The organism is Aeromonas sp. 601027 (assembly GCF_049174455.1).
Taxonomy (GTDB): Bacteria; Pseudomonadota; Gammaproteobacteria; order Enterobacterales; family Aeromonadaceae; genus Aeromonas; species Aeromonas veronii_A.
Genome location: NZ_JAAKTN010000002.1, coordinates 1 through 57,671 on the forward strand (window position 1 = coordinate 1; position 57,671 = coordinate 57,671).

Annotated in this window: 50 protein-coding genes, 2 tRNA genes and 2 pseudogenes (1 of these 54 running past the window's edge); 27 read left to right on the forward strand and 27 right to left on the reverse strand. The window is 53.8% G+C overall.

Translation table 11 applies throughout. The annotated features are described in order from the left end of the window. The first annotated feature begins 19 nt into the window (after positions 1-19). Positions 20-5,548: a type I secretion C-terminal target domain-containing protein gene (locus G5193_RS03800; RefSeq protein ID WP_421204995.1), complete on the forward strand. Its 5,529-nt coding sequence runs from the start codon at positions 20-22 to the stop codon at positions 5,546-5,548. A gap of 70 nt (positions 5,549-5,618) precedes the next feature. Here G5193_RS03800 and G5193_RS03805 read toward each other — a convergent pair whose 3' ends face one another. Continuing rightward, the gene (locus tag G5193_RS03805; RefSeq protein ID WP_216952967.1) at positions 5,619-6,113 is read right to left on the reverse strand and encodes a hypothetical protein; all 495 of its coding nucleotides are present in this window, start codon (positions 6,111-6,113) and stop codon (positions 5,619-5,621) included. 185 nt (positions 6,114-6,298) lie between these two features. Here G5193_RS03805 and G5193_RS03810 point away from each other — a divergent pair, with 185 nt between their 5' ends. Beyond that, entirely contained in the window at positions 6,299-8,251 is a 1,953-nt protein-coding gene (locus tag G5193_RS03810) for an EAL and GGDEF domain-containing protein (RefSeq protein ID WP_421205251.1), read from the forward strand. 56 nt (positions 8,252-8,307) lie between these two features. Here the strand turns inward: G5193_RS03810 and rraB are convergent, their stop codons facing one another. After that, the gene (gene rraB, locus G5193_RS03815; RefSeq protein ID WP_033114697.1) at positions 8,308-8,643 is read right to left on the reverse strand and encodes a ribonuclease E inhibitor RraB; all 336 of its coding nucleotides are present in this window, start codon (positions 8,641-8,643) and stop codon (positions 8,308-8,310) included. Positions 8,644-9,315: 672 nt separating this feature from the next. On the opposite strand from rraB, the gene G5193_RS03820 reads away from it, so the two are divergent. The 6 genes and pseudogenes from G5193_RS03820 to G5193_RS03845 form a co-directional block, all read left to right on the forward strand. Continuing rightward, the gene (locus G5193_RS03820; protein WP_421204996.1) at positions 9,316-10,464 is read left to right on the forward strand and encodes a Fic family protein; all 1,149 of its coding nucleotides are present in this window, start codon (positions 9,316-9,318) and stop codon (positions 10,462-10,464) included. A gap of 58 nt (positions 10,465-10,522) precedes the next feature. Continuing rightward, positions 10,523-11,440, forward strand: a complete 918-nt coding sequence (locus tag G5193_RS03825; protein ID WP_421204997.1) for an IS5 family transposase — start codon at positions 10,523-10,525, stop codon at positions 11,438-11,440. Positions 11,441-11,498: 58 nt separating this feature from the next. Then, positions 11,499-11,693, forward strand: a complete 195-nt coding sequence (locus G5193_RS03830; protein ID WP_421204998.1) for a hypothetical protein — start codon at positions 11,499-11,501, stop codon at positions 11,691-11,693. A 255-nt stretch (positions 11,694-11,948) separates the two neighbouring features. Continuing rightward, the gene (locus tag G5193_RS03835) at positions 11,949-12,866 is read left to right on the forward strand and encodes an IS5 family transposase (protein WP_421204999.1); all 918 of its coding nucleotides are present in this window, start codon (positions 11,949-11,951) and stop codon (positions 12,864-12,866) included. Positions 12,867-13,078: 212 nt separating this feature from the next. Further along, complete coding sequence (locus G5193_RS03840; protein ID WP_421205000.1) at positions 13,079-14,371, forward strand: DUF1254 domain-containing protein; 1,293 nt, start codon at positions 13,079-13,081, stop codon at positions 14,369-14,371. A gap of 242 nt (positions 14,372-14,613) precedes the next feature. Continuing rightward, positions 14,614-14,722: pseudogene (locus G5193_RS03845) on the forward strand (IS3 family transposase); the annotation flags it as partial. A gap of 293 nt (positions 14,723-15,015) precedes the next feature. Here the strand turns inward: G5193_RS03845 and G5193_RS03850 are convergent. The 10 genes and pseudogenes from G5193_RS03850 to G5193_RS03895 form a co-directional block, all read right to left on the reverse strand. Beyond that, the gene (locus tag G5193_RS03850) at positions 15,016-15,663 is read right to left on the reverse strand and encodes an IS5 family transposase (protein WP_421205001.1); all 648 of its coding nucleotides are present in this window, start codon (positions 15,661-15,663) and stop codon (positions 15,016-15,018) included. Positions 15,664-16,089: 426 nt separating this feature from the next. Beyond that, positions 16,090-17,301 carry an IS256 family transposase gene (locus G5193_RS03855; protein WP_421205002.1) on the reverse strand — a complete coding sequence of 404 codons (1,212 nt, stop codon included), beginning with the start codon at positions 17,299-17,301 and terminating at the stop codon, positions 16,090-16,092. Positions 17,302-17,380: 79 nt separating this feature from the next. After that, positions 17,381-17,830 (reverse strand): hypothetical protein, encoded by a 450-nt coding sequence (locus tag G5193_RS03860; protein WP_421205003.1) that lies wholly within the window; start codon positions 17,828-17,830, stop codon positions 17,381-17,383. A gap of 402 nt (positions 17,831-18,232) precedes the next feature. Continuing rightward, positions 18,233-18,413, reverse strand: a pseudogene (locus G5193_RS03865) (IS3 family transposase); the annotation flags it as partial. A gap of 64 nt (positions 18,414-18,477) precedes the next feature. After that, positions 18,478-19,434, reverse strand: a complete 957-nt coding sequence (locus tag G5193_RS03870) for an aminoimidazole riboside kinase (protein WP_421205004.1) — start codon at positions 19,432-19,434, stop codon at positions 18,478-18,480. Positions 19,435-19,555: 121 nt separating this feature from the next. Further along, positions 19,556-20,566, reverse strand: coding sequence for an OmpG porin family protein (locus G5193_RS03875; protein WP_421205005.1), 1,011 nt, complete (start codon positions 20,564-20,566; stop codon positions 19,556-19,558). Between the two features lie 11 nt (positions 20,567-20,577). Beyond that, positions 20,578-22,071 carry a family 43 glycosylhydrolase gene (locus G5193_RS03880; protein WP_421205006.1) on the reverse strand — a complete coding sequence of 498 codons (1,494 nt, stop codon included), beginning with the start codon at positions 22,069-22,071 and terminating at the stop codon, positions 20,578-20,580. 15 nt (positions 22,072-22,086) lie between these two features. Beyond that, a complete protein-coding gene (locus G5193_RS03885) occupies positions 22,087-23,370 on the reverse strand; it encodes an OmpG porin family protein (protein ID WP_421205007.1) in 1,284 nt (427 codons plus the stop codon). A gap of 93 nt (positions 23,371-23,463) precedes the next feature. Next, entirely contained in the window at positions 23,464-24,900 is a 1,437-nt protein-coding gene (locus G5193_RS03890) for a glycoside hydrolase family 32 protein (RefSeq protein ID WP_421205008.1), read from the reverse strand. 19 nt (positions 24,901-24,919) lie between these two features. Then, positions 24,920-26,158 carry an MFS transporter gene (locus tag G5193_RS03895; RefSeq protein WP_421205009.1) on the reverse strand — a complete coding sequence of 413 codons (1,239 nt, stop codon included), beginning with the start codon at positions 26,156-26,158 and terminating at the stop codon, positions 24,920-24,922. Positions 26,159-26,594: 436 nt separating this feature from the next. Here G5193_RS03895 and G5193_RS03900 point away from each other — a divergent pair, with 436 nt between their 5' ends. Next, positions 26,595-27,590: a LacI family DNA-binding transcriptional regulator gene (locus tag G5193_RS03900; RefSeq protein WP_421205011.1), complete on the forward strand. Its 996-nt coding sequence runs from the start codon at positions 26,595-26,597 to the stop codon at positions 27,588-27,590. Positions 27,591-27,972: 382 nt separating this feature from the next. On the opposite strand, the gene G5193_RS03905 is transcribed toward G5193_RS03900, so the two are convergent. Further along, positions 27,973-28,161: a hypothetical protein gene (locus G5193_RS03905; RefSeq protein ID WP_421205013.1), complete on the reverse strand. Its 189-nt coding sequence runs from the start codon at positions 28,159-28,161 to the stop codon at positions 27,973-27,975. 130 nt (positions 28,162-28,291) lie between these two features. Here G5193_RS03905 and G5193_RS03910 point away from each other — a divergent pair, with 130 nt between their 5' ends. The 9 genes from G5193_RS03910 to G5193_RS03950 all read left to right on the forward strand — a co-directional run bounded on the left by G5193_RS03910 (position 28,292) and on the right by G5193_RS03950 (position 36,209). Beyond that, on the forward strand, positions 28,292-28,840 hold the full coding sequence (locus G5193_RS03910; protein WP_421205014.1) for a hypothetical protein: 549 nt from the start codon (positions 28,292-28,294) through the stop codon (positions 28,838-28,840). Next, entirely contained in the window at positions 28,837-29,139 is a 303-nt protein-coding gene (locus tag G5193_RS03915) for a YkvA family protein (RefSeq protein ID WP_029304363.1), read from the forward strand. The genes G5193_RS03910 and G5193_RS03915 overlap by 4 nt, the downstream gene beginning before the upstream one ends. Positions 29,140-29,161: 22 nt before the next feature. Beyond that, a complete protein-coding gene (locus tag G5193_RS03920) occupies positions 29,162-29,782 on the forward strand; it encodes a hypothetical protein (protein WP_421205016.1) in 621 nt (206 codons plus the stop codon). Next, positions 29,779-30,213, forward strand: coding sequence for a DUF2787 family protein (locus G5193_RS03925; RefSeq protein WP_408837505.1), 435 nt, complete (start codon positions 29,779-29,781; stop codon positions 30,211-30,213). The genes G5193_RS03920 and G5193_RS03925 overlap by 4 nt, the downstream gene beginning before the upstream one ends. Before the next feature lie 491 nt (positions 30,214-30,704). Continuing rightward, positions 30,705-31,946 carry a tyrosine-type recombinase/integrase gene (locus G5193_RS03930; protein WP_421205018.1) on the forward strand — a complete coding sequence of 414 codons (1,242 nt, stop codon included), beginning with the start codon at positions 30,705-30,707 and terminating at the stop codon, positions 31,944-31,946. A gap of 284 nt (positions 31,947-32,230) precedes the next feature. Further along, a complete protein-coding gene (locus G5193_RS03935) occupies positions 32,231-33,124 on the forward strand; it encodes a helix-turn-helix transcriptional regulator (RefSeq protein WP_223951872.1) in 894 nt (297 codons plus the stop codon). Between the two features lie 126 nt (positions 33,125-33,250). Then, positions 33,251-33,919: a TM2 domain-containing protein gene (locus G5193_RS03940; protein ID WP_421205020.1), complete on the forward strand. Its 669-nt coding sequence runs from the start codon at positions 33,251-33,253 to the stop codon at positions 33,917-33,919. 12 nt (positions 33,920-33,931) lie between these two features. After that, positions 33,932-34,621 (forward strand): hypothetical protein, encoded by a 690-nt coding sequence (locus G5193_RS03945; protein WP_421205022.1) that lies wholly within the window; start codon positions 33,932-33,934, stop codon positions 34,619-34,621. A gap of 157 nt (positions 34,622-34,778) precedes the next feature. After that, complete coding sequence (locus G5193_RS03950; RefSeq protein ID WP_421205024.1) at positions 34,779-36,209, forward strand: hypothetical protein; 1,431 nt, start codon at positions 34,779-34,781, stop codon at positions 36,207-36,209. 452 nt (positions 36,210-36,661) lie between these two features. On the opposite strand, the gene G5193_RS03955 is transcribed toward G5193_RS03950, so the two are convergent. Together G5193_RS03955 and G5193_RS03960 are read right to left on the reverse strand one after the other, a co-directional pair. After that, positions 36,662-38,749: a DUF927 domain-containing protein gene (locus tag G5193_RS03955; protein ID WP_261999405.1), complete on the reverse strand. Its 2,088-nt coding sequence runs from the start codon at positions 38,747-38,749 to the stop codon at positions 36,662-36,664. Positions 38,750-38,795: 46 nt separating this feature from the next. Next, positions 38,796-39,944, reverse strand: a complete 1,149-nt coding sequence (locus G5193_RS03960; protein ID WP_421205026.1) for a tyrosine-type recombinase/integrase — start codon at positions 39,942-39,944, stop codon at positions 38,796-38,798. A 734-nt stretch (positions 39,945-40,678) separates the two neighbouring features. Between G5193_RS03960 and G5193_RS03965 the strand changes: the two genes are divergently transcribed. The 4 genes from G5193_RS03965 (at position 40,679) to G5193_RS03980 (ending at position 43,611) form a co-directional block, all read left to right on the forward strand. Continuing rightward, a tRNA-Phe gene (locus G5193_RS03965) sits at positions 40,679-40,754 on the forward strand. Between the two features lie 4 nt (positions 40,755-40,758). Further along, positions 40,759-40,834, forward strand: a tRNA-Asn gene (locus G5193_RS03970). 426 nt (positions 40,835-41,260) lie between these two features. After that, the gene (locus G5193_RS03975) at positions 41,261-42,535 is read left to right on the forward strand and encodes an alpha/beta fold hydrolase (protein WP_421205028.1); all 1,275 of its coding nucleotides are present in this window, start codon (positions 41,261-41,263) and stop codon (positions 42,533-42,535) included. Positions 42,536-42,885: 350 nt separating this feature from the next. Beyond that, positions 42,886-43,611: a carbonic anhydrase gene (locus tag G5193_RS03980; protein ID WP_216954309.1), complete on the forward strand. Its 726-nt coding sequence runs from the start codon at positions 42,886-42,888 to the stop codon at positions 43,609-43,611. A gap of 87 nt (positions 43,612-43,698) precedes the next feature. On the opposite strand, the gene G5193_RS03985 is transcribed toward G5193_RS03980, so the two are convergent. Together G5193_RS03985 and G5193_RS03990 are read right to left on the reverse strand one after the other, a co-directional pair. After that, complete coding sequence (locus G5193_RS03985; RefSeq protein ID WP_216952970.1) at positions 43,699-44,607, reverse strand: pseudouridine-5'-phosphate glycosidase; 909 nt, start codon at positions 44,605-44,607, stop codon at positions 43,699-43,701. Then, positions 44,601-45,692 (reverse strand): PfkB family carbohydrate kinase, encoded by a 1,092-nt coding sequence (locus tag G5193_RS03990; protein ID WP_216961106.1) that lies wholly within the window; start codon positions 45,690-45,692, stop codon positions 44,601-44,603. The genes G5193_RS03985 and G5193_RS03990 overlap by 7 nt, the downstream gene beginning before the upstream one ends. A 204-nt stretch (positions 45,693-45,896) precedes the next feature. On the opposite strand from G5193_RS03990, the gene G5193_RS03995 reads away from it, so the two are divergent. Next, entirely contained in the window at positions 45,897-46,349 is a 453-nt protein-coding gene (locus tag G5193_RS03995; RefSeq protein ID WP_216954310.1) for an RNA methyltransferase, read from the forward strand. Between the two features lie 18 nt (positions 46,350-46,367). Here the strand turns inward: G5193_RS03995 and G5193_RS04000 are convergent, their stop codons facing one another. Further along, a complete protein-coding gene (locus G5193_RS04000; RefSeq protein WP_216961110.1) occupies positions 46,368-47,117 on the reverse strand; it encodes a substrate-binding periplasmic protein in 750 nt (249 codons plus the stop codon). A gap of 193 nt (positions 47,118-47,310) precedes the next feature. On the opposite strand from G5193_RS04000, the gene G5193_RS04005 reads away from it, so the two are divergent. Continuing rightward, on the forward strand, positions 47,311-47,742 hold the full coding sequence (locus tag G5193_RS04005) for a universal stress protein (RefSeq protein ID WP_216952973.1): 432 nt from the start codon (positions 47,311-47,313) through the stop codon (positions 47,740-47,742). Positions 47,743-47,818: 76 nt separating this feature from the next. Here G5193_RS04005 and G5193_RS04010 read toward each other — a convergent pair whose 3' ends face one another. The 4 genes from G5193_RS04010 to crp all read right to left on the reverse strand — a co-directional run bounded on the left by G5193_RS04010 (position 47,819) and on the right by crp (position 51,639). After that, a complete protein-coding gene (locus G5193_RS04010) occupies positions 47,819-48,448 on the reverse strand; it encodes a murein L,D-transpeptidase catalytic domain family protein (RefSeq protein ID WP_216952974.1) in 630 nt (209 codons plus the stop codon). Positions 48,449-48,624: 176 nt separating this feature from the next. Beyond that, positions 48,625-49,731 (reverse strand): porin, encoded by a 1,107-nt coding sequence (locus G5193_RS04015; protein ID WP_216952975.1) that lies wholly within the window; start codon positions 49,729-49,731, stop codon positions 48,625-48,627. A gap of 343 nt (positions 49,732-50,074) precedes the next feature. Then, positions 50,075-50,875 carry a putative RNA methyltransferase gene (locus G5193_RS04020; RefSeq protein ID WP_216952976.1) on the reverse strand — a complete coding sequence of 267 codons (801 nt, stop codon included), beginning with the start codon at positions 50,873-50,875 and terminating at the stop codon, positions 50,075-50,077. 125 nt (positions 50,876-51,000) lie between these two features. Further along, on the reverse strand, positions 51,001-51,639 hold the full coding sequence (crp, locus tag G5193_RS04025; RefSeq protein WP_005335304.1) for a cAMP-activated global transcriptional regulator CRP: 639 nt from the start codon (positions 51,637-51,639) through the stop codon (positions 51,001-51,003). Positions 51,640-51,939: 300 nt separating this feature from the next. On the opposite strand from crp, the gene G5193_RS04030 reads away from it, so the two are divergent. Together G5193_RS04030 and G5193_RS04035 are read left to right on the forward strand one after the other, a co-directional pair. After that, positions 51,940-52,344 carry an OsmC family protein gene (locus tag G5193_RS04030; protein ID WP_216952977.1) on the forward strand — a complete coding sequence of 135 codons (405 nt, stop codon included), beginning with the start codon at positions 51,940-51,942 and terminating at the stop codon, positions 52,342-52,344. A 97-nt stretch (positions 52,345-52,441) separates the two neighbouring features. Beyond that, complete coding sequence (locus G5193_RS04035) at positions 52,442-52,738, forward strand: MliC family protein (protein ID WP_216952978.1); 297 nt, start codon at positions 52,442-52,444, stop codon at positions 52,736-52,738. A 148-nt stretch (positions 52,739-52,886) separates the two neighbouring features. Here G5193_RS04035 and G5193_RS04040 read toward each other — a convergent pair whose 3' ends face one another. From G5193_RS04040 to G5193_RS04050, 3 genes are read right to left on the reverse strand one after another with little or no spacing between them, the layout of a single operon-like run. Beyond that, positions 52,887-53,420, reverse strand: coding sequence for a DUF4136 domain-containing protein (locus G5193_RS04040; protein WP_216952979.1), 534 nt, complete (start codon positions 53,418-53,420; stop codon positions 52,887-52,889). Between the two features lie 15 nt (positions 53,421-53,435). After that, a complete protein-coding gene (locus tag G5193_RS04045) occupies positions 53,436-54,305 on the reverse strand; it encodes a phosphoribulokinase (RefSeq protein ID WP_157162054.1) in 870 nt (289 codons plus the stop codon). 52 nt (positions 54,306-54,357) lie between these two features. Further along, complete coding sequence (locus G5193_RS04050) at positions 54,358-54,582, reverse strand: YheU family protein (RefSeq protein WP_216952980.1); 225 nt, start codon at positions 54,580-54,582, stop codon at positions 54,358-54,360. Between the two features lie 145 nt (positions 54,583-54,727). On the opposite strand from G5193_RS04050, the gene G5193_RS04055 reads away from it, so the two are divergent. After that, complete coding sequence (locus tag G5193_RS04055; protein WP_227342034.1) at positions 54,728-55,831, forward strand: GGDEF domain-containing protein; 1,104 nt, start codon at positions 54,728-54,730, stop codon at positions 55,829-55,831. Here G5193_RS04055 and G5193_RS04060 read toward each other — a convergent pair. Beyond that, entirely contained in the window at positions 55,810-56,796 is a 987-nt protein-coding gene (locus G5193_RS04060) for a hydrolase (RefSeq protein ID WP_227342035.1), read from the reverse strand. The genes G5193_RS04055 and G5193_RS04060 overlap by 22 nt on opposite strands. 64 nt (positions 56,797-56,860) lie before the next feature. Beyond that, on the reverse strand, positions 56,861-57,671 hold the 3' portion of the coding sequence (locus G5193_RS04065; protein WP_227342036.1) for a chemotaxis protein. The gene runs 89 nt beyond the window's last position; only the last 811 of its 900 coding nucleotides appear in the window; its start codon lies beyond the right edge, outside the window; it ends in the stop codon at positions 56,861-56,863.

Genomic DNA, 57,671 nt, shown 5'->3' on the forward strand with positions numbered 1-57,671 from the left:
GTTCACCGTGAAGGCGGACGTGACCGACCAGGCGGGCAACCCGGCGAGCGACAAGGAAGAGGCGATCCTGGACAGCGTAGCTTCCTCAGCACCGACCGTGACCATCGTTGATGACACCAATAATGACCAAATGCTGACCAAGGCCGAGATTGGCAATGATCAGATCCAGGTACGTGCCGGGATCAATCACGCAGACCTGGTTGCGGGCGGCAAGGTGACGCTGACTATCAACAATGGCGGGGTGAACAGCACTGTCCAATTGACGCTCAAGGCCGATGGCACCCTGCTGTCAAGCAATGGCAAGAGCTACGGCTATCAGAACGGCACCATCAGCTGGACGGAAACGACCCCGGCCAACGGCAAGTCGCTGACGGTGACGGCGACCCAGACCGACAAGGCGGGCAACGTCTCACAGCCGGGCAGCGACAACGCGCAGATCCTGAATGAAGCGCCGGAGACGGCGAACAAGCAGGCAAACGGCCAGGAAGATGCAGCCAGCATCGCCATTCCGACCCTCAGTGGCAGCGACATTGATGGCAACGTGGTGAGTTTCACCATCAAGAGCCTGCCTGCCAACGGCATCCTCTATCTGAACGGGGTTGCGGTGACAGTGGATCAGAGCATTGCGGTAGCGGACGCCGGCAACCTCACCTTCACACCGAATACGAACTGGAACGGCAACACCAGCTTCAACTATGCGGCGGTAGACAACGACGGCGCCGTGGATGCGAGTCCCGCAACCGTGACCATCAAGGTGGATGCGGTCAACGATCTGCCGACGCTGACCATCTCCAACGGGGTTGTCGTCTCTGAAGAGGGGTTGGCAAACGGCATTGCCGACACGGTCGGCAATCCGGATACCACCAATGCCATCAAGGCGTCCGGTACCCTCTCGGTGGGCGACATCGACAGCAGCACACTCAACATTTCCCTGAATGGACCGGCCGGGCTGACGTCCGGTGGGGCAAAGGTCCAGTGGAGCTGGGATGCGGGCAGCAAGGCGCTGGTTGGCTACACAGGGGTGATTGGCGGCGCCGATTACAAGGCTGTGGTCGAGGTCAAGCTGACGGCACCCAATGCCAGTGGAAAGGGTGAGTGGACCTATGACGTGACCCTCAAAGGTCCCCTCGACCACGGGGATACGACCTCGGAAGACAAGTTGTCGTTCCAGCTGGATGTGGAGGTCTCCGATGGCAGCGGCGTCACCAAGGACAAGCTGGATGTCAGTGTTGAGGACGACTCCCCCATTGCTGACAACAGCGATGCCGTTTCCGTGGTGAAGACCGATATTCCGAACGTGCTGACCGGGCTCTTTGACCTGACCAAGTACAGTGGCAACCAGAGCACTCTGAACATGGCGGGCTTTACTATCAGCGCCCTGGGCTTCAAGTCGGCAACAGACTCCTCACTGGTAACGGCGGTGGTCAACGGTTCCAGCTCGGGGCTGGGGGTGGCCAGCGGAGCTGCGCCTTACCACAACCTCGCCAACGAGATTGACTTCCGTCACTTTGCCGACGGATCGTCCGCCTCCGAGCAGCTGATCGTCAGGCTGGATGCGGGCAAGGTTGCCTACGGCGCCAACATCAAGTTCAGCAAGATGTTTGGCGGCGAGCTGGAGAGCGGGGTCGTGGAGTTCTATCGCGGTGGTGTACTGATCAGTACCCTGGTATTCAACTCCAACGCATCGGGTGGGGAGTTCAACCAGAACTTCCAGGTGCAGCAGGGGGGCTTTGATACCATGGTGATCAAGGCGACCAACAACGGCAGCACCAATACCTCCGACAACAGCGACTTCACCGTACAGAGCATCGAGTTCCTCGGTTCCAACACGGCGCAGGCAATCGCCTATGGTTCTGGCACCGTGACCCCGCAGTGGGGGGCGGATGGCAAGGGCTCCATCGGGCTGGTAATGGACCCGGCAACCTTCGAAAATGGTCTGCGAACGGCTTCCGGTTCTGCCATCGCCATCACCGCCAGCGGCGCTAATACCCTGGTCGGGGAGGATGCGGACGGCAACCTCATCTTCAAGCTGGAGTTTACGCCGGCCACAGGCAAGTGGGAGTTCTTCCAGTATCAGCGCATGTCCAAACCTCTGGGTGATGGCGACATCGACTTCCAGGTCCGGGTGGTGGATGGTGACGGCGACGCCAGCATTGGCTCCTTTGCAACCAAGCCTCTCTTCACGCCGCTGGTTCAGGGAGTCTCCAGCGAGAGCGTAACCGAAGGGGGCAATCTGCTGCACAAAGTCACCCTGTCAGATGCAACCCAGGAAGCGACTGAATACGATTTCGCCATTCGTGGTTCGGGCAACAACCCCGCCTCCAACCAGGATTGGGGCAATGCCCAGTTCAGCAATGGTGTGACCTATAACAGCACTACCGGCAAGATCACGGTACCAGCCGGCGTGTCGGACTTTACTGTGACCATCCCGACGGTGAACGATCGCTTGGTCGAAACGAACGAGACCCTCTCGGTGACCATCGGTGGGCAGAGCGGGACCGGCACCATAGTGGACAACGATCGGGCGCCGGTGACCACGGGTGGCTACAGTGCCGGCAAGGAGGACGCGCCACTGGTGCTGAAGTGGGCCCAGTTTGGTGCCAGCGATGATCAGGCCGCTTCTGACCTGAGCGTGCAGATCAACACCCTGCCGCTGAGCGGCAAGCTGGAATACCTGAACGCTGCTGGTCAGTGGATTGCAGTGAAGGTGGGGGATCTTGTCTCCTACGCCGATATCGACAGCGGCCATCTGCGCTTTGTGCCTAGTCTCAATGAATCCAGCAGCAATGCCCTCAATGGTGGCGGTACGACGACGGGCAACCAGCAAGGGGACTACGCCACTCTGGGTTACCAGATCAGCGATGGTGCCAACCTGAGTAACTCAGGCAAGCTGGTGATCGATATCACGGCGGTCGCGGACAAGCCGGTGGTCGACATCAGCCTGACCGGCAACGGCGTCCCGCTTTATACCCAGTACCCGTCGTCCGGCATCTCCACCGGGGCGTTCCAGAGCAGCAACTTCAACAAGGGCAACTTTGGCATCACCAATAGTCTGACCGACAGCACCACCAGTCAGGATCAAGTGGTGGGCGGCAACGGCAATGACTATATCGTCAGCGTGAAGGGCGGCGGCGATTACTTCGTCGGCGGTGCTGGCAATGACGTGCTGGTCGGTGGCAACTCCACCTCAGGTGACACCCTCGACGGCGGTACCGGCAACGATATCCTGGTGGCCGGATTGGGTGGCGACACCCTGTTTGGCGGCGCCGGTACCGACCTGGCCGTACTGATGGGCTCGCGTGCCAACTATGTCATCGAGCGCAGAAGTGACGGCGGTTTCAACTTCCTGGTGAAGGAGAACGGCGTCACCATCAGCAAGTCGCTCTACGACATCGAGTTGGTGCAGTTTGATGACGGCATTTACCAGTTCAACCAGACCGACGGCACCCTGACGGCGGTACAGCCGAGTGTGGTGGATTACCCGCTCGAGATCACTGCTTCCCTGACCGACCGTGATGGTAGCGAGCAGTTCGACAGCCTGGTGCTGACCGGCATGCCGACGGGGTCGACCCTCTATCAGGGCTCCACCGTGCTAGGTACCGTGGGGGCCGATGGCACGCTGACGCTGACCGGTCTGTGGAACCAGAGCGCGTTGGACGTCAAACTGACCGGTCTGACCCTGCGGGTGCCGGGCAGCAGTGCCGGCCAGTTCGACCTCAAGGTAGAAGCCATTGCCAAGGAAGTGGCGACCGATCAGACCAGCAGTGCATCGGATCAGGATTCGATCCGCATGAGCTACTTCCTTTCCACCGAAGGGGAGCCGGGCGATCAGAACCGCAGCTATGGCAACGAGCACAATATCGTGGTCGGGGATCTGGATGGCAGCGTGGTACTGCCGGGCCAGAACTACAACATCGCCTTTATGGTCGACAGCTCGGGCAGTATCGGCACCAGCGCCATGAACACCATCAAGAGCCAGTTGGCACAGATCTTCGCCAGCCTCAAAGCGAGCGCAGGTAGCGAAGGGGCTGGTACAGTCAACATCATGCTGGTTGACTTTGATGCTCTGTCGAATGCCAGTATTAGTGTGAACCTGAAAGACAGCAATGCCTTGAATCAGCTGCAGGCTGTAATCGATTCCATGAGTAGCGGAGGGGGGACCAACTATGAAGATGTGTTCAAGACGGTTGCTAACTGGTTCAGTAGTTCTACGGCTCAAAGTAACAGTAATGCCAAGAATCTGTCCTATTTCATTACCGATGGTCAGCCAACTTATTACCTCGGTAACGAAGGCTCCAACCCGAGGGTATTGAATTTCTCAGGTAGCAGCTATGACGTCTATCTCAACAGTCTGCTTGGTGGCACCTATATTCCGGGTCGGGTATATAGCTCCAATGGCTACACCATCATCGACAGCGCTGGCCGAGTGTATGCCGATGGTAGATACAGCAACCCGATCGGTTTTATGCGTCCGGATGGTAGGGGGGGATATACCTACTCAACACTGGATGGTGATGGCGGCACTACCTCCAGCTCAACTATCAATAACTCGGTAGCAGGTTTTGGGCTGCTTACTGGGATGGGGGTTACGGTAGAAGCGATCGGACTGGGGGCCAACATCTCCTACAACGATCTCAAGTCCTATGACTCTGACGGCGTCATCATGACCGGCGTCAACGCCAGCGATTTGGCCAACGCCATCTTGGGCACCTCGGTGAATAACCTGCCGGGCAGTGACCGGATCGACGGCGGTGCTGGCGACGACATCCTGTTCGGGGATGCCATCCACTTCGCCGGTATCAACGGTGAAGGCTACGCGGCCATCAAGCAGTATGTGGCCGGCAAGCTGGGCGCAGGCTCGGTGACCGATGCCCAGGTCCATGACTACATCACGGACCATGCCAGCGAGTTCGATCAGTCCTCCAGCAATGACAAGGCGGACGTGCTGATTGGCGGGGATGGCAACGACATCCTGTTCGGTCAGGGTGGCGATGACTTCCTGTTCGGTGGTGCCGGCAACGACATCCTGTTCGGTGGTGCCGGCAACGACACCCTGTATGGCGAGAGCGGCAACGATACCCTGTACGGTGGCAGCGGCAACGATACCCTGTTTGGTGGTATTGGCGACGATAACCTGATCGGTGGTCTGGGCAATGACATCCTGGTTGGCGGGCTTGGCAATGACATTCTCAAGGGGGATAGCGGTGCCGATACCTTCACCTGGCTGCAGGGCGATACCGCCGCAGGCAGCGTTGCCAAGGATTACGTGGTCGACTTCTCCAAGGCGGAAGGTGACAAGCTGGATCTGAGCGACCTGTTGGATCACGACGGTTCTCGTAACCAGAACGATCTGAAGAGCCTGCTGTCGGTGTTCCAGGACAATGAAGGGGTACATCTACAGGTCAAGGAGAGCAGTACTGCGTCGGTGACTCAGGAAATAGTGCTGATGAACCATACTTTCGATAGTCTGACGGGGGGGGCAGGTACTACTGCCAACCAAGTGATCGATTACATGTTGACCAACAACATGCTCGATATCGACAAGTAAGCCCAACTCGGGACAGTAAAAAAGCGGCAGAGCAATCTGCCGCTTTTTTTATCTTGGCAGGGAGGCGAAATTAGTTGCCGAGTGTGGCAAACAGGCTCTGCTCAAGGGTGCCGCGGGAGACGCAGACCGGCTTGATGGACGGGGCTGATACGCGCTCGCCTGAGGATTCCACAAAGAACAGCTCGGTGTTGCCTTTGACGTTGACGGTGGCCACGCTGCTGTTGCCGCTCTGGGTGATGATCAGGTTGATCTGCAGGTCAGGGTTGCCCAGTGCTACTTTGGAACCCATGGTGCCGCAGTCCAGCCACTCAAGTCCGTCGGCCGACTGGTTGACATTGGCGGTCATCAGGCCGGCACCGCGCTGACTGTTTTCGATGGTGAGGCCGTGGTCGGTGAACCACTTTTCGGCGCGAGCCCACACCAGATCCACCGGGATCGCCATCTCCTGGGTATTGTTGGTCGCCTTGGCGACCGGCGGGTTGTAGCGATACTCCTCACCACCGTTATTGTCGCCAGCACAACCTGCCAGCAGCAGCGCCAATGCGCACCCCATCATCTTTTTCATCTTGCTTCTCTCGTCCATTTATCAGGCCATTGGCCAACCGGTGCCTATTATCACCTGAGCGACAACCTCTGTCAGCATGCGTGCTGCATCGGTGTAAACGGAGGGGTTACCGGGGGTGCTTTACAAAATTGGTTTGCTATCATAGATTTGCTCGAAATTCCTCCATAAGCGCCCCTGTGACCAACATGCTTACCCCGGATCTGCTTCAGCAGATCATCGACCAGTTGCCAATGAGTATCTTCTGTCGTGATAGGCATGGTCGCTACCTGTTTGCCAATCGTGAATTTGCCATTGAGGCCAAGCTGGGTTCACCCGCCGAGGTGGTCGGCAAGAGTGATGCAGAGATGCCATGGGGCGATGTATTTCGTACCGAGGACGCGCAGTTGCTGACGGGGGGCGTTCCCTTGCTTCATCAACAGTTGCACTGTAATCGGGGTGGTGAGACCTGCTGGATGGAGGTGCACAAGATCCCGCTTTACACGGCTCAGGGTGAGCCATATGCCGTATTCGGAATGGTCAACGAGATTGCCCAGCGCAAGCACCTGGAACAGACGGTCAAAAAACAGCAGGTGTTGCAGCGTTTTCTGCTCGATGCCATCCCTGACCTGATCCGTTTCGATGATCACAACGGTGTGTTGCTGGAGTGCAACCAGGCGTTTCTCGACTTTATTGGTCAGGGGGCGGATGAGGTGCTGGGTCAGCAGCTGCCGTTCCGGCTGGCGGCACCCCAAGGGATGGGCCACGGCGAATGTTGTCTGCTGGATGCCAGAGGGCAGGGACGGCATATGGAGATCACCCGGGTCGATGTCCCCGATGGGGATGGTCACTCCCTCGGGATCCTGACGCTGGGGCGCGATATCACTGGCTTGCGCACCACTCAGGCACAGTTGCAGCAGGAGCAGCACTACGACAGCCTCACCGGGCTGCTCAAACTCTCCCGTTTCTTGCAGACCAGCCGCCATTTGGGGTGCCGCAGCGCCACACTGGTGCTGGTCGATCTGCACCACTTTCGTGAGGTTAACGATCGCTTCGGGATCCGGATTGCCGATCGCCTGCTGAGCCAGGTGGCCAAGCGACTACAGCAATTGGTTCCGCCGCGAACCTTGCTCTGCCGGGTGGCTGCCGATGACTTCTGTCTGTTACTCCCCGATTTCAACGAGCCGTTGCAGGAATGGAACCAGCATCTGCAGCAGCAGTTGATGGAGTACTATCAGGTGGAAGAGCATCGTATCCAGATCCCGGTGTTTCTGGGGCTGGCTCAGGGGCGGGCAAGCGATGCCGAGCGGTTGCTCAGCCATGCTGAAGCGGCGCTGGCGCAGGGCAAGCGGCAGCAGCAGTACTGCACTCTGTTTGATCCGGCGCTGCACGCCCGGCTCAAGCGGCGTCAACTGATCGCCGCCCAGTTACCGCTCGCCATCAAGTCATCCCAGCTCGTTGCCGTCTACCAACCCATTATCAGCAGCACAACCCATCTGCTTTGTGGTGCAGAATTGCTTTGCCGCTGGCCGCATCCTGAATTTGGCATGATCTCGCCGGAAGAATTTATTCCACTGGCCGAAGAGATGGGGATCATCGGCCAACTTGGTCAGCTGATGCTGGAGTTGGGGTGTGCTCAGTTGGCCCAGTGGCAAACCGATCAGCCGGATATGGTACTCTCCATCAACCTTTCGCCGTTGCAGTTTCGTGATCCGGCGCTCTGCAAGCTGGTGCAGGGCTGCATTGCACGTCATGGTCTGAATGCAGGCCAGCTGGAGCTGGAGATCACTGAAGGAGTCTTGATGGAGAATGCCGATGAGATCGAGACCAACCTGGATAACCTGATCGCCGCCGGTTTTCAACTGGCCATCGATGATTTCGGTACTGGGTATTGCTCGCTGGCCTATCTGCCAAGGCTCAAGGTCGCCACGCTCAAGCTGGATCGCAGCTTCACCCAGGGGTTGGTCAGCAACAGTGCCACCACCGCCATCGTGAGATCGGTCATCGGACTTGGCCATGAGCTGGGGATCTGCATTACTGCAGAAGGGGTGGAAACCGTCGAGCAACAGTTGTGGCTGACCCAGGCGGGGTGTGATCGGCTACAGGGTTATCTGTTCAGCCCCCCGTTGTCGCCCGAGCAGTTTGCCGCCAGTTATTTGTGACAGTCTGCAATAACAGAGAGGCCACCCGCAGGTGGCCTCTCTGTTTGTGGCAGGGATCAATCCTGGAAGTAGGTGCCCCAGCCATCGTAGTCCACCCCATATTTTTCCAGGATGGGCAGCATCTTGGCGATATCGGCAACGATCGCTTCGACATTCAGCTTGCACTCGATGGTGGCATCGAAGCAGAAGATGGTGGCGCCGTCATCCAGTTCCATCTCTTCGGCATCGGTCACTTCAAAACCGGCCTTGAACAGGTCAACCGCTGCTTTTTCCAGACGGTCGAAATCCTGGCAGGCGAAGTGGTGCTCGATGTCGTAATCCGCATCGGGATTGCTGCCATCGGCCAGCAGTTCGTTGACGATCTCGGTGGTCTCTTCACGCCACTCTTGCATATTCAGACTCATGTTGCCTCCAGGCGGTATCATTGCGGCAAAGCATACTCGCAGAGTGGATTCGGCTCAATGTGGCAAAGCTATAGAGGCCGTGATTTCCCGCGGTTTGGTGATCATTCATATATGAGGCGGGTCACGGTTAGGCAGATTTCTGCTCCGAAACGGCTAATAACCGTTCATTGCGTTCAGTTGTTGAGCGAATGTGCTTTTTATCGTGCCATCATGGTTGACACCCTGCGCTGGAAAGGGTTTAATGCGCGCCGTTGCCCAGATAGCTCAGTCGGTAGAGCAGGGGATTGAAAATCCCCATGACAGTTTCCATACCACAGCGCTGGACAGCACACCCCACAAGGCTTCGCTTACAATGCGAGGCCTTTTTGTTATGTGTCTCTGGTCAATCTCTGGCAAGGTTGCTCACCGAGCTCGGGATTAATAATCCCCGGACCTCTGATCCGCTGCTTCATCTGACAACCGATAGCACAGTACGCCCCCTTCCCTGCAATGACCCCCGCCTCCTACGAACAACGCGCGCCCTCCCTGCCAACTCTGCGTGATACAGGTTGTGTCGTGAGCCGAATCCTCGTTATTATCGGCTCACCATGTGAGCCAAATACGCATCCGATTTGGCTCATCGGTGACGTGACCTGTAACAATAAGGGGATGGGCAAGCAGATGACTGAGGATTGGATCTGGCAGCATGAGGGCTGGCCACACTTCTGCTGGCAAGATGAACCGCTACAGCCACGGCTGCGCACGGCGCAACGCAATCTGGGGATCCTGCTCGGCACCCATTCCGTTCACGGCTCGACGCAAACGCAGCAAGCCCAGGCGCTCGATACCCTGCTGGCGAATATCCTCGCCTCATCGGCCATTGAAGATGAACGGCTCAATGCCCAATCGGTGCGCTCATCGCTAGCCCGTCGCCTCGGCGTATCCGAAGAACAGCCCTACCCCATCTCGGATCGCTCCGAAGGCTTGGCTGCCATGATGCTCGATGCCATCGACAATCGACATCAGCCGCTAACGCTGGAGCGTCTGTTGCAATGGCATCACTGGCTGTTTCCTGGCGACGACTGGTCATTACAGCGTGTGCGAGTGGGCCAGCTACGCGGTGAAGAGCCGATGCAGGTGGTATCCGGGAGGCTGGATCGGCCCACTGTGCATTTCGAGGCACCGCCACGCCAGGGTCTGGAGCTGGCACTCGCCTGCTTTATCAACTGGTTCAATGCCAGCCTGAACGACCCCAGCCAGGATCCACTGCTGCGCGCCGCCATCTGCCACCTGTGGTTTGTCACCCTTCACCCGTTTGATGATGGTAATGGTCGCATCACCCGTGCCCTCACCGATCTGGCGCTCTCTCAGGCCGACAGCCAGAGCATCCGCCTGTATGCCATGTCGGTGGCGATCCTCGAACAGCGAGCCGATTACTATCGTGTGCTAGAACAAACCCAGAAAGGCGGACTGGATATCACGGCTTGGCTTGTCTGGTTTTTAGATACGCTCAATGCCACGTTGGAACAGGCCCAACAAGCGATCACCCGCACCTTGGCCAAGAACCGTTTCTGGCAGCAACACGGCAGCGAGCCACTGAGTGCCGAGCAAATCAAGGTGTTGAACAGGATGCTGGACGGCGGTGAGAACGGCTTTTTACAGGGTATCAGCGCCAGCCAGTATCAGAAGGTGGCCAAGGTCAGTAAAGCCACCGCGACCCGCCATCTGGCCGACTTGTTAGAGAAAGGCTGCCTTGAAAAAATGCCTGGGGGCGGTAGAAATACCCGTTATCAGATCAAGGGCGTTGTTGCCCAAATCGATGCTGCTTGAATGGAACTAACTGAGGACTCGGTGATCTGATCACCTCCATCCTCTTCAAGTCTGCATCATGGGCACATCGCTTCACCCCATCACCAACAGGTCTAAATACAACAAGTCTTTGATTAACCGTGGTTCACTCACCTTCTGGGTTGATGCTGAGGCCACGAGCAACTGGTTTCACCACGACCATCATGGGCGGCGGGGCTGCAGCCAGCTTTACACTGACCAGACCATCTGTACCTTCCTGATGCTCAAGGGCATTTTCAACCTCACTCTGCGGGCGACTCAGGGACTACTCGACTCCCTGTTCGAGTTGATGAACGTACCACTTTGTGCTCCCGATTACAGTTGTGTCAGCAAGCGGGCCCGCACGGTGACAGTGGCCTATCGGCAGCCCAGCAAGGGGCGCATCACCGACCTGGTTATCGACTCGACTGGCCTGAAGGTGTTTGGTGAAGGCGAGTGGAAGGTCAGAAAACACGGGGCCGAGAAGCGGCGAGTCTGGCGTAAGTTGCACCTGGCGGTAGACCCGGTGACCCACGATATCGTGGCGGCGGAAGTCTCGCTGGAAAATATCCATGATGCCGAGGTGTTGCCGACCTTGCTCAACCCTCTGCGGCGTAAGCTGGGACATGTTTATGCGGATGGCGCCTATGACAGCAAAGCCAGCCATCAGCTTATCTCGCGCAAAGGGGCGACAGCCTGTATCCCGCCTCGCAAGAGAGCGGGGTTATGGAAAAAGGGACACCCAAGAAATGACGCTGTGCTTGTGATGCGCAAGGAAGGGCTGGCGCACTGGAAGAAGATATCGGGGTATCACCGTCGCTCGCTGGCAGAGACGGCGATGTATCGGTTCAAGCAGTTGCTGACGGGGAAAATCAGTCTGCGTAACTACAACGGCCAAGTGGGCGAAGTGATGGCGTATGTGAAGGCAATGAACAAACTAAATACCCTTGGTCTGCCTGTCAGACAGCCCCAAATGTAACAGTCACTTGGGGCTGGGGAAGTTGTCGCCTGATGGCTGATTTGGGCAACAACGCCCCGTGAACCTCGAAAGCTCCTACGACTGGCAGCACGAGCAATGGACCGTGCCGATGAACGCCCAGTACTCCAAAGTCATGAAGTGGGGCGAACAGATGGTCAGTTTGCAGGGCGGACTGCGCTACTACATCGAGCGCCCCGAAGGTGGCCCGGACTGGGGGCTGCGTTTCAGCATGACCTTCCTGTTTCCCAGGTAAAACCGATGTGCTCCAGAAGGCTTCAGCCAGAAGCGATCACTCCGTCAATTCACAGGGGAGGTAGCTTGCCGTTAGTGCAGCAACTCAGCATCCCTCAGATGCCCCAGGTTTCATTTCCAATAATTCGACGTGCTACCGTAGTCGAAAATTGCAGGATAGTTGACCGCGGCGTTGTTGCCCAAATCGATGCAGCTTGAATGGAACTAACTGAGGACTCGGTGATCTGATCACCACCATCCTCTTCAAGTCTGCATCATGGGCACATCGCTTCACCCCATCACCAACTGGCCTAAATACAACAAGTCTTTGATTAACCGTGGTTCACTCACCTTCTGGGTTGATGCCGCCGCCATGAACAACTGGTTTCACCACGACCATCATGGGCGGCGGGGCCGCAGCCAGCTTTACACCGACCAGGCCATCTGTACCTTCCTGATGCTCAAAGGAATTTTCAACCTCACCCTGCGGGCCACTCAGGGACTACTCGACTCCCTGTTCGAGTTGATGAACGTACCGCTTTGTGCCCCCGATTACAGTTGTGTCAGCAAGCGGGCCCGCACGGTGACAGTGGCCTATCGGCAGCCCAGCAAGGGGCGCATTACCGACCTGGTTATCGACTCGACTGGCCTGAAGGTGTTTGGTGAAGGCGAGTGGAAGGTCAGAAAACATGGGGCCGAGAAGCGGCGAGTCTGGCGTAAGTTGCACCTGGCGGTAGACTCGGTGACCCACGATATCGTGGCGGCGGAAGTCTCGCTGGAAAATATCCATGATGCCGAGGTGTTGCCGACATTGCTCAACCCTCTGCGGCGTAAGCTGGGACATGTTTATGCGGATGGCGCCTATGACACCAAGGCTTGCCATCGGCTGATAGCCAGCAAGGGGGCGAGCGCCTGTATCCCGCCCCGCAAGAGCGCGGGGTTATGGAAAAAGGGACACCCAAGAAATGACGCTGTGATTGTGATGCGCAAGGAAGGGCTGGCGCACTGGAAGAAGATATCGGGGTATCACCGTCGCTCGCTGGCAGAGACGGCGATGTATCGGTTCAAGCAGTTGCTGACGGGGAAAATCAGTCTGCGTAACTACAACGGCCAAGTGGGCGAAGTGATGGCGTATGTGAAGGCAATGAACAAACTAAATACCCTTGGTCTGCCTGTCAGACAGCCCCAAATGTAACAGTCACTTGGGGCTGGGGAAGTTGTCGCCTGATGGCTGATTTGGGCAACAACGCCGTTGACCGCGAACCATCAGTATATTTTCGAACATATAGCCAACGCCTGGGAATGCAATGACAACGTTTGTATGTAACAATGAGTAGCCTGGATCGTTTTGAGACCCAACGTTGATAACCACCTTGTTCGTAACTATCACCATGAGTTGAGGATGTTATGAAAAAACTAGCCATAGCCGTTTCATTATGTATCACCGCCTTGCCTGTGTTCGCCAAGATTTCAGATAGCGTGGCAAAGGATGCTTTCATCTATGCCTATTCGATGGATGAAGCCTATAAATTCTTCTATGAAACAGCCGTCAAAGAAGACGTGCCGCTCAATCGTTTCCAAAACATTCGGCATATTGCGGATGACACTTACACTTCGCATCCCACCATCAACAACGACACCCTTCACCTGCAAGGCTGGCTGGATGTGAGTGCCGAACCGGTGATCATCAGTGTTCCCAATATGGACAAAGGACGGTACTGGATCCTGCACACCATGGATATGGGGCATTACACAACCTCCATGATTGGCTCCCGGCTCCGTGGCGAGAAGGGTGGACATTTTATGTTTGCCTCAAACACCTGGAAGGGGGAAACGCCAGCCAGTGTGACCGAAGTGATCCGAGTAAACTCCAGCCTAATCAAAGTAATGGGCCGCATCATGGCCACCGGCAAAGAGGATGAGAAGGTCGCCCTAAACTATATGGACGATTGGAATATCCGAACCCTCTCCCAATATCTGGGCGTCCCAGGACCCAAACCTACTACCCACCAGTGGCCAAACCCAGAGAAAACCAACTGGTTGCAGCGCGTGAACTTCGTATTATGCGAAGGCGACATGGGTACGGCCGATAAGAAATGGCTCGACCTGTATAAAGAGATTGGTCTCGCCCCCTGCAAACAGAAGTTCACCCACGAACAACTGGCGGCGGCGAAAAAAGGTGAAAAACTCGGGATGGCCCATCTTGCCGAACTAGCTCCCAAGATGACCAACTCTGAAAAACTGCTGGGAACCCGAGCCACACTACAAAATGGGCAAAGGGATCTGTTTGCTGAAGGCACCTTTATTGGCCAATGGGGCCTGCCACCAGAAGAATCTGTTTATCTGCAAGAGGTCAAAGGTTCTGACGGCATGAATATTAATGGCGCAGGCAATAAAAAATATCGCATGACATTCAAGGCGCCCAATGTCAGCCAGTTCTGGTCGTTTACTGTCTATGCGTCTGACAACAAGTTGATGGCGCACAACGAGATCAATCGACACAGTCGGGGTGACAGAACTCTGAAGCCTGATGCCAATGGCCTCTATACCATTGAACTCAGTGCCAAGGGGGATGGAAATAATCCAAACTGGCTGCCTATTCCTGAAAAAGATGCCTATATCATTTTGAGAATGTATGGCCCCAGCAAGGAAATTCGCGAAGGCAAATATACCTTCCCCAAATTGGAAGTGGTTAAATAGTCACGCCAATACACTCATGAGATGAGAAAAAGGCCTCAAGTAATTCGAGGCCTTTTTATTTCGCATGGAAACAACACCGCATAAAAATCCCTCTAGCCAACCAAGCTAGGGGGTTAACATCATCTAAACAGTGCCGCAATCAGCGCCAGAATATCCGTCAATCGCTTCTTGGCCTTCACGCTCTGGAACAGTTTACGACAGGGTCGCAGCAGCTCCGGTTCGCTGAGGGGATAGCTCTTGATGGCTGGAACCACAAGCGGGTGTACCGGATTTATCGGGCCCTTGAGCTTAATCTGCGGATAAAGCCCCGAACGCGGCAAGCCAGAGCCGTTGACCGTTCCTGAGCGCCCCTAAAAATGGGAGGAATACCGAACCGGCGTTTCACAACAACACGCTGTAGGTCAAAACCAAAAACAGCCTGTAGCGCAAGTTCCAGCGCTCGGCGATAGGCTCGTAAGTCAATCTGGTCACGGTGCGAAGCACTGACCAGTTCGTTGATTTGATAGTTACGGAAGTGAGGCATGATGAGTCCTTATTCATCAGATTAGGGTTACAGGACATGAAAAATTGCCCCTATTTATAATGTTGTGAGAAAAATCCCCTTCATCTGACTGGCCTTTTTCAAAACCACCGCTCACCCGCTATCAATTGCTGCTCATTCTGATTGCCTGCTCTCCCCTTCCCGTAAAAGCCCAATCCTCAAACATATATGAATCCCTGGATAACCCATGACCATTCCGGTCTGGGATCATCGGCAACACCTCGGCATCATGGATATTTTCCAGCGAGACTTCCGCCGCCACGATGTCGTGGGTCACCGGGTCTACCGCCAGGTGCAACTTACGCCAGACTCGCCGCTTCTCGGCCCCGTGTTTTCTGACCTTCCACTCGCCTTCACCAAACACCTTCAGGCCAGTCGAGTCGATAACCAGGTCGGTAATGCGCCCCTTGCTGGGCTGCCGATAGGCCACTGTCACCGTGCGGGCCCGCTTGCTGACACAACTGTAATCGGGAGCACAAAGTGGTACGTTCATCAACTCGAACAGGGAGTCGAGTAGTCCCTGAGTCGCCCGCAGAGTGAGATTGAAAATTCCCTTGAGCATCAGGAAGGTACAGATGGTCTGGTCAGTGTAAAGCTGGCTGCGACCGCGTCGCCCATGATGGTCGTGGTGAAACCAGTTGCTCGTGGCCTCAACATCAACCCAGAAGGTGAGTGAACCACGTTTAATCAAAGACTTGTTGTATTTAGGCCAGTTGGTGATGGTGGTGATGGGGTGAAGCGATGTGCCCATGATGCAGACTTGAAGAGGATGGTGGTGATCAGATCACCGAGTCCTCAGTTAGTTCCATTCAAGCTGCATCGATTTGGGCAACAACGCCCTACCACCCACTCAAAACCCTCTTTGTAGCCATTTGCTACAAACGTGTAGCCATCATCGCCGAAAATAAACCCCCAAATAGGTGCGGAATGTCGGTTCTAAACTGAAGATTCTCCGAGCCTAGCGGAGTAACAGGAGAGCCGTGGTGAAGCTGGCAGGCATGTTCCTCAAGGAGGCTGGACGGCAGCTTAGTAGGAGATAAGCACTTGATATTAATTTGAAATTTGACAAGCAGAAGTGTCGGCTACTCGATGCAGATTTACTGGGGAGACACGATTCTGCGTCTGGATCAGATTGTTGCTTCGAGCCTGTAAATTTTTCTGTGTAACTGGCGGTTAATCACTGCTCGAGTCGTTCGCCAAACAAGATCATGAATTGGCTCATCGCCTGTTTCCAATCCCGTATCGGCATGGTCCATTTTTTCCCTATCTGATGCAGAGCCAGGTAGAGCACCTTCATCACTGACTCATCGGTCGGGAACGAACGCCGGGTCTTGGTCACTTTGCGCAGTGACGCATTGAGCGACTCGATGGCGTTGGTGGTGTAGATCACCTTACGGATCTGCGGTGGATAATCAAAGAATACGCTCAACCGTGCCCAGTTATTCTGCCAGGAACGGCTAATGTTCGGGTGCTCCTCATCCCACTTTGCTGAAAACGCCGCCAGGGCTCGCTCAGCCTCCGCCAAGGTGGCCGCCCCGTAGATTTGACGCAGGTCAGTCGCGACGGCTTTTCGCTGTTTCCAGCTGACGTAGCGCAGCGAATGGCGCACTTGATGCACGATGCACAGTTGGATCTGGGTGTGCGGGTAGACCGCCTCAATGGCCTCCGGGAAGCCCTTGAGCCCATCCACACAGGCGATGAGGATATCCTGTAAGCCCCGGTTCTTCAGCTCGTTCATCACTGACAACCAGAACTTGGCCCCTTCCGTCTGTGCTATCCAAAGTCCCAGCAGTTCCTTTTCCCCCTCTGTATTGATGCCCAGAGCCAGATAGACCGCCTTGTTCTGCACGGTGCCTGACGTTCGGCTACGCACGACCAGCGCATCCAGATACACGATGGGGTAGACCGCATGTAGCGGGCGGCTCTGCCAGGCGGTGACCTCGTCCATGACCGCGTTAGTGACCTGAGAGATGAAGGTGGGGGATATCTCGACCCCATAGACCTCTGTGAAATGCGCCTGAATATCCCGGGTGCTCATGCCACGGGCGTAGAGGGATACGATGCGGTCATCAAAGCCGTGGAGCTGTTTTTCGCCCTTTTTGACCAGCACGGGGTCGAAGGTGCCATTGAGATCACGGGGCACCTCCAACTCGATATCCCCGTGAACAGAGCGCACCGTCTTGCTGCTTTTGCCATTGCGAGAGTTGCCGGAGTTCTTGCCATCGCTCGCGTGCTTGGCATAGCCCAAGTGAGTGGTCATCTCAGCATCAAGGGCTCGTTCGGCGATACGCTTAGTCAGCTGTTTGAGCAAGCCGCTCTCGCCGAGGATGTCTTCCGGACTGGAGCAGCCGGCCAGTAGTTGGTCAATGAGGTTGTCTGAAATTGGCATTCTGTTGTCCTTTCAACAGGTTGGTCAGAATGCCAGTTACACAGATTTTTTTACACTCTCGTTGCTTCAGTAAAATAATTCACCGCAACTTCTCCCTCGTGACACAAACTGCCCCCCCCCCATTCCCGTTGCAAAGTGACAACTCAGATTTGTACTCAGCAAGACGTTCTTGCGCCATTATCAATTCGTAACCGGTGATTCGGTCAACGCCTTTCACATCACGCATTGGTGGTTTAATCTCATGTCCGTTAAGCATTCCAGTCAGCATCCACTGCCGTAGTTGGCCCAAAGATAGTCCCAATTGCTTGGCGGCATCGAGCATTCGCCAAGACTGCTTGAATTGCAGATCGTCGGAAACAGGATCAAAGTTTCCAGCCTGCAATCTTAACAAAGCACGGTGGGCAAGGATCTCCGCCATAGCACCAAACCGAGCTTCGCTATAGCTGACTTTATGCCCTAAGTAGCTTGCCTGCCATAGGCCGCGAGATGATTGAACAGTAACGCAGCCAGAGCTGAATAGTTTACTCATTACACGATGAATCCTCGATGAAAACTCAGCATGGGGGGTTTTGATTGCCTAAAGTTGTAGTGGTCAACTAAATCCGGACACTTGGTTAGGCTGTGTCCCTAAAGTGGTTAAAAAGGTATTCCTACTTGATAGAACCTCATCCCGTTCCTGACAAAAACACAGCATTGATTCACTTTAAAACCGCGTAAATGCGCCTTTTTAGAGGCCCTATAGCTTAAAATTGCTGCACCTAAAAAATAAACACTTTAAAAAAACAGCCTAAATAGCTGTTCCGAATAGTAGATCACTGCACTCGTTCAGCTTCTACAAGTGACATGGAGCACGCATCGTGCGCTAAACCTTGTCACTTCAGACTTTTTCGCCAGATTGCACATATGCCTTACGCCACACTATTAGGATCAGTTATTTAGGCCGACACTTGGCTTTTGCTGGTGGTATCCCTCATTCTGTTGATGTAGGGCCGCCAGTTGTAGTAATCCATCAGGTAATTGATATCCCGCTTTGCTTACCGCAGGCTCATGTATCCAGTCACAGGGAGCCACTCTGATTTAGGATTCCTGAACAACAACGCCATCGGGGCGTTGATGCTTTGATGTCAGCAAGCACGACCGGATTCCCCAGCAGTTACCACGACAAGTGGCTGGCGATCAATTAGACAACTCTTTTATCTCGTAATCCGGCAGAGAATATTGACGAATAAATTCATTAAGCGCTTGGCTATCTGGGAGCGCAGTCAGGGCTCCTTTCCTAGTTGTCGCCAGTGCGCCACAGGCGCTGGCTTGCGTCATGGCGTCTTTGATTTGGTCGAGATTCTGTGGCATTCCTACGTGTGCAACATATGCAAGCAAACCCGTCAGGAACGCATCTCCCGCTCCTGTTGTATCGACGCTATCGACGAGGTAGCCATTGAAATGAATGACCATATCGTCATGGAGGACCATGGCACCCTGCGCACCATAGGTTACAACTTTCAAACATGCTGGCAGCGTCTTAAGAAAATCCAATGCTAGGCTAGAATTATGCGTGTCTGCCAACCAGTACCACTCTTCTTCAGATAGTTTCAGGATGTCAGCCTGTCGCGCGAAATTGTGTACAGTATCGCGCATTTTCTGTTTATCACTCCACATCTGCTCACGTAAATTCACATCGAAACTCAGCAAACCTCCACTCTGCTTTATTTTTTTGATCGCCGTAACTAACGTATTGCGACAGGTTTCAGCGACCAGAGCCAGAGAGCAGAAATGCAATATTCCTGCGCTTAAATCTGGGAGTGCTTCAGGCGTTAAAAACTGATCTGCAGAGGGATTTGTAAGAAACGTAAATTCACGTTCACCGTGATTATTCAGTGAAACCAATACGGTACTGGTTCTGTGATGAGGGTCCATCTGCATACTTTGGACAGAGACTCCCGATGAGCACAGGGTTTTCTTCAAAAAATGACCAAAATCGTCATCACCGACCCGGCCGATAAATCCACTCTGACAATTCAGGCGAGCAGTCCCAACCGCCACATTGAAAGGGGCACCTCCGGCACAGGTTTGATACTGCATATCTGAAAGCGGTAAGAGATCAACGACCGCATCGCCAAGAGTCCAAATGTTCATGATATTACCTCTAAAGTAATTAGTTATTCTTACTTTGGAATGACCAGCGGTAAGGACGCGTATATATCGGCACAGAGATATACGCGTCTTTTTTTTGCGCTGGAGTTATATAAAAATGATTTTAAAAATTGTAATCCAGCATGAACTTATAATCGGTAGTGATAGCATCCCCATTAGTTACCCAGCTCCCATCCTGATTAATCAATGAACCAGTTATTTCTCCAGAAACAGTAAATCGGGAAGTTAGAGGGTAATTGGCCGATAACTTAAGGAAGCGGTTCCTAATATTTTTGAAGACCTCTCCATCTTCACGTATGGCATTATTTTTCTTATGATGCCCATACCCGCCACTGAGTGTTGTTGATAATTTCCCCCAGTTATGCCAAATACCCATTGATGTCGTCCAGATTTTATCATCGATATCCCCCCATTGCGCTCTATCTAACACGGATGAGGCAAATTTTTGACGCAACCAGACACCTGTAGTGTTGTCAATAATATATTGAGCGCCGGGCTCCATCTGAAATGAGCGCACATCACGATCATTTTGTGAACCTCCGTTACGGCGATGATCAATCTGTTGATACAGATAATTGAAGAGCGAAAATTTGTCTGTTATACGCAGGTCGGTAAAGAATTTGACGCGTGCTTGCCAGCGATCCTCAATTGACGCACTTCCTCCCATAACGTCCCAGCCATAGCGTAGTCGTTTGTAGAAATACTCATGACCAACAATAAGTTGAGTCCATTGATTCTGACTAAGATAGGTCTGGTTTTCCCATGTGTCATTGTAATTTGTTGTTCTGCCTTCTGAAAATGCCAGATACCAACCAGGTAAAGCATCATTACGCATAACCCCCTGAAAAGTCAGTGAATCATTGCCGTTGTGAAAATTGCTGTTTCGCCAATTATTATCTTCAATTGCATATTTAATTTTAAACTGACCATTAACACTTCCACCTGCAGGATTAGAGGAGCGTGCCGATGTCCACATGACGCTTTCATCTAGATAGGACCATGGGTCAACGGCAATAACCTTGCCAGACAAATCCTCTATAATGCTCATGCTTGCATTTGCTAACGTCGGCAGCATAAGAGAAAAAATAACAGCTAGGGCATGATGAGTTTTCATAAAAAATCCCTTTAGTTCATTTCTTTAAATTTCAATGTTGCGTGGAAACTATCGTGTTGAGGCAGGCTGATACTCCAGGGTTTTTCCGGCATAGAATACATACGGGTGCTAAACGCCACTTTATTGTCAATATAAAAAACGGCTATTGAATTCTGTACAAGTACACGAAAATTAATTTTCTCACCGAGCGGAATATCAACCCATGACTCGGCATTACTCTGATTAATGGACGCCAACGGAGAATTAAAGAAATATACTTTCCCTTTACTTCTGTTGAAAACAATGTTGAGCGATGCGTCACTCACTCGGTCATCTGTCAGCCCAAAGCTCATGACCATTCCCGAAGAGGGAATATCCACTGTTGCGGACAACTCTCCACGCCTGGGTAAAGATGGATAAATAGATGACTGTAATGGACCAAATTGTGTTGGTGTTTTTAGCGTTTTAACAGGCAGTATCGTCTGAACCGACCCGCTGTTATCTTTTATCTCTTTCTGAATTTCTTGTGGAATAATACTGTTGAGCTGACCTTTTTTGTCTGTGGTCAATTCATGTACGACGAGATTTCCTGCCCAGTCGATGTTGCCCTTATCGTTGTTTCCAGCCTTCGTTGGGATCCAACCGAACACAAACAAACGCCCATCCTTGATTGCTAGCTTACCTGCATAAAAACCTGAGCCGTCCACAACATAATTATCCATTTTATGCCATGGTCCTTCTGGATTGTCCGCCACTCGGTACTGTGTCAGCCGCAGTGGCCACTGATCGCTAAAGCTCAGATACCAGCGCCCGTTGAAGAAGACGAGTGTCGGACATTCAAGGTTTGAATTGCTGGTAATTGTATCATTGTCAAAAAATACACCACGGTCTTGCCAGTTTTTTAAATCCGTTGAGCTGTAGCGCGCAATAATGCCGCGACCATTACTGCGGGTCGTGATCAGCATCCAGTACTCTTTCTTTTCTTCAACCCAGACGACATGCGGATCGCGGAAGTCATTACCCCGATAGTTAGCCCCTGGCAGGATGGTGTCCTGTGGATGTTTGACCCAGTGAAGACGATCTTCACTGGTAGCATGCATGATTGCCTCAACCGGAAACACATTTTCATTGTGTGCGGTGTACCATGCGTGCCAAGTATCGCCAACTTTGATAATGGAACCAGTCCCCAAAAGCAGCTCTGGGTCGTTGATGTCATTAACGTAAGGAATCACCTCCGAATGGTTCTGATAATTATATAAGTTGGTGCTAGAGAGCAGGTGAATAGCATGTACACCTAAATCACTGCCACCGCGCACATCATTGAGATAAAAAATATTAAACTCGCCGTCATTATAGACAGGCATCGGATCGCCAATAAATGACCCTTCAATCCGAGGAAAAAAGTCATTAACCTGGCTGATGCTTTTGTTCTGTAATGTTTCTTTAGACACCTGTGAATATGCAGGGGCATTTCCAACAGAAATCACCAACAGTGCGAGGAGTATTGCCGAAATAAATTGTCTCATGTTATACCTTAAGTATCAGAAGTTATAAGTTACACCAACGACAGCGAAAGGATTCCAGGAATGACCTGTATACGTCCAGAGCCCTGTTTCTTTAGTGAATGACGCTTTGAATTCACCATACAGGCGAACCCCACCAAAAACGGGATAACTGATAGTGCCACCAATAAATTTGTAACGACCGTCGTAAAACATTTCTTTAGCGTTACTGGCGTTCTCAATTTTGTCCTGTCCGAAGCCGATATACATTGACGTTAACAATGGATACCAATTTCTCCAGAATCCGGCCGTTGCTTTCCATTCCTGTTCAACAATATCACCCCAGTTCTCACGCACTTGGCGGTTATAGTAATAATATGGACGTAAATACAGACCGAGGTCCGAATTTACGCGGTATTGGATTGCCGGTTCAGTTTCAAAAATATATTGTTCAAGGTCGCCATTACCGGGTTGATTGCTCTGAGGTTGATATTCACCATAAGTATATCCGGCAATACTCCATTTACTGGATAAGCGCAAGTCCTGCCATAGTTTGAACCTGTTTTTCCAGCGTTTTGTTGCCGTCTCAGAACCGAGCATCACCTCTGCACCAATATTTCCTCGCCAGGTTTCAAAAATATGCCCAACAAAAAATTCATTAATGGTATTCGCTCCTTTGTAATCTTGATTATTGAATTGACCTTTATAACTATCTTCCCTTGCATTCCAGAAACCGAAGTACCAATTAGGCAGCTCATCATGCCGCAGAAAGGCTTGAATAGTTGCCAGCTTGAATTCTCCACTATTTTTGTCTTTATTTTTCCAGCGGATATCATCAATTTCTATCTGGCTACTGATATTGCCATGAAGACCGCCAGCCTCCATATTTCGACCAATATTGTTCCAGTGAACAGGTGGGGCATCCTGCCTTAAGCGTAACAGGCTTACATCATCAAAATCATTTGCAGCAACCGTCTGCCTTTCCCTTGAAGTCGTGTTGCTGGCCTCAGAAAGAAGTTCCACGGGGGCGGAAGGGGACGGCTGTACGGTTACCGTCCCTCCAGTTGCAGGAGGCGAATATAAGTGCGTTATTGAATTTTGCAAGCCACTTTGTGTTGATGGATGAGTGCGTTGAAGGCTTTCATCATTATCGTAAAAATAGCTTTGATAACTCCCCGTGTAATTATCAGGTATTTCTGCATTTTTTTCGGCAAGGACAGGTAATGAAGCAAAGGACAAAAATAGTGCTAGCGTTTTTTCATTGAAAGATGATTTTGTCCCACCTTTAATTACACCCACATGTTGCGTTAATTTTTCATCCATTTTTCTATCTCGTTGTCTCAGAAAATATAGTGCTAGCCAGAGACTGGCATAAGTAAAAGTGCGATATATAAAACAATGTAAATTCTTAACAAATTATTTATCCAGAGACCAGTACCCGGCTTTTTTCAATACAGCGGTTCCGCTATTTGCAAACAGCATTATGTCGCGTTGGCCAGACAGTGGATAAATTCGGCTACTTAAACATGCTTCGCCTTCATTGACAAAGATTTCCACGGATGAACGGTCAAAGAAAATTCGCAGTGAAAGGATGTTGCCTTCTGGCAGGGAAATACTGCGAGTTCCCACAAGCGAGAAATCAGGATAGTTACGTTCTAACATCAAACGCTGAGCTTGGTTATCAACAAAGATACGCAATCCGTCGCCCAGCATAATGCCATACTGTTCTGCTTGAGAAGCGCTACACTCCCACTCCAATAGCAATTCCACGGCTTCGGCTTCAGCGGCGACAAAGACCCGCTGATTTTTCAGACAATGGGCAGGGACTGGGAAATAATTCCCTCGCATTGATGTAACTTCTTCGATGGGTTTCATTATCAGGCGATTATTATCATCTAAACTCAATTCGCGCGGCAGGGAGAGCATACCTGCCCAGCCATCCTGCTGCTCTGGCATCGGTGATTCCCACATATCCAGCCATCCTATGACGATTCGGCGTCCATCCGGACTCAGGAAACTTTGCGGGGCATAAAAATCGTGACCTTTGTCCATCTCAATGAAATGCCCATCATGAATGAACGCCTTGCCTGGCATCCATTCTCCGAGTAAATATCCGCTCTGGAACAGATTACGGTTTTGATAACCTTCTGCCCTTAACCCTTGCGGTGAGAACATCAGCACGCGTCTGCCGTTCAGGGTAAAGAAATCAGGGCATTCCCACATATAGCCCATACCCGGTTCAGCCTCAGCAATAATACCTTCGTCATGCCATTTATGAAGGTCATCGGAACGGTAAAGGCGTACTTGGCCAGTTTCTCCCACGCGTGAACCCACAACCATGTACCAGAACTCACCCTCGCGCCATATTTTCGGATCGCGGAAATGATGCAGCCCTGGAGGGGTATCAATCACCATTCCATGACGCTCGAAATGAACGCCGTCACGGCTGGTTGCCAAGCATTGCACCTGATAGAGGTTGTCATCAGTATCAGCCGAGCCATGGAATTTATGTCCGGTATAAATCAGTACCAGCGTATCGCCATCCACCACTGCGGAACCGGAAAAACAACCGTCTTTATCTGCCGGACCTTCTGGTGCCAATGCCACAGGCAGATGCTCCCAGTGAACTAGGTCTTTACTGCGGGCATGTCCCCAGTGCATCGGTCCCCATTTCGTTGAATAGGGATGATGTTGATAAAATGCATGATACCAACCATCAAACCATACCAGCCCGTTAGGATCGTTCATCCAGCCTGCACGCGCAGCCAGGTGATAGTGTGGATACCAGCGAGGGTTAATCTTGGCATGTGCTTTTTCAAGCGTCTCTTCAGCCTGCTTTAATAAGGATGTCATTGTATTTTCTCCCGATAAATTACACAGCACTTTGCTGTAAAAATGGTTGTTCAGTTGCGGGCTTATTCGGGCGCAAAAGGAAGATGGAAATAAATGTGGTGCAGAACACCATAATACCCATAATTAGATAGGACTGGGCAAAACCAAATTTTTCGTAACTGAAACCCGCCAGTGGCGATAATACGGCACCAATAACCGAACTCGTGCAGGCAAATCCCACCAGATAAATAGTGGAAGACAAACGTTTGTCGAAATTCAAACTATTGTATTTAAAAATGGCCACCAACAGCACCGGTAGCTCTAAGGCATGCAGCAGCTTTGTAATCGAAATAAGCAGAGGCCCCTCAACCAGACCGGAGGCGATCATACGCAGCGCCATTACCATACCCGCGAATATTAAGCCATTTTTGGCACCAATTTTGTTAACCAACCACGGTGCGCAGAACATGCCCGCTGCTTCCAGAAAAACCTGAAATGAATTTAAATAACCAAACATGGCGTTTCCTTCCTGTAAGGTAGGAAATTGTGAGGAAAAATAAACAGGAAATTGCTGATCGTAGACCCCGTAAATACAGGTTCCAACTACAAAAAAAATAAGCGCCCAAAAACGAGACAACGTTAGCAGACGAATGGCGTCTTCAAAAGAAACTTTTTTATCCCCAAACTCGAGTTTCTCCATGCTCGCCGGTGCCGCAATTTTTAATCGAGCAAGCAGACAAAAAAATACCAGACCAGAGCATGATGCCACCAGAAAGTTGAGGTCTGGGTTGATATTAAACAGCAGCCCGGCGAAAAACGTAGCAACAGCCCAACCCAGAGAGCCCCACATTCTGGCCCGTCCAAATTCAAAGCTACTCTGGCGTGCGACGCGCTCGGTATATGACTCCAGTACGCCTATACCACCGTTAAACGTCAGGCCAATAAACAGACCGCCAAAAACGCTTCCCAGTAGGATGTTCACTTTCAGTAAATAGCTAAAAAGGAGATAAGCAGGCCCGGACAGAATCAAGAGTACTGTAATGAACCACAAAAGATTTTTGCGCAGACCAAGTCGGTCCTGAATAAAGCCATAGAATACCTGAGCGAAAAGGGCTGATACAGATAAAACGGAAAAAATAATACCTGTTTCCGATGCCTTTAATCCCACTTCTTGGTGTAGCCAGATAGAGAGAAGTGAACTGGATGAAGACCAGGTGACAAAGAAAAAGAACAACAGAGCGCTGAGCAGCAAATAGCTGTGGGAAGGTCTTTTTTTCATCTGAGCAATCTCATAAAGGATTATATGCACGCAATGGTAACGTTAACATCAGCTTTTCACATCGTTTTTTCTGCAAAATCGGATGTTAATCACGAAGGTTAACGTTAACATTCGATATTGTGTGATCCGTGTCGCGTTTTTTGTTCCACGTTTTCAAAACAATAGGGGCAATGTTTACAATAATGGTTTGTTATGGGTTCAGGGCAAGATCATGAACGCCAGATGAATGCATGTGAACAACTAGTACGCAGCTAAAGTTTATTTAATGTTCAACTATGGCAAGATCCAGTTCGCTGAATTTTACAACAACACGTGCTTGCTGCGTTTTGCTTAAATTTTAGACACTCATGCGGATGCTCTGGTTATGGGTTATCTTTGCTGTGATGATTCGATTGTGCAACGAGGATGTAGCCGTGTTTTCGCAAAATGGAATATTATGGCATCTTTAAAAGATGTGGCTAGAATGGCCAATGTATCGTTAATGACTGTTTCGCGGGCACTGAACAACCCGGAGCGAGTGAAGCCGGAAACTCTTGCGCGGGTACAGGAGGCCATTCTTTACCTGAATTACGTACCGGATCTGTCCGCAAAACAGATTCGTAGTGTTGGCACTAAAAATAAAACGATTGGCGTACTGGCGCTAGATACAGTAACCACACCATTTTCAGTCGAAATCACGTTGTCAATTGAGGAGACCGCACGCGCGCACGGCTGGAATAGCTTCGTGGTTAACATGTTCTCTGATGATAATCCTGACGACATTGTCGATCTCCTTCTCGCTCACCGGCCTGGAGGCATTATTTTCACCACTATGGGATTGCGTGAAGTGCACGTTCCGCCCAAGTTGCTGACGCATCCCTGTGTCCTGGCAAATTGTGAGAATAAAGGCGAACCGGTTGCCTGTTACATCCCTGATGATGAGCAGGGCCAGTACACTGCAGTTCAGGCATTGCTGGCGGCAGGATATCGTCGGCCTATCTGTTTGCATTTACCGGCCAACCACCTAGCGACTCCCCGTCGCCGAAAGGGACTAGAACGTGCCTTTCGTGAGGCAGGCATCGATCCTGATACGCAGGATCATTGCTATATGCAATTTGGCGATGAGCACTATCGTGATATCCCCGATATCTTGTTGGCTCATATTCATCAGGATGGCCCGCAATTTGATTCGGTTATTTGCGGCAATGACCGTATTGCATTCATGGTGTATCAGACCCTTTTGGCCAAAGGAATACGTGTCCCACAGGATGTCGGAGTTATTGGGTACGATAACCTTGTAGGCATTGGCAACTTGTTTTTACCCCCTCTATCGACAGTCCAGTTACCACATTACGAAATCGGTCGACTGAGTACGTTGCATATTATTAACGGTGATGACAGCAAGGGAAAGGTACTGGTCAATAGCCCTTGGTTGTCCCGCGAGTCATTTTGAAAACGAATCAGTTGGTAACAGCTATTTTGCTGTTGCCAGCAGCTTTGCTTTTGGCCAGAAGGTTAGAAATTAATGCCTGCTTTGTGCCAGATGCGGACGTTGCTAACGGTATTCCGTGTTATTAAACAGGGAACAGGTCACGATATTAGCGTGGTTATAATTTGCTCCTTATCTTTCATTATGAAACCATGCCAGCCAGTCTGGCAATACAAGCCCCTCATTCGCAACAAATTCATCGTAATCAAGCATGTATCCGTCATTCCGCACCTGATTTCCATATTTTAAATGGTGACAATGATCTTATTATTGATATCAAGTTGATAAAACAAATGATTTTATTGGAGTGTTCGTGTATCAGTGTTCGGTTGGGTAACAATTCACGTCATTTCATAGGAAGCAAAAACATGAATCTGATAATTTCAGCTATTTTTGCTACCACCCACTCAAAACCCTCTTTGTAGCCATTTGCTACAAACGTGTAGCCATCATCGCCGAAAATAAACCCCAAAATAGGTGCGAAGTGTCGGAAAAAACCTTCATCTGACTGACCTTTTTCAAAATCACCGTCCACCCGCTATCAATTGCTGGTCATCCTGATTGCCTGCTCTCCCCCTTCCCGTAAAAGCCCAATACTCAAACATATATGAATCCCTGGATAACCCATGATCATTCCGGTCCGGGAACATCCAAGGAGAACATCCATGTCTGAACTTTCATTGTTCGATGCCATTGGCGAAGGCAAAAACGCGACTCAGGATTATCTGGATACCCTGTCGCGAGCACTGCTGCGCCATCATCAACTGATCAAAGCCATCCGCATCCACGGTCGTTATGTACCGGAATCGTTGCCAATGCCCGGTCTGCCGGTATTGGTCGCCATCTTCAGTCATACCAATATCTACACCTTGCACCAACTGCCCTCGACTCAGATAGGGCAGTTGGTGCTGTCGATTGCCCGCTTTTCCGGTCAGGCCACCCATGACCTGGACAACGGCATCTTTGAAGAGGTGTGGGACATGGGTGACAGCAGCTTCACCACGGACAGCGCCGAGCAGGCCGTCTACTGGTTGCCGTTACCGGAGCGCTGGATTGCTCTGGAGGGCACGCAAGTGGCGCTGCACGATAAAGGCCATCCGGTGTTCAAGTTGCTCAACGTCACCGCCCGGAATTCTGGTCCGGTCCTGGATATCAGCGATGGCGTGGTCAGTCTGGCGCTAGAGTCAGAGTGGGATGGGGAGTGGGCCGCATGACCGAGATCAACCGCTCCTCGCTACTCGCCAAGCTCAAACACATCAAGGGCATGAAGCTGCTGGTTGAGCAGGCCGTCTTGCTCTATCTGTTGATGGCCGACGAGCAGACGCCTGTGTGGGTCAAGACCATCGTGGTCAGCGCACTCGCCTATTTGCTCTGCCCGGTCGATGCCGTACCGGACTTTATCCCCGGCGTGGGTCTCACCGATGACCTGGGGGTCATCAGCGGTGCCATAGCCTCGTTAGGCAGTCATATCCATCAAGGTCATCGCAGCAAAGCGGCTGACTTCTTCAAGTAATCCCTTCAGAAGGAATTTCATCATGGCTAAAGCCACACCACCGGCAGCGTCGGCTGCTCCGGTCTGGACTGTTATTAAATCCTCCAAGGCCCCGAAGATCAGCGCACGGGCCAGTGGTTTGCTGCACTACGACGTGGGCAAGAACGATGAAGGTCGCTACGCCCTTCGCATTACCGCCAACGACACGGGTGGCCTGTTTAGCAAACACTGGTTATCGCTCGATGACATCCTGGCTCTGCTGGACATCCTCAAGGATGCGCCATTCAAATCGGTGGCGCTCAAGGCGTTGTTTGTTCGAGGCAGTGCCAATAACCACGGTTTCCTCGCCGCCATCCTGCGATCTGAAAAGTTGCTGGTCGCCGCCGAGCCCAACTCACCGTTCCACCGGGTCGGTCTCTCTCTCAGTGACTGGTCAACTCAGTTGGATGAACCGACCAATATGGATAAACAGGCTCGCAAGGGAAAAGCCAAGGGGCAGAAGGGCCAAGATGACACGACCGATGAGATAACCATCGAGAAAGGCAATGAGCCCCAGTTTTTGGAAACAGCCAACGACCAGGCCGGTTTGTCAGACAAGATGGATGAGACAGGGGGTGAAGTTGAAACCGCAGACCCGGCGGCCAGTGAGGAGGCCCAACAATGAGCAACCGTGACATAGCACTGAACTGGCAGGGGCTCCCTCTGCCGGTTTCACGCCAGTTCGCAGTATGTCTGACCGACCTGCTGAACACGCACCACCCCACGTGGCTACAAGCCCGTGCTGTCACGATGAACTTCCGTGATCCGGGTTATGGCCCGGAGAGTGGTGGCTTTCATCCGGTGGAAATCCGTCTGCAACGCCGAGGAAATCTATGGTCCTTGGTCTATATGACGGACTTTTCCTATGTCGGCATGGGTGACTATGCCGAATTGGCTAAGGAGGTCGATTTTGACTTCTCAAGCCAGGAAGGGCTGGTTGCCTATGCGCATGTGGTGCCGTTGTCTGAGTTGGGTGAGTTCTATGAATTATGGGAGGGCAATTTCCTCACCTACCTGTCGTTGGGTGTCTACGCGATCAGGGTAGCCACTGAATGATCCCTCCCTATTAATGCGCAAATTTCACGGGTTCACGGGGTTGGCGTCGATTTATCCAGTCTCTCCAAGGGAAAAACGCGCCCCGTTTCCTCCCGTTCGAGCGGGGCGGGCACGGGGCTCGCCGTGAATATGCGGGGCAACCCGACCAATTCATTTACTCCCCCATTATTTCCGCAAATTTCGCGGGTTCACGGGGTTGAGATGGAAAAGCCCAATCACTCGAAGGGAAAAACCAGCCCCGTTTCCCCCCGCTCACACGGGGCGGACACGGGGCTCGGTAGCATTTTTACGGGATCGGACCGGGTAGCGACCGGGGCGGCCATCTGCTCACTCACCTTTCCCGCGTTGTCATCGTGCCGGGCCAGCCAGGCCAAGGCGCGATGAGCAACGACCATTTCAATCGCCAAGCCAGAGACGGGGATTAGACCTCCTTTCCACTGTGAAGGAGGCTTATGCCCTGTTGCACCAGCTCACATCTTGAGGAGCGAACCATGAACGAAACACCCACCCGATTTAAATTCACCAATCGGCGAATTGCCGATCTACCCCCTAACCCAGATGACGCTCGCAGTACCGAAGCGGAGTATTCAGATACTGACGTGACCGGTCTGCGCTGTCTGGTTGGCAAGGGGGAGGGGCGTCGCAAGTTCCTGCTGCGCTATCAGATACATGGGCGCAAGCGGGCGATTGCCATCGGGCATTATCCCGCGTTGGATGTCAGCGCGGCTCGCAAGCTCGCGCTCGACTACAAACGCAAGATCGCCGAAGGCATTGACCCGCAACAAGCCAAGGAGGACAAGCGTAATCAGAAGACCCTGAGCAATTTGTTTCAGGAAGACTATCTCCCCTATCTGCAATCGAGAAATCGCAGTTGGAAGACGGATGAACATCGCTTCCGTAATCACCTACGGCCCATCTTCGGCAACCTGATCCCGGAAGAGATCACCGTTACCCGCATCCAGAACATGCAACAGATGTTGCTCAAGCGCCTCACCCCGGCCACCTGCAATCGAGTATTAGCATTGCTCAAGGCCATCATGACCTGGGCGGCCCGTGCCGGACTGATCAAGGACAATCCCGCAGCCTTGGTGTCGTTACTGCGAGAGAACAATCGACGCGAACGCTACTTCACCCCAGATGAAATACGCCGCCTGTTCCGGGCCGCCGATCAGCATGAGAGTTTCTATACCGGTCAGTACGTCAAGATGTTGCTGCTCACCGGCTTGCGTCGGGCCGAGCTGGCAAGGGCCAAATGGCAGCACTACAACAAGGAGGACAAGACCCTATACATTCCCCACACCAAGAACGGCCATAGCCGTGTGTTGCACCTGAACCATATGGCGGTGGAGCTGTTGAACTACTTGCCGGTGACAGAGGGAAATCCCTATCTGTTCCCTGGCAAGCGGCAAGGGCAGCCATTGCAGAATCCCACCAAGGGTTTTCAGCGGATGCTGGCGCGGGCCGGTATAGATAAGGAGGGCGTGTGCCTGCACACCTGCCGTCATTCGGTAGCAGCGTTGATTGTCTCCAACGGCGGCACCCTGTTTGATGTGCAATCCCAGTTAGGGCACCGTAGCAGTCAGACATCACTGCGTTATGCTCACCTGCATAACACTCGGATGCAGCAGACCAGCCAGAAAATAGCCAACTGCATCCATGATGCCCTGACCAGCTCTGTACCATCCAAGCCGCTGCCGCTTCCCGAAGAGGGCGAGTGGGTTCATGCCAGCTAGGTATGTCGGTATCTCATCCAGTGGTGAGATACCGATATCGCTGTTTAGCAGCCCAATGATCCGTTTTCAGCGACCGTCCCGACAAACCGCTACACAAAATCTGTCGGGGCTTATGAGCCTTCTCAATCGCTTCTCGCCGGTTGATAACAAAACCCCTCACCTGATGACAAAAGCCCATCGCCGATGATGGGTTTTGCGAAAAACTGCCTGCCAACCAATTCGTCACGCCGTGTCGCGGCCTGTCTAGATAATCCGCGACACGGTTATTCCCCTTCTGTGATGGTATGCACGAACACGACAAGATTGCTCAACGCCTCGGTATGCTCCTCACCCGCCTGTACAGCGGTGAGAAGCTGCACCTGAGTGATCTGGCCACCGAGTACAACGTCACCGTGCGCACCCTGCAGCGGGATTTCAATCAACGCCTCAGTTATTTACCGATAGAGCACCGTAGCCAGCAATACTGGCTGGATCCAGGGTTCCTCAATCACAAGAACGACGGAAAGGTGCGAAAGCTGGCCGAACAGCTTGGCATCACCGACCTGTTCCCCCACGCCAGTGAATATCGTCTGGGTCAGCTGCTGGACAGAGACACCCCAAGCCTCTTCGCTATCAAGGGATTCGATGCCCAGTCCACCGACTCACTGAGCCATCAGTTACCGGTATTAGAGCAGGCACTGACCCAGCATCTGCAATGCTGGCTCATCACCAAAGACCAGCGCAAGCAACTGTTTAGCCCCTATCAGCTTGTCAACTACAAGGGCACCTGGCACTTGGTCGGCGTCAGCGAGGGGCGGTTGCAAGCCTATCCGCTGAGCTCCATCGCGCTGGTTGAGCTATCGCAACAGACCTTCACCCGTGATGCGCTCATTGCGCGACAAATCGATACCGATCCGACGCTCTGGCGCTCCGGCATGATCGAGGTGCTCCTCAAGGCCAGTGCCTCCATCGCCATCAACTTTCAGCATCGCCCGTTGCTGCCCGAGCAGGAGATTGTCAAAACCCTGGATGATGGTGCGCTGTTATTGAGCAGTCGCGTGCTCGATGCCAATCAAATTCTGCCCGTCATCAAATCCTGGATGCCGGGACTGACCGTGATCTCACCCGGTTTTATCCATGAGCAGATCGTCCGTGATTTACGCCATCTATTGACCCTGATGAGCCAGGCTCCGCCCTGACCCATGTGTGACAAAGATCCCAGTTTATACATCTGGCGACACCGCCTGACATGCCGCGACACCACCTGTCGCCGCTGTTTCACATTGTCGTCAACCATCCCGCAGTCGATACCCAAGGAGTAATGCATGAACACCATCAGCCTGCAAAAAGTGTCCGACAACACTCTTTGCTCCACCAGTCCCTATGAGCCACTCTTCGAGCATGTCGCCGCCCATTTGCAAGCCCAGGGCGGCACGTTAAAAACCGTCGAGCGCACACAAGGCAGGATCGAAGCCGCATGGAAATATGGCTTTAACCCTTTCGGGTTGCGCATCACCGTGAATTTTGCCTCCCAAGGCGATGAGACCATACAGCTCACCCTCAATGGCTCGTTTGTCGATGCCATCGATACCTTCGGCGCCGCCAAGAAGAAAGCTAGGGCAATCACGGATGAGCTGCTGAAGCCTATCGATATCGCGGCATGGCCGATTAAAGAGGGGGCAACATCCTCCCAGCAACCCTCTGCCGCGACCACTCCCCCGCAGGCACCGCTAAACGGCGCAAACGCCGTTGCGCACCGTGGCAAGCGCAAGGGGCTCACCGCTGTGCTCGCATTCTTGGGCGGCGGCATTGGTCTGCATAAGTTCTACACCGGGAACTGGGGCTGGGGGCTTATCTACTTAGCGCTCTGCACCACCGGCCTTCCCCTGGTCTTGTCCGTGATCGAGTTCATCCGTGTTTTGTGCCTGACACAGGAGGAGTTTGACCGTCGCTATAACTACCGCCCCATATCCGCGTTTTCATGGGTGTGGTGAGGAGTGCCTTCCATGAACATGAAAATGGCCGCTGGTTTACTGATGCTCTGCTCGACAGGTGCTCAGGCCGGTTTGCTCAGCCTGCTGGATGTAGCAACCCTCAAGGAAAGCGAGCTGGAGATGTGCCCGAAGATCACCGTCGAGAAGATGGTCAACAGCTTCTTCGAAGATCCCGAGTGGACCGGCGGGAAAGCGGCGGATGGTCGGAAGTTGGTGAATGTCAGCGGCACCATCACCTATGCCAGTCAGCCCGCACGGGCCATGGTGCAGGTCTGGATGCAAGACGATGGTTTTTCTGTGGAGGCGCTGGAGATTAACGGGCGCCCCCAGTCTGAGGGGATGCTGGATCTGCTGCTAGAGAAAATGTGCCAGAGCGCCAGAGGTGCTGACCATACCGGGGATCCACAGCAACAAGCTGTGGCGCTGCCGTTCACGGGAACCCGCTATTTCAACTTCGGGGGTGAAAGTGGCACTCAACAATCCATCACTATCGCCCCCAATGGACGCGTCACATTGAGATCCCATGGTGCGACCACTGTCTCTGTCGATTATCAGGGCATGTATGAAAACCCACTGCTGACCCCGGCGGGTAACTACCGTGTTCATGCCGACAAGATATATGTCACCGACGAAGGCGGAGACTTCCCCGATCCATCAGAGTGCGAGGTCATCGTATGCGAGACGGATCTGTCCGTCCCCTGATGCGCCGAAATAGCAACGAGAAGCATGGCGAGTAAAAACTCACAAATCACATTTCAATCAACATTTTACGGCAGAGTATCGAGCTAAAACCATCACCATGATGGCGGCCCAGGCTCTGAGCGTTATCGCATATCAACAATAAAACGGGAAACTAACGATGCAGAAAACTATCTTGGCCATGATGTTGATGGCGACTTTATCAGGTTGTGGCGGTGGTGGTGGCGATACGGGGAATCCAGCCTCTCCAAGCGCCCTGACCATGTCAGGCAAGGCGATTGATGGATACATTCAAGGCGCGACCGTCTATCTCGATCTCAATTTCAACCGTCAGTGGGATGATGGTGAACCCAAGACAACCACCAATGATGCCGGTGATTATCGGTTAGAGCTGCCGGTAGACCTGCAAACCTGCGCTCAATACGCGCCCTTGGTGGTCGATGTGCCCGTGGATGCCGTGGACCAGGATCTTGGCCCGGTAACAGAAGCCTATCAGATGGTCCTTCCTCCCACCTTTGCCCCCATCACCAAGGATGATGTCTACCATGTGACGCCGCTGACCACGGTGCTATGGAGCAGTGTAGAAAGTGAGCTGGCAGCCCAATCCCAGACAACTTGCCAGACCGTCATGGCGAACCGGCAAAAGCAGGAGCAGTTGATCGCCTCGATGAAACAGGCCGTCAGCCGTGTTGTCAGTCACTACAACATTTCCGAGCAGAAGTTGTATACGGACTTCATCGCTAACGGTGATAGCGAGGCTGCCACCCTGGCCCAGGAGATCGTGCGCGGCTTGCAGCAGTCCTTCACCGAAACAGAAGCCTTGAAACGGGACAATCCGGACGCCACCTTTGTCTATGTCGATTACCACAAGGGGGATAGTCGCGATCACAACAATGCCTATCCGGAGGCTTGGTATCGTGAAACCCAGTTACAAGGGGCAGCCCAGAGCAGCACCGAGCTGGTGAAGGTGAGCGATGATTTCGCGCAAATCATCAAGACCATCATCTACGGTGAAGAGCGCCAAGTGACAGGCAATAACTACACCTACACAACCCGCTACGACTTTGAGTCGCGCCATGGGGACAACACCCCCTATAGCTGTGACATCAAGGAAACCTTCTCGGCCCGCTCAAACGCCAAGACGTACACACTGGTGAATCTGGCCGAAGCATCGGCAGAGAGCTTCAACGACTGTGCTCCTGACGATGTGGCGGCAGCGATCACCCACCGTTACGCCACTATCAGCTATGACGCCAATGATCTGAGTTACGTCACCCAGTTCATCTATAACCGGCAGGCGGGAGCATTCAGCTTCCTGAACGACTGGGTAGGTCTGGAAGGGCAGCTATCCACCCTGAATATGGGTGAGCTCACTGCGGCTCTCGAAGCCCTCCCCTATCAGTATGACGAACCATCCCAAGATCCTGATGCGGCTAGCTGGGTCAAGAGCATGACGGCCAGTGAAAATGGCAATACCATCAGAACCAGTTACGACAGCAACGGCCTCTATCAGAAGCAGACAACCTATGCGAACGGTACTCATAGCCTGGAATGTGGCACGGACGGCATAAACTGGGGAACCTGTCAGTAGTCCGCGGAAAATGCAGAGGTCAGGGCCGGTCGGCACTGGCCTCTTTTTTAGACCGTTCGACAACACCAGCTGATGTGCGAGGAGATCGACAGGGAGCACACCAGTGTGTAGCGTCGGTATCTCCCCTCACGGCGAGACACCCGTATCGCGGTTTAGCGACCCAATGAGCCGCTTTGGCCTCACCGCCCTCCAAACCTCCACAACAAGCTTATCCTGGCCTTCTCGGCCTGCTGAAACGATCCTCCTCCTTCTGGCTACAGCCTCAGTCACACCCCAGGACTGACAATATTCGCAGTCCCGAGTATCCACGCTGCCACCACGGCAATCTGCTACCGGCTCCCATAAAGCAAGGGGGCCAGTTCGCACTGGCCCCCTATTCTTAAAACGGCTCAACATCCGCTATTTGTTCCTGCATCTCCGATTTAGGGGAGGCAGCTCCCTTCCGCTCATCCTCACCGACGACGTGTGAACTTGGTCTTCTTCGGTGGCTGAACCACCTCCGGCTCATGGTCATCCTCACCATCCAAGCCCATAATCTTGTCATAGTCGAATGCGTAATACTGGCCGTCAAAGATGTTAGCTGTGCGACGCTTGATACGCGTGGTAGGGCGATCCTTTTCGGTACGAATGAGATAACCTTGCTCTTCCAGCCGTTTCAGTACCTGCTCACCGAATTGGGGAACCATCTTATTGAAGTGCCCAACACGGACCATAAGCCGCTTGTTACGGATCACACCTATATGATCCTTATGATGAGTAGATTCTATATCCAAGAACAGCTGGCGCTTAAGTGCCAATTGCTCCTGAAAGTGGCGAATGGCACGGCTGATGTCATCCAGTTGTTCCCCCAAAGAAGCGACCCAGCGCTTAGCGCTCTCGACCACGGCGGCCTCGACCTCCTCCTCGCGATAGGGCAACACTCCCAGTTCGATACTATACAAGCCGGTAGCCAGCGTCATAGCGAAGAAATCCAGACCACGGCGAACCAGAGGTGAATCCGTAGCGCCATCGACCAACAGTATCAGACGCTCGGAGCACTCTTTAAACCGATCACGAACTAGCTGTTTCAACGCTTCATGGGAAGTGGCCTCTGGCAGGTTCAGAAGCCCTTGTGCCAAAGCTGGGAGGGCAGTGCCGTAGTATGTCCCACAGGCCGCTTTGAGTTGATCAATCCGGGCCTTGGTTTGAGTCAGGCTTTCGTCGGACAGTCTAGCATCATCGGGATAAACCTCGATGTTGGGGATCCGCACTCGAGCGCCTGAGTTAACACTGTCACCCGTTTTTCGCAGATAGTCGTCCGTACTCAACTCACCCGTCGAAATAATACAGAGTGCTGCGGTACTATGGGTTTCAATCACAGCTCCAGTTTTGTCACAACGCCCCTTGCGCTGTCCGTTCGTCATTGCGTACATGGTCGAGCCGAAATGCTTCCCGATGAACGAACCCAGCTCGTCGAGCACCAAACCCATCCCATGGTGCCTTTCGATAAGTGATAACAGTGCATTAAGAGTATTGTGCCACTTGCGGATAGCAGAACCACCGTCCTCGCTGGGGTCCGTGGCTCGTCCTACAACACTCTGGGCCACTTGAGCTAACGTTGTCTTCCCAGTCGAGCTCAAGCCATAAAAGTGAACGATGGTCGTTCCCTTTTGCAGCAGGTTTAGCAGCACATTCGCCAGCATCACCAATATCGAAAACAACATGATCGGGGTATGTCGAACCGACTCCGCGACATGCTGCACCCACTCCTCATGGGAACCCTGAGAGCTGAGCTGCGCTATGGGATTGCGAAGTTGGTAACGGCGCAACCCCTCATCAGGCCAACCGCCACGCGTCAACGCTTCTTCATGGGTAACATAGACTGTCTTTCCAGGCACAAATCCAGGTTGTTCCACCAGTGGGATAGTCTCTATAGAGCCCATCTTTGCACATTTCTGGATAAAGCTAACGAGCTGCACTTCGGTAGCTGAATGATAAGCAATAAGGTGAGAGCCCAGCATCGCCTTGATCTTTTTCAAGTCACTATGAACGGACTCGATGTTGATAGTAAACGAGACCAACTGACCATCAGGGTCAATAGTGGCAAATTCGATGGCCTCAAATAGACCACCACTGTTGTATTTGGCAATGGGCAACATCACTCCAACAATGAGCACTGTGGACTCTTTACCAGCCATGTTCATGGTCTTGCCATCCGGGGTAATAGCATAACCCTCAGGTAATAATGGAGAGGTTCGCCAATCCATCAACTGTTGCTTGGTATGAGCCAGAGGGGTGCCATCTTGCCAAACTGGGCACTCCTCTAGCTCTTTGTCCTTGTTTAACTTGTGCCCTTCAGGGCTCGCAAGGTAGCGTGCTTCTTCAGACCAAGCGTTGATCTCACTAAATTCTCTAGCGATCCAAGCCCTTATACCGTGGTCGCCATAAGTCTGCTCAGGGGCCACAACCATAGCCTGCGAGGTGTGTTGTGGAAGATCGACAATCTGGCCCTCCAATTGACTCACGGACCCAGAAGAAGAATTGATAATGGATGTATTCATGGTTAATATTGGGGGAAGTTTATTCCCCCACTCCTTAATTGGGTTATCAAGAAATACGTGGGAGATCCCACTGGGTGGATAATTTGTTTACGGCATTGACCAAAGTGGTATCGTGGAAACGGGCATATCGCTCAGTCATTTTTGGCGAGCTATGGCCCAGCACTTTTTGAAGTACATCCAGCGAGCAACCTTGGTTTAACAGCGAGGTAGCGACGGTATGACGGGCATCATGGATGCGTACTCCTGAGAGTCCGCAATCATTACAAACCCGGTACCAATACCGACGTGGCTCGGAAATCTGAGAAACACCATCCAGGCCTCTAAAGAGCAGACCGGTCGTGCCATGGCGCTGGAATTGGAGTCGAATCAACTCCAGCGCGAAATGATTAAGTGGTATGAGCCTTTCTCGACCAGACTTACTGGTGGGCAAATACGCAATCTGTCGATTGATATTACAATCTTGAAGTTGTAGCGCTCGGGCCTCACCCAGCCTGCCCCCTGTTGCAAACAGGAACAGCAGAAGCCTAGCTTTTTCATCGTCGATGTCTTTCATCAAACGATGGACTACCTTATTCACCACCTCATCAGGCAACCCCTTGGGTGGCAAAACAGCTTCATGCTTTGCCGGGATACCTGCTGCTGGCGATGATTTGATAATGCCGCGCTCAACTGCAAAGGACATTATTGCCTTGATCTGAGCGAGGTAACGATTCACCGTTGCAACGGATTTCGTTTTATTTTTTTCTGCAAGAAAACTTTCGATATCATAACGGGTAATTCTATTTACTGGCTTTTCACCTAAAGCAGCCAAAATAGGCTTAACCCGGTATTCGATAGTCTTATATGAACGCCGCGTAACTCGCATTGCGGATAGAAAATTTCCATTCACTAAACACGCTAGAGACAAGCTGTCAAAGTAGGTCTGCATAAATCCTTCCGGATCATTGATGCACTCCGCCTTCATTTTCCGTGCTTGGTCACGGATCTCTCGAACGCTAGCTTCATTTGTGCTCGCAATTGACTTCCGATAGCGCCTTTTCTTTCGAGTGAAATTAAGATAGCCTACCTTGAGTCCAGATGGATAAATGAGCCACGTCAGTGATGGTTCGTATCTATCTCTGCATTCACGCTGCTTTGAACTGCACACCTCCAACTTAGTACCATCGTCAGTTGGAGCTACAGTCTCTTTGGACATCGCAACTCCTCTTATCTAGAACCCCCACCTTGGCGGTTCATTGAGAAGCATGTTGAACCAAGAAAAACTGAAATGGAAGACCCGCTCCAGAGCGTAACCATCTGATAATGCCTTATAAAAACAGACTTCCCTGCACATGGTATGTTTTGTGCTTTACAAATTTTTTCCATAGCAGTTGAGTCGAAATCAGTTTTTGTCCCCCTCTAAAGAATCAGAAAAAAGAAACTCAATAGAGTCCGATTTTGTGGCAGAAAAATATTTTTATTTTTTTTGTTCCCCCCGCCGTGCTGTACGATTTTTGATCTAAAACACTGCATTGAACACAAGTATTTACTTCCCCTACAGCTCTTGCTGTAGGGGTTATCACTCTTCTTCAAAAGCAGATACAAAAGTTGAGCGACCGGAGGTCCTTCTGTATCGACGCACCAATCCCTGTCTGGTCAATTTCTGGTAACTTTTCAGCGCACAAAAAACATGCAGGTTGGTTCATCCGTTCTTTGACAAAAAATGGGCTCACTTGTTGGAAGCTCGGGATGGGTGAGAGAGCGAAAAAGCCAATTCCATCCAGGGAAAAAACCTCGATAGGAGAACCTACCGACAACCGGATCCCGGTGTGGAGTCAGGGGATCCTTGCACACTATCTCGCCACTTAGTTCACCCTATGCAAAAACATGCCAGAAACTGGGCCAACAAGGTTGACACCCCCGTCCAGAAAGGGTTTAATGCGCGCCGTTGCCCAGATAGCTCAGTCGGTAGAGCAGGGGATTGAAAATCCCCGTGTCGGCGGTTCGATTCCGTCTCTGGGCACCACAATTCCTCCTTAGTTCAGTCGGTAGAACGGCGGACTGTTAATCCGTATGTCACTGGTTCAAGTCCAGTAGGAGGAGCCAAATTCGAAAAGCCCGCTCAATCGAGCGGGCTTTTTCATTTCTAGTTGCTGTTGCATGCTGCCAAAAAGAGCGTTGCGCCACAGGTGGCACTGAACAGCAGCATTCCGGTCTGCAGCATGCTGCCAGGGCATGGCTTCTTCTCTCTTTTTCTGGCCCTGATCCACTTCGGTTTCATCACATTCCCTTATCTATTTTGTCGGCCTGAATGGCTGCACTCCTGTGCAGGCGAACCATCTTTGTTGAATGGCGCCATGGCGTCAATCTCCCTCGCAAAACAATCAATTCAGCACCGTTGAAGAGCGGCTTGTCGGGTGATGTTTCGACCTTTAAGCCATTGTTAACATTTTGGAAAACCTGAGTGACCCCAAGGCAGGGCGGGGATATGATGGGATCAATGATGTTCCCATCCTGACGGAGAGATCCCAGATGAGCAGCCCCTTGAGCTATGTACTGGACGGCATTCATTGCGAGCCGCACTTTTTTACCGTTCCCCTCGATCATGATGAGCCGGATGGTGACAGCATTACCCTGTTTGCCCGTACCCTCTGCCGTAAAGACAAGCTCGATGAGAAGTTGCCCTGGCTGCTGTTTTTGCAAGGGGGGCCGGGATTCGGGGCGCCGCGCCCGACGGCTAACAGTGGTTGGCTCAAGCGGGCGTTGCAGGAGTTCAGAGTGCTGCTGCTGGATCAGCGTGGCACCGGGATGTCGAGCCCCATCCATGGGCATATTCTGGCCAAAATGACACCGACCGAGCAGGCGGAGTATCTCAGCCATTTTCGCGCCGACAGCATAGTGCAAGATGCCGAGTTCATCCGGCAGGAGCTCAGCCCCAAGCATCGCTGGAGCCTGCTGGGGCAAAGCTTTGGCGGCTTTTGCTGCCTGACCTATCTCTCGTTTTTCCCTGACAGTCTGCGGGAGGTCTATATCACCGGCGGTATCGCGCCGATCGGCCGCAGTGCCGAGGAGGTTTACCGCGCCACCTACCAGCGGGTGGCCGACAAGAACCGCGCCTTCTTCGCCCGCTTCCCCCACGCTCAGGGGATTGCCAACCGGCTGGCCAACCATCTGCACCAGCACGATGTGCGACTGCCCAACGGCCAGCGCCTGACGGTGGAGCAGTTCCAGCAGCAAGGGCTGGATCTCGGCGCTACGGGTGCCTTTGAGGAGCTTTATTACCTGCTGGAGGAGGCCTTTATCGGTGACAAGCTGAGCCCGGCCTTTCTCTATCAGGTGCAGAGCATGCAGCCATTCAATACCAACCCGCTGTTTGCCATCTTGCACGAAGCTATCTATGCCGAAGGGGAGGCGACTCGCTGGGCCGCCGCCCGGGTCAGGGGGGAATTCCCGGCGGTGAACTGGGCACCCGGCAAGGATTTCGCCTTCACCGGCGAGATGGTTTACCCCTGGATGTTCGAGCAGTTCCGCGAGTTGCTGCCCCTGAAAGAGGCTGCCCATAAGTTGGCCAACAAGGCTGACTGGGGGGCGCTCTATGACTCGGCACAGCTTGCCCGCAACAAGGTGCCGGTAGCCTGCGCCGTCTATCCCGAGGATATGTATGTGGAGTTTGACTACAGTCGCGAAACTCTGCGTGGCCTTGGCAACAGTCGTGCCTGGATCACCAATGAATATGAGCACAACGGTTTGCGCGCCGATGGTGAAGAGATTCTTGATCGTCTGATCGCGTTGAATCGCGACCGTTAATTGTCGTTATCGGCAATCATCGCGGGAGTCCGGACTCCCGCGATGATTGTTATGGATGGTTGTTATGAAAGCGTGACGCCCTGAACCTTGCCCCGCGCCTGCCAGACGATGAGTGGATAGCCGGCTGATTAATTTCCCCCTCTTTCACTGTTTCTGCCGATCCCTCACCATATACTTGCCAAACGACTCTGTATTGAGCCGCGGTCAAACCGATTGACCAACTCGTGCTCGTTACCATTAGAAAGTCGCTCTACCGCTCTGTATCCCGCGTATCAGATATGCCATCTCTGCATGCCCCGCAATCCGGGGTAGGGGATGGTCGTGCTTTTCAATCAAGATAAGGATGTATGATGAGAAAGTCTCTGTTGGCCTGCTCCCTGTTGCTGTGCCCTGTCGTGTTTGCTGCCACCCCCCATTGGGAATATAGCGGTGAGGCGGGGCCTACCCACTGGGCCAAGCTGACCCCTGAGTTTGGCCAGTGTGCGGGTAGCAATCAGTCGCCGGTTGACCTGAACGGATTGGTCGAGGCCAAACTGGCCCCGCTGGTACTCCACTATCAGGCGGGTGGCAACACAGTGGTCAACAATGGTCATACCGTGCAGGTCGGTTATGCCCCGGGCAGCATTTTGCAACTCGATGGCACCAGGTTTGAGCTCAAGCAGTTCCACTTCCACGCCCCGAGTGAAAACCTCATCGAGGGCAAATCCTATCCGCTGGAAGGGCATCTGGTGCACGTCAGTGACAAGGAAGAGATCGCCGTGGTGGCGGTGATGTTCGAGGCTGGCAAGGCCAATCCTGCGCTGGCGGCAGCTTGGAGTGCATTACCTGCCAAGGTGGGGGAGATCCAGGCCCTCAAGGCGCCGCTCTCTGCTGAGCAACTGCTGCCGGAAAGCCATGACTACTATCGCTTCAGCGGTTCCCTTACAACGCCTCCCTGCTCGGAAGGGGTGCGCTGGCTGGTGATGAAGCAGCCGGTTGAGGTCAGTCAGGCCCAGATCGACGCCTTCAAGGCGGTGATGCACCACCCCAACAACCGACCGGTGCAGCCCCTCAATGGGCGCGTGGTACTGCAATAACACAGCGTTGCAATAGCGCTGCAGATAGCAAAAACAACAAAGAGGGCCGCGAGGCCCTCTTTTACATGGCGAGGTATCGGTGTGCAATTAAAGCGCGGCGGCGATGCGGGCGCCAAGCGCCGCGTTGTTCAGTACCAGTTGAATGTTGGCCGCCAGTGAGTTGCCGCCGGTCAGCTCGCAGACGCGGGCCAGCAGGAAGGGGGTTGACGCCTTGCCCTTGATCCCCTGCTCATCCGCTTCACGCAGCGCTTGGGCAATGGCTGCGTCGATATCAGCTTTCGGCATGGCGTGTGCGGTCGGGATGGGGTTGGCCACCACGGCGCCGCCCGCCAGTCCCAGCTCCCACTTGAGGCGCAGCGCCTCGGCGATGGCCGCCGGGGTATCGAGGCGATAATCGACCTTGAAGCCGCTCTCGCGGGTGTAGAAGGCTGGCAGCTCCTCGGTTTGATAGCCGATCACCGGTACGCCCTGGGTCTCCAGATACTCCAGGGTCAGCCCGATATCGAGTATCGACTTGGCTCCGGCGCAGACTACGGCCACCGGCGTTTGTGCCAGCTCCTGCAGGTCGGCTGAGATATCGAAGGTCTCCTGCGCACCGCGATGTACCCCGCCGATCCCGCCGGTGGCAAAGACCCGGATCCCCGCCATGGCGGCGATGATCATGGTGGAGGCGACCGTGGTGGCCCCCATCCCCTTGCGTGCCAGCACGAACGGAATGTCGCGGCGGCTGCACTTGGTAACCGCATGGCCAGCCCGACCGAGGGCCTCCAGCGCACCGGCATCCAGTCCCACCTTGAGGCGGCCATCGAGGATGGCGATGGTGGCTGGAATGGATCCGTTATCGCGCACCACCTGCTCCACCTGACGGGCCGTCTCCACGTTCTGCGGATAGGGCATGCCGTGGGAGATGATGGTGGATTCGAGGGCAACCACCGGTTTGCCAGCAGCTAGCGCGGCAGCCACTTCCGGTTGGATATCGAGGTAAGCGTTCAGCATGAGTACTCCTCCAGTATGCGGTCAACGGCGGTCTTGCTCAGACCGGAAAAAACGGTATCGGAACAATTGACGGTGAGGGCGGCGCAGCCCAAGGCAAAGCGGGTGGTTTGGGCAATGTCGAGCTCTTGCAGCCAGGCGTGGGCGAGGCCAGCCATAAAGGCATCCCCGCCGCCGGTGACGTTGAGCACCGGACTACCCAGCACAGGCAGGTGGCCCTGTTGCTCGCCATCGCTGTAAAAGATCCCCTGTTCACCCAGACTGAGGAACAGTCGCTTGACCCCGGCGCGGTGGAACCAGGCGGCCACCATGGGCCAGGTTTCGGGCCCGGCGATGGTCATGCCGCACAACTGCTCGGCTTCACTGCGATTGGGTTTGAGGGTGTGGATCTTGCCGAGCCAGGGGCGGATCTTCTCCACCTTGGCCACCGAAACGGTATCGACAAAGATGGCGTGCTCTCCCTGCCGCTCGAACAGCCAGTCGAGGGTGTGGATGGCCAGATTGGTGTCGAGCACCCAAAGCCGGGCACCGCCGAGAAAGCCACCGAGCGGGGTCAGGCGGGCAGGGGTGAGCTGCTCTATGATGGCCATGTCGTTGATGGCGCAGCTCATTTCGCCGCTGCCATCATGCAGGCTGAGGTAGCAAGAGGTAGTGTGGCCATCGAGCACCAGGGTCTGGCGCACATCGACGCCGGCCCGCTGGCTTACCTCCAGCAGATGATGACCATACTGGTCGTTGCCGACCGCTGTAAGCAGCCGGGTGTCGCTGCCGAGCCGCGCCAGATTCTCGGCGATATTGCGGCCAACACCACCTGCCGAGGTGCGCACCTTGCCCGGGTTGGAGTCGCCGAGCAGCAGGTTGTCATGGCTGGTGCCACAAATATCCATATTGGCACCGCCGATCACCACTACGTAGGGGCCTTCTCGCAGTACATAACCTCTGCCTTGCACATATCCCTGCCGGATCAGGCTGGAGATGTGGCTGGCCAGCGCGGAGCGGCTGATGCCGAGGCGATCGGCCAGATCCTGCTGGGCAATCATGGGATCCTGACGCAGCAGGGCTAGGATCTCTTGTTCACGCTCAGTCATAGACAAACATCCATTTACAAACGTTTGTCCATTATTGCTGGGAAACGTTTGCTGGCTATCGGCTTGTACAAAATTTGTCGGCTTGCGCACAAAAAATCGACATTCAAAGCTGGGTTGGCAAGCGGTTTAGCCGGGGAGGGGACTTTTAACGGGTCGGTGGCCCTGCAACGGCTTATAATGGCCGTCGCAAGATGAGGAGAGATGATGGAAAAGAGTGCATTCTGCTGCGTGGGGTTGGTCAATCCCAAGTCCCCGGAAAATGTCGGTTCCGTGATGCGGGCTGCGGGTTGTTACGGGGTGGACGAGGTCTACTACACCGGCAACCGCTTCGAGCTGGCGCGCCGCTTTGCCACTGATACCAAGCAGATGGTGGAGAAGATCCCGCTGCTCGGGGTGGATGATCTGATGGCGTTTATCCCGCAGGGATGCGTGCCCGTGGTGGTCGATCTGATCGACGGCGCTACACCGCTCCCCGACTATGTCCATCCGGAACGCGCTTTTTATATCTTCGGGCCGGAGGATGGTACGCTCGATCCTGCCCTCTATGGCGCGGTGAAAGATGTGGTTTATGTGCCGACCAGTGGCTGTATGAATCTGGCGGCCTCGGTCAATGTGATCCTCTACGACCGCTTGGCCAAGGGAATGAGGGGAGAGTAATTAGCGCAACGTTATCATTCAGTCTGCAGGACTGGCAGCCACTTTCTGTTCCAGTTCTTCGATAAAACCCTGATAGTAGTCATAGAGCTGATAGTGCTTATAGATCTCTGCCAGACCCCCGCTGCGGATCAACTCAACCATTCCCTTATCCCAGAGCTGTAACATCCGGTTGCCTTGCTGGGTATCGGCAAAAATGGGATAGGTCGGGATCCAGCGCAGGAAGACGCGATGCAGCTCGGGAGGGATAGCCTCATCCACATAGAGCACGCCGGCAGTGAGGTAAAAGCGATATCGCTCTTTACCAAGCAGTTGCAGGGCCAGCTCATCGCTGTCAATTTCATGCCACTGCATGGTGACCGCAATGTACTTGTCGAATGCCCAGCCCCGCCGCCATATCACGGTTTGCCCTTCCAGACTTTTCTCCCCTTGCCACTGGGGTTGCCATTTCTTGAGCATGAACACGGTCAGGTCATCCGCTGATGCCGGATAGCGAGATTGCTGGACGCCGGATACTTCATCGCGATATACCCCCATGGCGATATCTCCCCCTTTTTTTGCAATGACAGCGAGAGCGCGCTTATAGGGCACAATATGGGGGGTTACCTGATAGCCGTGAGGCTGGTAGATGGCTCGCACCAGATCCAGATAGAGGCCTTTGCCATCCTTTTGACAAAAACCGGGCCAATCATCGCAATAAACGTCAATAGACTCTGCCCGGCAATTCGCCGCAGTGAACAGACAACAGAGCAACAGACAGATGCGTAGCATGGTCAGAGCTGGCCTCGCTGGGGCAGAGGAAAAAACACTGATACCCTACTTTATACCATGGCATTGATGGCGACGGCGTACAGAAAAAATCCCTGATGTTCATTTTGCGACAGGGTCGAGAGTTATTTTCAATCTGATGGTTATGATGAACTCAAGATTCAATAGTACCCCAATCAGTAGAGGAGACTGCATTATGCCATCGATCAAAACTCTGCTTTGTCCTGTCGATTTTTCCCAAATGTCCCGGGCGGTACTCGACTATGCCGTATTCATGGCGCAGAGCCATGAGGCCCAGCTCAAGCTGATCCATGTCGTAGACCAACTGCACGGCTTTGACAGTTACAAAATTCTTCATATGACAGCCGTTGAGATCACTCACGAAATGGAGCGTCAGGCCAGAGCCCAACTCAAAGAGCTGATTGCCACCCTGCCTATTCCGGCAACGTTTGATATTCGCTTTGGTAGGGCAGCGGATGAAATCATTATCCAGGCCAAGGAAGACGAGGTTGAACTGATCGTTATGGGGAGTCACGGCCGCTCCGGCATCAGCCATCTGCTGGTAGGCAGCGTTGCCGAATCCGTGGTGCGTCATGCTCCGTGCCCGGTCCTGGTGGTGCGCCAATAACTCGTCCCGTTTAGTGTGAGAGCGTGACAAACAAGGCCAGCGATTGCTGGCCTTGTGTTTTATGGTGTTGTGCCAGCTAGCCGTGGGCGTAGATGACACTGCCCCCTTTTATGGTATCTATGATGGCCCTGGCTTGTTCCTTTGGCAGGGCGGGACAGCCCCAGCTGCGGCCCAGTTTGTCATATTTGCGCAGATGGTTTGGGCTGGCATAGGCGGCGCCATGCACCACGATGGCACGTTTGCGGGCATTGCAGTTTTTGCCGGGGCTGAGCCCATCCAGCCGCAGGGAGTAGCCATGCTTGCCCAAGTAGGTTTCTGCGGTACGATAGACGCCGAGGGAGCTTTGTCGGGAGTTGAGCTGGTTGGAAAAGCGCTCTGCGGCTAGTTCACCTGAGTTGCGGCCATGGCTTACCCAGGTGTGATAAAGCAGTTTGTGACGTTTCATGTCGATGACGAACAGCCTGCGCTGAGTCGAAGGCTTGCTGTAATCAATGATGGTCAGGATGGATTTTTGCTTGCTGCGTACGCTTTGATAGCTGACAAGGGCTTTTTGAAAGGTTTGTCTGTCGAGTTTGCCGGCCAGCCCAAGCTGCTGATAGAGGTTGCGCTCACTACTGGCGGCGCTATTCCCGCTCCAGCCGATGCTCACCAGCAACAGTAACACTGGCCACAGTGGCCCCCACCGTTTTCCGAGTAACTCTGTCATCCCTGCTCCCCTCTTTGCGCATCCTTGCTTGTCCAACGGGCTGAAATTACAGCTATCCGCTCGATAGTTATATGCAAGGTGCTGAAAACGCGCAATAAAAAACCGGCCGCAGAGCGGCCGGAAGAAATTCAAACAGTAGACATTGGTTTCACAGGGTATAACCGACAGTCAACCTTTTAGAAGTTGTACTGCAGGGCGACAGCAACAACGTCGTCGGTGTTCTTGCCCAGAGAGTTGGTGGACTTGCCATCAACAGAGTCAAGCAGGTTCAGCTTGTAGTCAACGTAGGCGTTGAAGTTCTCGGTAAAGTTGTACCAGGCACCGATGGATACGTACTCGGTGTAGGTGTCGTCAATGCCGTGGGCAGTATCTTTGACGTCAGTGCGCAGGTAAGCCAGAGAAGGCTTGAACTTGCCGATGGTGTACTGGGCAACGGCTTCGTAACCATCCATCTTCTCGGCGTAGCCGTTGTTGACGAACAGGTGGTTCTCACCGTGGGAATAGGTTGCCGCCAGATAGAGGTCGCCTGCAGCATATTTGGCACCGAAGCCCATCAGCTTGGCATCTTTCTCGCCGCCAAAGGCTGCGTAGCGGGCCTGTTCGGCAGTTTTGCCAGCCTGGTTGTATGCAGCGCCCAGGCTCAGACCCATATCGAAGTCATAGTTGGCAGAGAAGGCAAAGCCCTCTTTGGAACCAGTGCTGTTCCAGCTCTCACCGTTGTAGAGGTTACCGTTGAAGGACTCGGCAATGGCGCTGCGGCCAGCATTTTGCGGGTTATTGTTACCAGTGAACTGGGCACCCAGAGTCAGACCTTCGTAGTTGAAGATGTACTGAGCCAGACCGTTGGTACGGCCGGTACCGAATACTTCGGTATCTTTGCCCAGGCCATCACCACCCCATTCGGGCAGTACGTCGGTATAGTTGTTTACGGCCTTGGTGAACAGACCATCCTGACGGCCATAACTGAAGGCACCGAAGCGATCGTGCTGGATGCCGGCATAGGCGTAACGCAGTTCATCGTTGTCAGAACCGGAGGTCGGCAGGTTGTATTCGGCAAAGCCGAATGCCTTCATCTCGGGAGCGATCTTGGTCTCGCCAGCAACGTGCAGACGGAAGTAGCTCTGATCTCCTTCGGCGCTGTTGTTGTCAGTGCCGTAGTAGGCACCCTGGGCACGGCCACCGATATCCAGCTTGGTGTCGTTCTGGTTGTAAACGGTAGCAGCGTGGGCGCCACTGGCCAGCAGCAAGCTGGAGATGGCCATAGTCAGTGCAGACTTTTTCATATCCTTATTTCCTCTGATGTAAACACTTCCGAACCTGTGGTCGGTTCTATGGAAATCGGAAAGGGTCCGATAGCCACACGGTAGGCGCTTGAACCTTGACTGGGCCTGAATCTGTCGTCGTTTAATTTGGTGCTGAAGGGCGCTGTTGATACTGGATATGACGTTTTTTGACAGGTTAAAAAGAGATTAAATTCAATGAATTATTCTCTATTGGCTGTTTTGACATTAAAGCTGGCCTGACCAATAAGGTCGATGACTCAAGTTGTGAGGCGAATCACGAAGGGGGAGAAGAGTGGCGGGAGGAAAATGGGACAGGAGCACTTGCCGTGCTCCTGTCAGGCGGTCAGCTTGCTTTTTGCCACAGTGTCATCAGCAAATCCTGTTCCAGCTGTGCCGGACCTTGCTGGATAAAGGCATGGCGCTGTTCGCCGTTGGCGCGCCAGCCGAGACGGCTTGTCTCCAGAATAAAGGCGCGCATGGTCTGATCCATAGAGATAGGGAACTGGCAGCGCTCCTGGCTTACCAGCCGGAGACCGGCAAGCGAGGGCCAGCTTAAAGGGTGTTCCATACTCACCGGATTGAGGCTGACCCGCAGTTGCCACTGATGACGCGGGCCCGGCTGCAGATAGAGCAGATAGCCACCGGGGGCCAGCCAGCTGACCAGCTGTTCCGTCTTGACCTTGAGATCGTTGACCAGCAGCACCTGAGCAGAGCCCGGTTGCAACGGCGCGCGAGCGGGATCGGCAATGACAAACTGGCCGTCCGGCTGCGCTTTTTTGGCGGCAAAGATGGTGTTCTTGGCGATATCAACCCCAGCAAACTGCCAGCCGGGCAGGCGCTCTGCCAGCGCGCGGCAGTAGTAGCCTTCACCACATCCCAGATGAACCAGCTCTTGTGGGGCAAGGGGAGCGAGCAGGGAGGCCATGGCCTCGACCAGCGGCAGTTGGTGGCCGGCTTCCAGGAAATGGTGCTTGGCGCGCATCAGGGCACGGCTGTCGCTGTCTTTGGGGTTTTTCTTGCCGGGGATGAGATCCAGATAACCTTCCGGTGCCGGATCGAAGTGATGCTTGTTGTCGCAATAGCGCCCCTGGGAGGCTTCATGAAGATGGAGCGGACTGCGGCAACGGGGACATTGAAGGTGCATAGTAACTCTCTGGGCGAATGCCGGAACAGTGAAGGGCGTTCGGGATTATAGGGGAGAGGATCAAAAAAGGCTGCCGTAGCAGCCTTTTTTATCCCAAGGCCTCAGTCAGCCCTGCGGACGGGTCATCAGCGAGTGCCAAATACCACAATGGTCTTGCCGTGAGCAGAGATGAGCTCCTGCTCTTCCAGCATCTTGAGGATGCGGCCCACGGTTTCACGGGAGCAGCCGACGATCTGGCCGATCTCCTGACGGGTTATCTTGATCTGCATCCCATCCGGGTGGGTCATGGCATCTGGCTGCTTGGCCAGGTTGAGCAGAGTCTGGGCGATCCGGCCGGTCACATCCAGGAAGGCGAGGTTACCCACTTTCTGGCTGGTGTGCTGCAGGCGCTTGGCCATCTGGCCAGAGAGACGCATCAGAATGTCCGGGTTGACCTGGATCAGCTGGCGGAACTTCTTGTAAGAGATCTCGGCCACTTCGCAAGAGCCTTTGGCGCGAACCCAGGCGGAACGCTCGGGATTCTCGTTCTCCTCGAACATCCCCATCTCGCCCAGGAAGTCACCCTGGTTCAGATAGGAGAGGATCATCTCTTTGCCCTCATCGTCCTTGATCAAGACGGCCACAGTGCCCTTGACGATGTAGTAGAGGGTCTCCGCTTTTTCACCCGCATGGATCAGGGTGCTCTTCGCGGGATACTTATGAATGTGGCAGTGCGACAAGAACCATTCCAGGGTGGGATCGCTTTGCGGTTTGCCAATAACCATGAGAATTCCTCTGTAGTGTCTTTTTATGGACTTGTGCGTCCGGGCAAGCTGCCAATCTTGCCATTCCTTGTATTAGTCGCAGTAGGATAAGAGCCTTTGTCTGTGCTGACAAGGCTTTGCGCCCTTTTGCAAGAGCCCTTTGGGTAATGCCTGCTGCGCTGCTTCGGCCATTCTAGGGAAGATAGAGGTCGGAGATGTTGATTTTGATCTATTTCCATCCCAACTCCCCCTGTTCGGCAGAGATAAGCGACTGGGTTATGCTAGGGATCCATCATCACGATTAACAGGAGAGAGTGCGAGATGAAAGCCAAGGTCAGCTGGGTGGAAGGGATGAAGTTTGTGGGTGAGAGTGAATCCGGTCACAAGGTGATCCTGGATGGAGCCAACCCCGGTGAGGGGGCCAGCCCGATGGAGATGATCCTGCTGGCGGTCGGTGGCTGCAGCTCTATTGATGTGGTCTCCATCCTAGAAAAAGCGCGCCAGTCGGTGACCGCTTGTCATGTCGAGGTCAGTGGCGAACGGGTTGATAGCGTGCCCCGGGTTTTCGAGAAGATTAATCTGCACTTCGTGGTGACAGGCAAGGGATTGGCAGAGAAACAGGTGGCCAGAGCGGTCGATCTGTCGATGGAAAAATACTGTTCTGTTTCCCTGATGTTGGAAAAAGCGGTACAAATTACCCATAGTTATCAAATTGTTGAAGCTTGATAACTGACGATTGTTTCGTTGGTACCCTGGCATAAGGCCGTCACATGAGGCCTCTGCACAAGGCCATTACATAAGGCCATCACATAAGGAAAGTGCAATGAAAAAATTGATCGCTCTGCTTCCCCTGTTGGGTCTGGCGGCGTGCAGCAGCCCGCAACCTACCCAGTATCAATACAGCCAATACCAGTGTGGCGAAGAGATGCTGGCCATTACCTATGATGCCCAGGCTGACATGGTGCAGTTCCCCTATGCCGGGGTTTACCACAAACTGGCGCGTGTGGAGTCAGAGTCTGGCGCCAAATATTCTGACGGCCTGACCACCTTCTGGAATCAGGAGAAACAGGCGCTCCTCACCCAGAAAGGGGTTACGCTGCTGACCTGTACGCTCAAATAAGTGTCCACAGATATCTGAAGGCGTGCAGCTTCGTGTCCCAGTCTGGCCAAGACCAGACTGGGACAAAACTGTGAGACCACAAAAAACGGCTTGCCGGGAGGCAAGCCGTTTTTCTATCCATCCCTTTTCAATAAGCCAGCATTAACTGTTAATTGGTCGGGACGCTATGAAGCAGTTCGGCAGCGAGCTGCTGGCTGAGCGCCTGACGTTGGCTATCAGCAATGCTTACATCGCTGGTCAGCTGGATGATGCTGCTCCAGACTGCTTTCTGGGTTTTGCGATCGAGCAGCACTATGGCCAGCGAGCCTTTGCGCTGGTTGGCCGAGGCATAGACCCCGGGCGTCATGCCGAGGCGGGCGAAAATCTCGCCATCGCTCATATCCTTGCCGCCCGCGACGCCTATGGCGACCCACAGATCCGCCTCGTCGAGCGGCGCACTCTGCCACCCCTTGCCATTGAGCTCCCGGCTCACCGCCTGCTGCATCGGCTCCAGCCACCCTTCCGCCAGCTCACCGGCGAATTGATACTGCTCGGCCAGGGCGTAGCGCGGGGTTGCGCCATAGGTCCAGTTGCCAATCGGACGAACCAGCATGGTGCCGGACTCCAGCGTGGGGGCCGTCGGCCCGCTGCTGCAGCCGCCAAGCAGGGCGGCCAATACCACAGAGATAAACGCTAACCGCATTGTGAACTCCTTGGCTTAAGTGATCTTGCCGGTTTCAAGTAGTTGCTGGATGAGTGGCTTAAGGATCAACTCCATGGCAAACCCCATCTTGCCACCCGGCACGACGATGGTATTCATTCGTGACATGAATGAGCCGTCGATCATCGACAACAGATAGGGAAAATCGACCTGTTTTATGCCGCGAAACCGGATCACCAGCATACTCTCGTCCAGACTCGGGATCACCTTGGCACTGAAGGGATTGGAGGTGTCCACTGTCGGCACCCGTTGGAAGTTGATATGGGTGCGCGAGAACTGCGGGGTGATGAAGTTGATGTAATCATCCATGGAGCGGACTATGGAGTCGGTTACGGCCTCACGGGAGTGGCCGCGCTCCGAGGTATCGCGGATCAGCTTCTGGATCCACTCCAGGTTGACGATGGGCACCACGCCGATGAGAAAGTCCACGTGGCGGGCTACGTTGTGATCCTCAGTGACCACACCACCGTGCAGCCCTTCATAAAACAGCAGGTCAGTGTCGCTCGGCAGATGCTGCCAGGGGGTGAAGGTGCCGGGCATCTGGTTGAAGGGGACCGCCTCGTCAAAGCTGTGCAGATAGCGGCGATACTGGCCGGTGCCATCCTGGCCATAGCCCTGAAAAAAGCTCTCCAGCAAGCCGAAGTCATTGGCCTCGGGGCCAAAATAGCTGATGTGGCGTCCTTGTTCACGCGCCTTGCGGATTGCCACATCCATCTCGGGGCGGGTGTAGCGGTGAAAACTGTCACCTTCCACCACGGCTGCCTGATAACCCAATTGGTGGAACATGGATCGAAAGGCGATGGTGGAGGTAGAGGTACCGGCACCGGACGACCCGGTGACGGCGATAATGGGATGCTTGGCCGACATAGAATGCTCTCTTCCTTGGGAGTTTCGTTATACGGGCGTGAACCCGAGATGGTCAAGACGGCTCGTTGAAACGATCGCGTGGCACAATATTGACCGATTCATGCAACTCGCTATAGACGATCACGGCGATGCCTTGCTGTAATTGAGTCCTTACCATAGCGACTTTGGCTTCAAGCGAAACATCATGTTCGCCATATTCGGTGCCTTCTTGCAGCACAAACTGTTCGATCAGGTTGGTCAGGGTATCGGCATCCAACGCTTGCCAGGGGATTATCATGAAGGGATCTCGATGCAAAAGGGTATAACCGTCAGCTATTGTTGTGCGCAATAAAATGAGTGCAACCTCTTTTTACGCGTTTCGTGGAGTGTGAGACATGTTGTCTGAAGAGCAACGCCGGGCCCCCTCAACGATATCGGCTCACATGGATCTTGCTCGTCGCCAGGCCATCAGTCGCGGCATGGTCTGGTTCTGGTTGCTGAACTGGCTGGTTGTGCTGTTTCTGGCGATACGCTACCAGGTCTACAGCCAGGCAGGCCTGGCCAGTGACGGTACTCTGCCATGGCGCTTTCAGAGTGAGCTGGGCTTTGTCATGGTCGTGCTGCTGCTGCTGCCGGTTGCAGCCCTGCTCTGCAATCATCTGCAGGATCGAGTCTGGCTATGGTGCGCATTGGTCGTAATGCTGGTCTGGGGGGGCGTCTGGACGCTGCATATCTTCACCATTGGTGAAGTTGAGCTGCGAGGAGGGGCAAGTTATGCCAACGGGATCATGCGCCTCAATTTACTGGCTGCGCTGATCGCGTTTTATCCCGACCGACGCGTGTTGTATGCCTATCTCAGTGTACCGTTGCTATTTGGCGTTGCGCGTTTGTGGTGGCTGGAGGTGGATTTTCCGCAGCTTTATCTGCTTGAGGTGGTATGTACCATAATGGCGCTGGAGGTTGGTCGCCGGATGCTGCATCGCTGGTTTGAATTGGCCGTGATGCGTGAGCATGACAATCTGGCCCTGTTGCGGCGCCTCGATGCACTGGCCAAGCAGGATCCACTGACTGGTCTTGCCAATCGGCGCCACTTCAGTCAGGAGCTCGAACGCTGCAAAGCCCATAGTCAGTCGAGCGGCGCCCCGCTTGCCCTTATCCTCATCGATGTGGACTACTTCAAACGCTTTAACGATCACTATGGCCATCAGGCGGGGGATGTCTGCCTGCGGGAGGTGGCGCAGTTGATGATGCGTTCGGTGCGCAGTGAGGCGGATCTGGCCGCCCGTTATGGCGGCGAGGAGTTTGTGTTGCTACTGCCCGATGCCGACAGGCAGAGCGCCGCTGCGGTAGCGCGGCGGCTGCAGGATGGGCTGGCCGAATTGCAGCTTGAGCATCTGGCATCCGATGTTGCCAGTCGGGTGACCATCAGTCAGGGGATCGCGACACTGGAAGGCGGGGAGAGTGGTGAGCAGCTACTGGCGCGGGCCGACCAGGCCCTCTACATGGCCAAGGCTGGGGGTCGCAATCAGTTCTGCACCGCACCCTGAGTCTGTTCGGCAATCCAGTGACTGATCCGCTCATCCAACCAGAACTTTGGCCGCCAGGGGGTGCCGTGCAGAAAACCGACATGGCCGCCGCGCTGGCTCAGCTCATAGCGCACCGTGGGCGAGAGTTGATCCGGCCGGGGAATGACCGCGTGTGACATAAAGGGATCGTCGGCGGCGTGCAGGATAAGGGTCGGGATGGGGATTTGAGCCAGTAGCGGTAGTCCCGAGCAGCTCTGGTAGTAGTGGCTGGCACTGTGAAAGCCGTGCAGCGGAGCGGTGACCAGTTCGTCAAAATCGCGCAGGGTGGCAATCTGCTCCACTTGCCGGGGCTGCCAGCGTTCACTCGCTTTCTGCTGTTGGCTGATCTTGCTGAGCAAATTGCGGCGCATGGTACGCAGCAGATAGTTCTGATAGACCTTTGAGAAACCCTGATTGACCCGTTCGGCACAGCTGGCCAGTTGCAGCGGGGCTGAGACTACCACTGCCGCTTTCAATGCCGCAGGACAGGCCCGTGCCAGCAAGTTGACCAGCATATTGCCACCCAGTGAAAAGCCGATGGCGATCAGCGGTTTGCCCGGGAAGCGTTGGCTCAGCTCGGCAATCAGCTCCTGCGCATCACCGATGGCGCCGGAGTGATAGGCATGCAGGTGGCGATTGGGCTCGCCGCTGCAGCCACGAAAGTGCATCAGCACGGCCTCTCTGCCCTCTTGCTGCAGATGGGTGAATAATCCCTTGGCATAGTGGGAGTGAATGCTCCCCTCCAGCCCGTGAAAGACCACCACCAGTGGTCGCGAATCTGTCGTGATCTCGCCGCTCCAGGCGAGATCGACAAAATCCCCGTCAGTCAGTTCGAAGCGCTCGGCCACAAATCGGGCCGGAGTCCGGCGCAGCCATTTGGGCAATATGGTCTGCAGATGAGGATTGCGGGCCCACCAGGGGGCGTGGAAGTGGCTTTCGGTCAGCATGGCGTCGTCGGTCTGGGTCGAAGATAGAGGGGCGAGAGGTGTTCAGCTCCCGCCAGTCATTGGCTTATTTCAGCAGGCGATCGTGATGTTCGGCACCGCGCAACATGGCCTGGATCAGCTCGTTGGCCTCGAACTTGGTCAGCGCCTCATGGGCGCCCACCTGATGGGCCCGCTCCACACTGATCTCGCTGGAGAGGGAGGTGTGCAGGATGATGTAGGCCCCCGCCAGTTTGCTGTCGCTCTGTACCTCGAAGGCCAGCTCGTAGCCATCGAGCCCAGGCATCTCGATATCGCTCACCAGAATATCGATGGGGGTCTGCTGGCTGGCACGTTGTTGCATCAGGGTCAGTGCGTCCTTGCCATTGGTACAGACCTCATAAGGGATATTGATGTAATCGAGGGCTGCCATCAGCTGGCGACGGGCGACCGAGGAGTCATCAACCAGCAGGATCCGCATCGGCTTGATCCGCTCCCGCTGCACATCGGTCAGCACCGGATAGAGGTGGCTCGGATCGTCCGGATAGACCCGGGAGAGGATCAGCTCCACATCCAGCAGCTGGATCAGCTGGTCATTGACCCGGGTGACACCAGTCACAAACACATTGTGGCCGAGGGCGGCGGGAGGTGACTCGATATCGCGCCAGTTGCACTCGGTGATCTTGTCGATGCCTCGCACCAGAAAGCCCACCAGGGTGCGGCGGCAATCGGTGATGATGATAAAGCAGTGGGGCATCTCCTCCTTGCTGATGGGGCGATAACCCACCGCCATCGCCATGTCGATCACCGGAATGGTGGCGCCGCGCATATTGGCGGCCCCCAGCACGGTCGGATGCGAGTGCGGCATGGCGGTCAGCTGGGTGTAAGGGACTATCTCC

Coding starts and splice junctions, on each gene's coding strand:
- G5193_RS03875 (WP_421205005.1), bottom strand. CDS start 20,566: ATGAAAACTCATCATGCCCTAGCTGTTATTTTTTCTCTTATGCTGCCG.
- G5193_RS03850 (WP_421205001.1), bottom strand. CDS start 15,663: ATGGGCACATCGCTTCACCCCATCACCACCATCACCAACTGGCCTAAA.
- G5193_RS04050 (WP_216952980.1), bottom strand. CDS start 54,582: ATGATAATCCCCTGGCAAGCGTTGGATGCCGATACCCTGACCAACCTG.
- G5193_RS03990 (WP_216961106.1), bottom strand. CDS start 45,692: ATGACTGAGCGTGAACAAGAGATCCTAGCCCTGCTGCGTCAGGATCCC.
- G5193_RS04020 (WP_216952976.1), bottom strand. CDS start 50,875: ATGCACCTTCAATGTCCCCGTTGCCGCAGTCCGCTCCATCTTCATGAA.
- G5193_RS03930 (WP_421205018.1), top strand. CDS start 30,705: ATGAACGAAACACCCACCCGATTTAAATTCACCAATCGGCGAATTGCC.
- G5193_RS03805 (WP_216952967.1), bottom strand. CDS start 6,113: ATGAAAAAGATGATGGGGTGCGCATTGGCGCTGCTGCTGGCAGGTTGT.
- G5193_RS03925 (WP_408837505.1), top strand. CDS start 29,779: ATGAGCAACCGTGACATAGCACTGAACTGGCAGGGGCTCCCTCTGCCG.
- G5193_RS03880 (WP_421205006.1), bottom strand. CDS start 22,071: ATGAGACAATTTATTTCGGCAATACTCCTCGCACTGTTGGTGATTTCT.
- rraB (WP_033114697.1), bottom strand. CDS start 8,643: ATGCAAGAGTGGCGTGAAGAGACCACCGAGATCGTCAACGAACTGCTG.
- G5193_RS03890 (WP_421205008.1), bottom strand. CDS start 24,900: ATGACATCCTTATTAAAGCAGGCTGAAGAGACGCTTGAAAAAGCACAT.
- G5193_RS03945 (WP_421205022.1), top strand. CDS start 33,932: ATGAACATGAAAATGGCCGCTGGTTTACTGATGCTCTGCTCGACAGGT.
- G5193_RS03980 (WP_216954309.1), top strand. CDS start 42,886: ATGAGAAAGTCTCTGTTGGCCTGCTCCCTGTTGCTGTGCCCTGTCGTG.
- G5193_RS04060 (WP_227342035.1), bottom strand. CDS start 56,796: ATGCTGACCGAAAGCCACTTCCACGCCCCCTGGTGGGCCCGCAATCCT.
- G5193_RS03920 (WP_421205016.1), top strand. CDS start 29,162: ATGGCTAAAGCCACACCACCGGCAGCGTCGGCTGCTCCGGTCTGGACT.
- G5193_RS03915 (WP_029304363.1), top strand. CDS start 28,837: ATGACCGAGATCAACCGCTCCTCGCTACTCGCCAAGCTCAAACACATC.
- G5193_RS04035 (WP_216952978.1), top strand. CDS start 52,442: ATGAAAAAATTGATCGCTCTGCTTCCCCTGTTGGGTCTGGCGGCGTGC.
- G5193_RS03885 (WP_421205007.1), bottom strand. CDS start 23,370: ATGGATGAAAAATTAACGCAACATGTGGGTGTAATTAAAGGTGGGACA.
- G5193_RS04045 (WP_157162054.1), bottom strand. CDS start 54,305: ATGTCGGCCAAGCATCCCATTATCGCCGTCACCGGGTCGTCCGGTGCC.
- G5193_RS04040 (WP_216952979.1), bottom strand. CDS start 53,420: ATGCGGTTAGCGTTTATCTCTGTGGTATTGGCCGCCCTGCTTGGCGGC.
- G5193_RS04015 (WP_216952975.1), bottom strand. CDS start 49,731: ATGAAAAAGTCTGCACTGACTATGGCCATCTCCAGCTTGCTGCTGGCC.
- G5193_RS03940 (WP_421205020.1), top strand. CDS start 33,251: ATGAACACCATCAGCCTGCAAAAAGTGTCCGACAACACTCTTTGCTCC.
- G5193_RS03935 (WP_223951872.1), top strand. CDS start 32,231: ATGCACGAACACGACAAGATTGCTCAACGCCTCGGTATGCTCCTCACC.
- G5193_RS03810 (WP_421205251.1), top strand. CDS start 6,299: ATGCTTACCCCGGATCTGCTTCAGCAGATCATCGACCAGTTGCCAATG.
- G5193_RS03950 (WP_421205024.1), top strand. CDS start 34,779: ATGCAGAAAACTATCTTGGCCATGATGTTGATGGCGACTTTATCAGGT.
- G5193_RS03835 (WP_421204999.1), top strand. CDS start 11,949: ATGGGCACATCGCTTCACCCCATCACCAACTGGCCTAAATACAACAAG.
- G5193_RS03825 (WP_421204997.1), top strand. CDS start 10,523: ATGGGCACATCGCTTCACCCCATCACCAACAGGTCTAAATACAACAAG.
- G5193_RS03975 (WP_421205028.1), top strand. CDS start 41,261: ATGAGCAGCCCCTTGAGCTATGTACTGGACGGCATTCATTGCGAGCCG.
- G5193_RS04005 (WP_216952973.1), top strand. CDS start 47,311: ATGCCATCGATCAAAACTCTGCTTTGTCCTGTCGATTTTTCCCAAATG.
- G5193_RS03960 (WP_421205026.1), bottom strand. CDS start 39,944: ATGTCCAAAGAGACTGTAGCTCCAACTGACGATGGTACTAAGTTGGAG.
- G5193_RS03820 (WP_421204996.1), top strand. CDS start 9,316: ATGACTGAGGATTGGATCTGGCAGCATGAGGGCTGGCCACACTTCTGC.
- G5193_RS04000 (WP_216961110.1), bottom strand. CDS start 47,117: ATGCTACGCATCTGTCTGTTGCTCTGTTGTCTGTTCACTGCGGCGAAT.
- crp (WP_005335304.1), bottom strand. CDS start 51,639: ATGGTTATTGGCAAACCGCAAAGCGATCCCACCCTGGAATGGTTCTTG.
- G5193_RS03895 (WP_421205009.1), bottom strand. CDS start 26,158: ATGAAAAAAAGACCTTCCCACAGCTATTTGCTGCTCAGCGCTCTGTTG.
- G5193_RS03840 (WP_421205000.1), top strand. CDS start 13,079: ATGAAAAAACTAGCCATAGCCGTTTCATTATGTATCACCGCCTTGCCT.
- G5193_RS03855 (WP_421205002.1), bottom strand. CDS start 17,301: ATGCCAATTTCAGACAACCTCATTGACCAACTACTGGCCGGCTGCTCC.
- G5193_RS03870 (WP_421205004.1), bottom strand. CDS start 19,434: ATGAACATTTGGACTCTTGGCGATGCGGTCGTTGATCTCTTACCGCTT.
- G5193_RS04055 (WP_227342034.1), top strand. CDS start 54,728: ATGGATCTTGCTCGTCGCCAGGCCATCAGTCGCGGCATGGTCTGGTTC.
- G5193_RS03900 (WP_421205011.1), top strand. CDS start 26,595: ATGGCATCTTTAAAAGATGTGGCTAGAATGGCCAATGTATCGTTAATG.
- G5193_RS03910 (WP_421205014.1), top strand. CDS start 28,292: ATGTCTGAACTTTCATTGTTCGATGCCATTGGCGAAGGCAAAAACGCG.
- G5193_RS03985 (WP_216952970.1), bottom strand. CDS start 44,607: ATGCTGAACGCTTACCTCGATATCCAACCGGAAGTGGCTGCCGCGCTA.
- G5193_RS04030 (WP_216952977.1), top strand. CDS start 51,940: ATGAAAGCCAAGGTCAGCTGGGTGGAAGGGATGAAGTTTGTGGGTGAG.
- G5193_RS03995 (WP_216954310.1), top strand. CDS start 45,897: ATGGAAAAGAGTGCATTCTGCTGCGTGGGGTTGGTCAATCCCAAGTCC.
- G5193_RS04010 (WP_216952974.1), bottom strand. CDS start 48,448: ATGACAGAGTTACTCGGAAAACGGTGGGGGCCACTGTGGCCAGTGTTA.
- G5193_RS03860 (WP_421205003.1), bottom strand. CDS start 17,830: ATGAGTAAACTATTCAGCTCTGGCTGCGTTACTGTTCAATCATCTCGC.
- G5193_RS03955 (WP_261999405.1), bottom strand. CDS start 38,749: ATGAATACATCCATTATCAATTCTTCTTCTGGGTCCGTGAGTCAATTG.